The sequence below is a fragment of the Xanthomonas chitinilytica genome (assembly GCF_026107455.2).
GTDB lineage: Bacteria > Pseudomonadota > Gammaproteobacteria > Xanthomonadales > Xanthomonadaceae > Stenotrophomonas > Stenotrophomonas chitinilytica.
In genome coordinates, this window is record NZ_JAPCHY010000011.1 from 1 (window position 1) to 54,982 (window position 54,982).

The window sequence follows — 54,982 nt, forward strand, 5'->3', positions numbered from 1 at the left end:
GGCCTCACGCAGGAAGCCGATGATCTGCTCTTCGGAAAAGCGCTTCTTCACGTCCAATCTCCTTACTCTGGGGAATTGGACTCCAGATCGCCGCGCTACTCAAAACCGGGGGGACGTCGCCGCCGCCTTGGGCGATCTTTTCCAGAGCGCAAGCGCTACGCCATTGCATGAGCAGCTGGTTATATTCGACGGCGTCGCACTTCTCCCCTGTGCAAACGGGCTCCGCAGCACAGTGGCCACCGGAGACGTTGCGATTCTTTCGTGTATTGCAGTCAATGCGCCATTGAATGCGGGCCTGACCACACATGATGGGCGAGCCACTGCAGGAAGGCGGAGAATTACAGTTATCGCCGCCGCTGAAGGCCTCTTTGGTCTCGCCATCGTCCTCCCCCTCATCCGGCTGGCCATCACCGTCAGCATCGCGCTTACATGTCCCGTCCCTGCCCCTCGCTTCCCCGACAGCACACTGACCATCACCAGGCAGGCACGCACCCGATGGCGCCTTAACCTCACCTGCTGGACACTCGTTCTTCTCGTTCGCGCAGGTGCCATCGGCTTGCTGCTTCATGCCAGCGGGGCACGTCGACTCAACACAATTACCGTAAGCGTCTTTTTCCTTCCCGTCCTCACAAGAATCGGGAAGCTGAGGTTCGCAGGATTTCAGGTGAGCGTTGTAGTAGTAGTCTGGACCGCCTTGCGACTTGCAATCAGCATCATTCTGCGGGGTCTTACAGACGATGCTCACACCATAACTACCCTTGAAAGTGCCATCGCCGCTATCACGCCACACTTCCGTGCAACCATTAAAGCAAGTGAAACTTCCATTGCGAGGGCGGCCAAATTGCTGGTACGGATATGCGCCGTTGTAGTCAGAACGGCCAGCACAAGTGCCCGTGTACGAATAATAAAAAGGAGCCGGGCAGTTTGCTGTCGGCTCCTGAGATGGCCCTCCAGTGCTGCGCTTACATGCATATCCCCCGTTGAGAGGATTGGCTGAATTCGGCTGATGCTCGCAGACATAAACACGGTCAGGAGCAGACGGGCGAACAGCATCAATTCGAGCCGTACATGCCGCGAATGCCTCACCCTGATCAGCTGCCTGCGCAACACCAGCACTAAGCAGCGCTAGAAGTGCAGCAGCGATAATGCGGGGGAAGCTCAGCTGTCGATCGCGAGCCACAGCGCCCCCAGAAGTCCAATCATCACGAAATAGCCGGCGTAAGCCACAAAAAGCTCCCCTCAGAAAGAGCAAGGGGCAGGTCGCCCTGCCCCGCCCTTGAAACATGGATCAGTTGGCAGCCTTCTTGCCGCTGCGGATCATGAAGATGAGGCCCGCAACGGTCAGCACGGCCACGCCGATCAGCATCAGCTCGGCGCGATCCACGCCATCGGTGACGGCATCAGCGAGCTCGCCGGCGAACGCCGGGGCCGACAGCATCGCGGTCGCAGCGAACGCGCTGCCGGTGTAGAACAGGTTCTTGAGCTTTTCCATTGAAATTTCCTCGATTGGTGATGGTTGGATGCCTCACGCTCCGACAGCGCGTCGCGACTGCCGGATCATGTATCCGATGGCCCATGCACCAGCGATCACCGCCGATACCTGGATGCCCTCGCCCACGCTCATGGGAGGCGGAAAGCTAGACGTGGGACCCCAGAAGACAGCCGCGCAGGTTTGCGTTGCGGCATCGAAATCCGATGCTTTGCAGTGCGCGACAAGAACGGTGTCTTCCATTGCGATAGGTTCCCGTCAGGCCGACTTGGCTGCCGGCGCAGCGGCGATGGACGGCTTGGCATTGACCAGCACCAGGCGGCCGAGCTTGAGGTCGCCGAACTGGTTCACGTTCAACGAATCCTCAAGGTCGCAGTTGTATTCGCCGACCGGGTAGGCATCAGCGCTGCCCAGGTCGAGCTTGATGCTTTGACGGAACTTCGGGCATTCGGCGATTGCCTGCTGGGTGCGGATGACGCCGGAACGGTTGTCCTTGCGCCACGACTTTTCCTGAACCTGCGTGCTGGTGATGGTGACTTTCATGGATATCTCCGATTGGATTGGATTTTGTGACGGATCACGATTTAAACGGCCCCGCCCCGCTCCGCGGGACGGTGCCCCAGCTAGGCCGCAACGTCCGAAGGGAACAGTTCGTCCAACTGGTTCTTGACGTAGCCGAGGTAATCCCCGGTCACGGTTTTGAAGCGCCCAGGTCGACCAGGGCGCGACATGTAGTCGGCGATGATGCGAATGGTTCGCTCCTCGCCCACAGCATCGAGCAGCGCACCGAAATGTGTGCCGACCTGCGTGCGCATGAACTTGGCCATCGCCTTGACACTGGCGTTGACCATGCGTTCCTTGACCTTGAGGCGCTCGAACTCGCCGATCACCAACTCTTCCAGCACCGGGTATGCACCGCCGAAATACCGGCCGGGGTTGATGAGGGCATCGAGCGGCAACTCCGTCCGCTTTGCGTATAGGCGAAGCTCGCAACGCGTGTGCCCGCTGTCCGGGTCGCCCAGCTGCTTGCCCTTCTCATACACGTTGAGCTGCTTGTGTCCCTTCTGGCCGACGTACAGCGAGCAGCCTTTCCGACTGCCCATGTCATCCACGAAAGAGCCTTGCGGCGGCCTACCGTTCATGGCGAACGCTCCGTTGAGATAGAGATCGTGAAAGCGATGGATGTCGAAGGTTTCGCCGGTCAAGTCATCGACCGCGATGTCCAGGCGCGTGAGGTGGGCGCCCAGGTCGGTTGCGACCTGATGCACCCAGTTCCAGTTCGGGACGTGCTGGCAGCCCTGGCCGGACAGGACGATGCAGACCTCGCCGGAGTCGGTAACGCCGACCTTGCCGGCCACCGAGGACGTGCAATCGATCAACGTGGCGCTGCGCGGGTAGCGCACGTTCAAGACACGGTCCATCAACGGGCCAACGACGATGGAGTCGCCCGTGCCGAACACGTAGCGCACCACATCGCTCATGCTCATGCGCCGGAACAGCTTGGCGGACTTTTCGGTGTCGAAGACCAGGGTGCAGAAATCAATCAATGGCGCGGTGAGCGTGCTGGCCTTCGGAGACTTTTGGCCCGTGTTACTGCTCGGGCCAACCGGCTCCGCCGGCCCTGCGGCGTCCTGTATCCCTGCGGTGAGGCCGGAAAAGTGGTGTTCTATGGCACCAGCACGGCCCCAGAAAGCCGCCTCGCGAGCGCTGTAGCTCATAACGGCATCAGCCACGGCGCACCTCAGCGCGGCTCATGGCAACAAGCTGCTGGGCGCGAAACTCCCGGTAACGTGACGCATCACGAATATCAAGGATCGCACCGAAGAGGCGGGCAACGCCGAACGCGATGCAGATCACGGAGCCAAGCAGCGCGAGAACCAGGGCAACGGCGCTCAAGGCGTCAACCCCAGGGCGAGGATGCGGCGCTCGATGGCCTCTTCCGCCAGAGCGACCAGGTCAGCGTTGCCGGCGCGGCGCCACGACTTGCGGGCGCGGTAGAGCTTCCAGAGCGGATAGCTCGCGAGACGTTCGATATCCATGCGGACCCCTGCCCCCTTGCCCCGAAGTGCCCGCCCGCGACGTAGGGGGACGCCGGGGCGGGGCGATCCAAGGCCCTTGGATCGCGGGCATGATTCAATACCCTTGAACTTTGAAAATCAAGGGCCTTGAATCGTATGGACGTCAATTCGCTACTTGACCAGGCTAAAGAAGCCTGCGGAGTGAGCTACGACAAGGACTTAGCGCCGAGACTCGGCGTGCGGCCATCCGCGATCAGTAACTATCGAAAGGGCGTTTCTCACCCAGACGCGGTGGTTTGCGCAACTTTGGCCGGCCTAACTGGCGTTCCACTTGCGCGCGTGCTGGGGGTGATAGGTGAAGCTCGAGCCATCAGCCGCGAGGAAAAGGCCGTCTGGCGCAAGCTGGCAGCCACTGCGATGGCCCTAGTGATGGCGATGGGGCTCGCCCTTCCAGGACACGCACAAGCGGCTACAGCGGGCGTTGATGCGCAGTCCGAGGTATACATTATGCGAAAAAACATATCGGTCGATGCGCGCCCGGCTGCGCTGGATTTGGCTATGGATCAAGTTGATTGCCGCCGCGGAACTGCCCCATCTTCTCCCGGCACTTGCCCCATTTGCTCCCAGCAAATACCCCAATGGTGAACTTGACGTGCGATCCGTCGGGCAGAACGAACTCATAGTCGCGGGTAGAGCCCGGGTTGCCCCCCTCAAGCAGACCCCCAACATTGGCGAACTCGAACCAGCAGATTTCCGAAACGTGTCGCCCCTTGGAATTGGGATCGGCAAGCCTGCAGATCGACGAAACCGGCCGTGCCGTCGCCGGCGGTCTCGGTGGACGGGCCGAAGGCTGCACGCCTGCCGTGGACACCTGATCGCTGGGGCCACGCGGAACCGTCGTATCCAGGCGAGAGGTCCGCTCGCCCACGCCAACGGATGCGGTGCAACGACTTTCACCGCTGCAGTCCGCTCCCTTGACCTGCACCTGGTTGACGATTTCATGCAGGTCCGTCGGCAGATCCGTGGCCAGCTTCATCGCAAAATGGAGCACGACTTCGTCGCCGTCGCGTCCTGCCGCCGCAAGTTTGACGGATTGCGTCAACGGGCACCGGTCGCTGCCGACGGCGCAGGCGAAGCTGTTCGGCGTGCGTCGCGGGCCGGCCAGTGCGCTGGCATGGGCAGGCAGGACTTCGTATATGTCGGTGGGTGCGAGAGTGACCGGATGGCTGGCGCGGTTCCTGACGCTTATCTCGTATTCCAGCAGATCGCCCGGCAACACGTTCAGCCCATCGACGTACCGGCTGTTGTTGACCGACACCAACTCCTTGCGCACCACAACGCTGCCCAGTGGCAGATCGTCGCCATCGACGTGATCTTGCGCATGGCTGTCACCCAGTATGGAGCAGCCGATTAACAGCAAGATCACCCAGGCTCGTGTCATTGCGCTGATCAACCTGCACCCCGGCTCCGTAGTTCGGCGCATCGGGAGCATCTCCCCAATGCCCTACCAATATGAATGCTGAACAAGGCAGTGTGAGAGTTTCGTGATCAACGGCTGCCCCACTTCATCACCTTTCGCGAGCGGCTCACCGGACAGCTGGACCAACGGATGGCATTTCGAGTTACTTGGGCTACCAGCCTTGCCCGAAGATACAGGACCCATTACAGGGCCTCGACTATCGCCCCCTCCCCCAACCACAACGAGGCTGCCCCGAATCCATACCGCCCCGCCAAAGCGCCTTCCCTTCTAACAGCAATCGCCTGGATCATTCGCTTGACACAAGGATTACTCGATGGAACCCGAGCCCCCTTGTCCCGTATGGCGGCAGTGCCTGCAAGCAAAACAATCTCCTGCCGTCACACCTCAAAGCGTCCGGTAAGTCTCGGACTTCACTTCCAGCCGTATCGGGAGCGCATGAATTGAACCTGCGCTTCCCATCCAATCCGCACTCCAGGCATTCAAGACAAACAAGCTCAACTGGCTCACGAAGACAGCCCGTGATCGGCTCGCCCCATGTCTCGCCGCATTATCTACCGCTGACCCGAAAACACTTCATTCCGCTCGGCCAAGGTCACTCCCTGCCCATTCTTATAGTAAAAAACGCCGTTTCCATCCTGGCCAGGCAATCCAAGGCTGGCGTATCCCCACGATCCCAGCGACTCCCGGCGGCACGCGCTCGTGGTGCATTCCAGTCTGCTGTCGAACCTGGACCAGGGCATTGATCCGGCGCCGCTCTTGCAACCTGTTCAATATCCTGCACCCGACATGCGCACTGGGCGGATGCGCCAGACGGCGTATCCAGATGACAGTTTCAGCAGACTACTGAGACGGGTCGGACAGGCGCCTTTTCGGACATTCCAGGACGCGATGCCCCATCGAAGCCTCCTTGGCTTTTCCGGTCCCGGCATCCGCTGGAACCCGTCCTCGCCCCCGACAGACTCACGCCTCCATCGCCCCGGCCAGATCCGAGGTGTACTGCAGCACCTTGTCGTCGCCGGACAGCTCCACGACCGTCACATCCCGGCCCGCCAATGCCTGCGACAACCGGACGGAGGCCTGGTCGGCCCAGTGCATCTCGCTTGCCGGCAAGCGCAGCGACACGCTGCCGCCGGCCGCCTGGTGCACGACGTAGCGCGACAGCGGCAAGGCAGCCAGCGCATGGGTCAGGTCGATGTTGTTGATCCAGTCGCCATCGGCGGTGAGGAAGCGCACCGGGCGCCGGCCCTGGAGGTGCCGGATCACCGGGCCGTCGGGTCCGGCTTCCAATGCCCCGCGATCGCCGGTGCGGTAGCGCAGCAGCGGCAGGCAGAAATTGAAGCCGCCGGTCAGGGCGATCTCGCCCACCTCCCCCGGCGGCAGCGGCCGCCCCGCCGCATCCAGGATCTCCACGTACATGCAAGGCTGCAGCAGCACGTGTCCGCCGGCCGTCGCGTCGTACACGCCGAGGGGGCCGGCCTCGTTCATTGAATACACATCCAGGACCGGGCAACCGAAGCGTTCCTCCAGGCGCGCGCGCAACGCCGGCGACAGAGCCATCGAGACCGAGATCAAGGCGCGCGGGCGGTGCCGGACCGGCAATGCGAGCAGCGTGGCGAACGAGATCGGGTCGCCGGCGATCACCTCCGGGCGCATCGCATCGAGGTAGCGCGCGCGGTCGTCCGGGTCGCGCCAGTCGTCCGGATGCAGGTTGATCTTCGCCAGCCCCGACTCGTCCATCGTCGGCGTCACCGACACGTAGGTGAAGCACCGGCGCTGGTGGCCCAGCAGCATCACCCCCACCTCGCCGCGACCATGCCGCAACTCGATGCCCGCGCGGCGCATGGCGCGCTTGTGGAAGGCGAGATAGCGCCCGGCCACCACCGGGTGCGACGGCAGCACCAGCGGATGGCCGGTGGTGCCGGTGGTGCTGAAGTTGATCATCCGCTCCAGCGGCACCGGATCCGGCACGAAGCGGGCGATGTCGGCCGACAGTTCCGCGCGGCCGACCGGGGCGATCGCCGCGAACTCCCCGGGCCGCACCTGCGCCCGGTAGTACGGCACCTCCCGGAACACCTGATCCACGAACGAGGGCAACCATTCCGGGGCGCGTCCAGGCACCCAGCCGATCGGGGCGTCCGCCATCCTCGCCTGGTACTCGCGCAGCGCCTGCACCTCCTCGTGCAGCAGGCGGTTGCCGCTGCGGTTGCGGAAGACCGGCGCGGCCGGGTGTTCCCTCATCCGCTCCAACACGGCGCGCCCGGCATCGCTCAAGGTCGGGTAGCGGTCCGCGTCGGTCGGTTCCGGCGTCACTCGCGCGTCCACTTGTCCGCCGACTCCTGCGCGGCCTTGCGCGCCAGCGCCTCGCGGATCGCGCGTGCCCGCGCTTCGGCGGCGCGGCTGGCATCCAGCAGCCGGCGCCGCTCGACGCCGCTCAGGCTGGCCAGGCGGTCGGCCGCCTGCTCCGGGGTCTCGCCGGCCGGCACCAGCCCCAGGCGGGCGACGACGGTACGCGCGAGTTCCTCGCGGCGATCGGGCTCGAACACGTAGCGCGCCGCCTTGGCTTCGTCGGCCAGCGCCGGGACCGCCTCTGAGAACAGCGCCGGCAGCTCCGTTGCCGCCGTCCGGCACGCGCGCCAGGCGCTCTCGTCGGCCAGCAGCCAGGCCACCACTGCCGCCAGCGCAAGCTGGTTCTCCGGCACGCCCGGCAGTTCGCCGGACAGCGTGGCCAGCAGCGTGCGCGGCGGCCGGCAACCCCGCAGCGCCAGCACATCGGCGACCACCGCGGCGACGTGCAGCGTCCCTGCCCTGCCCCGGCGCGGCGGGTCGAGGAAATCGGCCGGCGTGTCCACGAGCCGGCGCAACAGCAGTTCGAGCGAAGGGCCGTTCGACATGTTCATGTCCCGAACTTGGCAAAAACCTGGGTGGAGGGGCAATCCGCGCATATGCCGGCCGGCATCGCGCGGCGCGCGCCGGAAAGGCGGGCCCGCAGCATCGCCACGTCGCCGACGGTCCGCAGCGATCCGGTCGGCACGCCATACTCGGCGAGGGTGAAGCTGCACGGCGCAATCCGCCCGTACTCATCGATGAAGAGGCTCGGCCGGCGCGACTCGCAGTCGGCGACGGCAATCGCGCGGCCGCGGGCGGTGGCATCCAGCCGCTCCACGTAGGCCGGGTCGGCGATCAGGCGCACACCGCGCGATGCCAGGCGTTCCACCAGTGCGGGCAGCATGCTGCGGAGATCGGCGATGTCGGCCGGACGCAGCGCCTGCGCAGGATGGAATTCCGGGCGGTCGCGGCCGCCCAGCTGGTTGAAGGTGATCTCGTCCATGCCCCAGTCGGCGAGGTGCCCGCACAGTTCCGCGAACTCGGGCAGGGTGTCGCGCATCAGCACCACGTTGGCGCGCAACCGGAACCGCGGGGCGCGCGCATCGGCCAGGCGGCGCACGCCCTCGGCCAAACGCCTCCAGCCGCCGGGCCAGCCACGCAGGCGCTCGTGCGTCGCCGCCAGTCCGTCCACGCTGACGGTCAGCTCGTCGAAAGAAGCCAGGATCGCCTCCACCTCGCCGGGCCGGTGCAGCGTGGTGCCGTTGGTCGTCGCGCTCGTCCGCAAGCCGTGTCGTTCGCGGAACCGGCGCGAGAGCGCGAGCACTTCGCGCCACAGCAGCGGCTCGCCGCCCAGCCAGCTGAACAGCACCTCCTCGCCGGTCTCGGCACGATGGCGGCCGAACAGCTCGCCCAGCCGCGCTATCTCGACCGCGTCGGCGCGCGGGCGCGTACCGCGCAGCCGGCGGTCGTACGCGCAGAAGCCGCACGCCAGGTTGCAGGCCGTGGCGATGCGCCAGAGCACGATCATGCTGCCCTGCCCGCGGCCGCACCGCCGTAGTGGCGACGGCTGAAATCGCGCGCGAAGGCGAGCAGCCCGGCCATGTCGCGCACGGCATGGATGTCCCACCCTTCCACCTGCGCGCGCCGCAGGTCGGCCTGCCAGTCCATCGTGCCGGCGAGCGGCGCATGCAGGTTCAGCGCCATCGTGCCGCCGGCACGCGCGGTGCGCAGTGCGTGCGCGGCGATGTCCCAGCCACTGTTGCCGCGCTCGTCACGTTCGAACATCGTGGTGATGCCGTCGTCGGACAGGTGCAGGATGTGCACCGCCCGGTCGTGCGGCGTGCGCCGGGCATAGGTCTCGCGCAGGCGGTGGATGGGGAAAGCAGTGGCGCCGCCGAAGAAACCCGTGAGCACGCGCAGGATCGCGTCCTCCGAACGCACGAAGCCATCGGTGCACACCAGCTGCGCCTTGCCGCTCCACAGCGTGGCCTGCACCCTCGAGCCGGCCCGCAGCGCCGACAATGCGACCACGGCGCCGGCCAGCGCCAGCCAGGAGGTATGGGTCTGCGGGTTGGGCATCGACCCGGAACTGTCGACGTACAGGTCCAGGTCCACCGGCTGCGGATCGGGCTCGCGTCCCGGCGCCAGGCCGTAGCTGCGCTGTACCGTGGTCAGGCCGGGCACCACCCGCGGCGATTGCAGCAGCGTCTGCATCCAGTCCAGCGCATCCAGCGGGTCGCCCGGCTCCCAGGGTTCCAGGCCCTCCAGCTGCGGTTCCAGCGCTTCCGGCTGCGGCGAGGCGGGGAAGCGGATCAGGTGCGGCAGGGCGCGTTCGCGGTAGTAGCGGACGGCCAGCTCGTGGTCGCTCAGGTCGAGTCCGGCCGAGCGCAGGATCTCGCCGTACTCGAACGGCTCGCGCGCCTGCCCGCGCGACTCGCCGGCCACCTCTCCCGGCAGCGGTGGCGCCTTGCCCGACCCGGCGACGTCCTGCGCTTCGGGCGGTTCTTCGCCGGTGATGCGCGGGTCCATCGCCGGATGCGTCGCCGGCGCCAGCTCGTCCTCCTCGATGCGGTCCAGGCCGGCGGGACGGCTGCCCTGCCCCGCGTGGCGGGTATCCATGAGCGCCTCGACGCGCGGATCGTGCGCGTCCTCCACCAGGTGCGACAGCAGCAGCGTCGCGAAGCGGCCGCCGCCCTCCAGCCAGTCGCCGGCGTACACGCGGACCAGCCGCGCGCCGAGCCAGGCGTCGCCGCGCACGACGGCATCCTCCACCGGCCCGCCGAGCGAACCGGCCGGCAGCTGCCACAGCTGTTCGTAGATGCCCATGTAGAGCGCCCACACCGCGCTCGTCCCGCTCCCGCCCTTGGCCAGCGCCAGCTGCCGGTAGATGTCGGCCATGCGCAGTCCGCACCGGCGCTGCAGGCGGTCGTTGATCAGCAGGTCGGTATAGAGGTTGGCCACCATCGGCGCGTGCGCTTCCAGCGTGGGCAGCGCACGGCGCATGCGCGCGAGCAGCCGCGCGTGGTCGGTCGCGGTAGCCGGCGCCAGCACGTGGTGGCCGATCTCGTGCGCGAGGATCTCCACCTCGTATCCGTCCAGGCCCCAGCGGGCCACGCCTTCCAGGTCGATCACCACGCGTTGGTCGGCCAGGCGGATCATGGCGAAGCTGGCCGTCAGCCCTTCCTTGGCCGCCTCGATGCTGCTGCCGCACAGCCGCGGGTCCTGCAGCCGGGTGTGGCGGCTCCAGCTGGCCAGGGCGTCCGCCCAGGCATCGCGCCATGGCGCCAGCGCCTCCATCCCGGGCATGGCGGCTTTCACGAGGCCAGCGGCAGCACGCGGATGCGATGCGACCACGGCGAGAACACGGCCACGCTGGTGGCGTTGCTCACCGCCTGCAGGCCGTCCTCCGGAACGTCGAACGCCACCGGCCTTCCGTCGATGTGGACGCCTTCCGGCGCGATCCGCACCTTCGGCGATACCGTGCTAGCGGCACCCTCGAACTCGGCCGCCGTCGCCGGCAGTACCACCGCGCCGAAGGCATCGGCCAGCAGCAGGTGATGCCGGCCGCCGCTGGCGACGACGAATCCGTCCTCGCCGCCGCGCACCTGCGGCGGCGCCGCGAACGGTCCGCCCAAGCCGGTGAATCCGCCGACGGTCCAGCCCTGCGCCGGCGCTTCGTCGGCGCCCGGGTTCCACCAGGGCTGTGCTTCCAGGCGCCGGCCGACCGTATCCCAATCCGACGACGGCGGCGCGCCCAGCGCGGCGAGTGCCAATGCGGGAGGCAGGTTCGCCGCCTGTTCGAGCGCACCGCGGCGCAGGTGCGTCATCCCGCAGCGCCATGCGCACAGCGCACCGAGCCGGCGCAATGCTGCGACGTCGGCACAGCCGCCGGCCAGCGCCGACATCCGTTCGACCCATTGCTCCACCCGCGCGCCCGGCACGCTGCCCATGCGCACCACCGCGTTGGTCACCGTTCCCAGCGCCTGCAGCGGCGATCCGGCGACGAGCGCGGCAATCGCCGGCGGCAGCCGCTGCCAGGCCAGGTCGACCCACGGCAGACGCGCGGCCGGCCCGGCCAGTCCCTGGCCGACGAGGTCGAGCCCGATGTCGTACGCCACGGCCACCGCTTCCGGCGTGGCGGCAGGATCGACCGCATCGACCGCGACGGCGACCGCGTCGACCTGGTGTACGAGGAACGCCTTGAACGCGGCGGTGTCGAACGCCGGCAACCGGTGCCGCGTTTCCGCGACGCGCTGGTTGAAGCGGCTGCGTTGCGCGGCCAGCACGCGCGCCAGTGCGGCCGATGCCGTCATCGCGCCCGCAGCCAATGCAGGTAGTTGGTGTAGCGCTGGTGCAGGTACTTGAGCTTGAGCAGGTCGTCGTACAGGTGGCCGTAGAGCTTGCGCCCCTTCGTCCACTCCTCGATCGTGCGCTCGATGCGCGCCAGCCGCGCCCGCGTCTCGCGCTCGCTCACGCCCTCCAGGCCCTGCGCGAACTGCGCCGAAAGCTCGCCGACCGGATCGTTGCGGTCCAGGTCCAGGCGGTCGTACTCGCCGTTGGAGGCGTCGAACAGTCCGCGCAGCCAGCTCAGCCGGTCCGTCCGCAATGCGGCGTTCTCCGGCAGCGCGAAGAACGGCGCGTCCAGGTCGGGCTGCAGCTTGTCGTTGAGCACGAACGGCAGGATCTGGCGCACGTCCTCCAGCGCCACCGCGCCGTTGCCGCGGAAGTACGCCAGCGCCTTGGCGAAGACCAGCAGCGTGGTCAGGTTGCGCACCGACAGGCCGTTGCGGGTCTGGCAGCCGAGGTCCTTCATGCGGTCGCGCCCGGTATCGGCGGCGGTGGCCTGCGCCCAATCGGCGCCGGCCAGGCGCACGGTGTCCTTGGTCAGGTACTCGAACTGCGCGCCGGCGGTCTCCATCAGCTCGAACTGGCTGCAGAAGAACTCGATGCGGCGGCGCACGTCGTGCGGGACTTCGACCGCGCGGACTTCCTGCTGCAGGCGGTCGCCCTCCTCCCCGGTGAACACGATGTCCCGCGGCACGACTTCCTCGGGACGGATGTTCTCCTCGATGCGCAGCAGCATCTCGTCCAGGAAGCGCGGGTTGAACGCCAGCGCCTGCACGATCACGTCGATGCGGTCGCGCAGCGCCTCGATGACCTGGTAGGTGCCGCCGCCGCGGTCGTCGTTGGCGGTGAGGTACCAGGCCGACTCGGGGCATTCGTAGACGTGGTTGAGTATCTCCGCGTAGTTGTCGCCCATGAGCGTGAGCAGCGCGCTCTGGGTGCGGGTCGGGATGCGGTTGTACTCGTCGATGATCTTGACCCGCATCCCCAGCCAGCTGCGCCAGGCGATGCGGATGTCCTGCATGTCCTGGGCGGCGACCAGGTCGGCCGGCAGCGGGTTGCCCAACAGGTCGGCAACGGTCATCTGCGGATGGCCGTGCTGCATCGCGCGGCGCACCTCGCGCACCGGATAGCCCGCCAGCACCCCCATCAGGATCGCGCTGGCCGTCTTGCCACGGCCCGGACCGCCCACGAACAGGCACTTGCGGCGCGTGGCGAAGGTCAGCAGCGGCAGCAGCACATAGCTGGAATAGCTCTGCGCGGAGGGCAGCGTCAGCACCCGGCGGCTGTCGCCGACGGCAAAGCTGGCCGCTGGCCCGTTGTTGTACTCCAGGTCGTAGTGGGGGCTGATGATCGCGTTGTTGACGATCCAGAAGTAAGCCTGGCGCAGCTTCTCGTCGAGCCGGAGCGGCGCCTGGCCGGCATCGGCCGCGGTCTGCACCGGTCCCTCGTACAGCTCGGCCACATCGAACGAACGCGATGCCGGTCCGGATCCCGGATTGGTCGGCGCCTGCGAGACCCGCTGGAACAGATTGAATGGCAGCACTCGATATCCCGATCGGTGGTCACGCATCAGTTTAGGAGGTTTCCCACGATTCCGGAGCGCAGTCGATGCCCGCCGTCGCTCCTGCCAACAGCCGGAACCCCGTAGGAGCGACGCAAGTCGCGAGCCTTGCGAACGGCAACAGGGCAGCCAGGGAACGCGCTGCACTGTCCGAGGTGCCCAAGCATCTATCTACAGGCCTGCTGCACCCGGCTGTCCCAGGCGCTGGAGAACTCGAAACTGCGCTTCAGCCCCACCCTCTGGTAGGCCGCATCGCGCTGCGCCTTGACCGATGCGCAACTGCCGGAACCGGAGGGATCGCGCACACCGGTCCGGGTCCCGGCATCCTGGCGCCGGGGCGACACGCGCGGATTGCGTGCCGCCAGTTCCTGCCCGATGCGGTGCAGCCGCAGCTGTTCGGCAGGGGACGCCTCGGGAACAGGCCGGGCGTCCCACGCCTTTTCCGCGGTGCCGTTGGCGCATGGCGCCGACTGGTAGGCGACGTCCTTGCCATCGATGCACTTGTAGACCTGCTGCGCCGGAACCGCCCAAGTGACGAACAGCAGCGCGACCGCCAACATGCGAACGTCCATGTTTCCCTCCTCCCTGATGGCCGGATCATAGTCCGGACACGCATCGCGCGGTTCGCCATGGGGGCGCTTCGCCGGATTCCACCCGCGGCATCCCTCCAACGACAGCCCCTGCCGCATGCCACGACGGCGACCGTCGCGGTCGAAAACCGGGCGCGCGCCGGGGACGGCCTTGACCGACGGGTAACAATGGCCGCCGCAGACTCCAGCCTTTACCGCGCGAAGGAGACGGCGATGAAGGCGGTTCGTTTCGTGGAGACCGGCCATCCGGCCGAAGTCGTCGATGTTCCCGCGCCAGTACCCGGCCCCGGCCAGGTACTGCTCAAGGTCGCCGGCGCCGGCGTCTGCCACTCGGACCTGCACATCCTCGACGAGGACCTCGGCCTGAAGGGGCCCTTCACCCTCGGCCACGAGAATGCCGGCTGGATCGCCGGCCTGGGCTCCGGCGTGGAAGGCTGGAAGGAAGGCGACCCGGTGGCGGTGTACGGCCCATGGGGCTGCGGCCGCTGCCATACCTGCCAGACCTCGATGGAGAACTACTGCGAGAACCACGCCGAACTCGGCACCATGGGCGGCGGCCTGGGCTCGGATGGCGGCATGGCCGAATACATGATCGTGCCTTCGCCGCGCCTGCTGGTCCCCCTGGCGGGACTGGACCCCATTGCCGCGGCGCCGTTGTCCGATGCCGCACTGACGCCCTATCACGCGATCAAGAAGGCGCTGCCATTGCTCACTCCCGATGCCACCGTGCTGGTGGTGGGCATCGGCGGCCTGGGCCACATGGCGGTGCAGATCCTGCAGGCGCTGACGCCCGCGCGCCTGATCGCCGGCGATATCGACGACGCCAAGCTGGCGCATGCGCGCGAACTGGGAGTGAAGCACACGCTCGACACGCGCGACAGCGACGCCGCGGCCGAAGCGATCCGCGAACTGACCGGACCGCGCGGCGTTGCCGTGGCACTGGACTTCGTCGGCGCGCAACCGACGGTGGACCTATGCGCGCGCGTGGTCGGACGCAACAGCCGCCTCACCATAGTCGGACTGGGCGGCGGCACGCTGCACTACTCCGCCAATCAACCGCCCTATGGCTGCCAGGTCACGGTGCCCTATTGGGGATCGCGCACCGAACTGATGGAAGTGATCGCGCTGGCGGCGGCCGGACGCATCCACGCCGAAGTGGAGACCTTCCCGCTGGAGCAGGCCGTCGACGTCTACCAGCGGCTGCGCGAAGGCCGCATCCGCGGGCGCGCCGTGCTGCTGCCCTGAACCCTCGAACCGGACGCGCGAACCGGACGCGATGCAGCCGGTCCGCGGCATGGGCATCGGCTGCCTGCCAGGGCGCGCGATCCGCTGCGGCCCCAAGGTTCCCACTGCAAGCAGAGGCTTGCCGGCGACCGATATGTCCGGGGTCGCCAGCGGCCGAGGCCAGGCGGCTGGCCCGGCAACCCGGGAACCGGAGTGGCACCCGGGAGCAGTGCTGGACCGCCATCCGCGGTGATCGCCGCGGTTGTCGCCAGCACTGTCCCATGATCCCGGCCGCATGCCCTTCCGTCGATGTCGTTTGCCCATGGACGGATCCGGAGACGCGCCCGGCTCTCGGGCGGCCCGGAAACCCGGCATCGGCACCCGGCACCCGGCACCCGGCATGAAGAATCCCGTTCCATGAAGTGGCGATGGCATCGGCAGGCCGGTGCCCGCGCATGCGGATATCCGCATGCCGTCGCGCGCGCGCCAGGAAAGCCGCCGATCCGAACGGCTCACAAGACCCTGCATCTGCACCGGTCAGACGGCATTTCCGCCTGCCGGGCCAGCCGGATGATCCGGCCATATCCGAAGGACCGGCAAACCCTTGACTCTTGACCCTGGTCCAGGGTCGACAATGGCCGCACTCCTCCACCGGCCGGATGCCAATGAACATCGGACAACTCGCACTCCAGGCGGGCGTTCCCGTCGATACGGTCCGCTACTACGAGCGCCAGCGCCTGCTGCCCGCCGCCCGCCGCAGCCCCGGCGGCTACCGGATCTTCGACCAGGACGACGTCACGCGGCTGCAGTTCATCCGCCGCGCCAAGACCCTGGGCTTCACCCTGGAGGAGATCGCCGACCTGCTGGCCATCAGCGACCGGCGTGGCGGCGACATGGCGCAGGTCAAGGCCGCGGCCAGCGACAAACTGCGCGACCTCGGGCAGCGCATCGAGGAACTGCAACGCATGCAGAAGGCGCTGCAACAACTGGTCCGGGCCTGCCCCGGGCACGGCGCGCTGGACCAGTGCCCGATCATCGGCGCGCTGACGGAGGCCGGACAGTGACCGCCCATCATCGCCCTGCCGACACCGCCGCCCCGGCCTGCTGCGGCGGCTCCCGCTCTCCCGCGGCGCGGGCCGTGGACCCGGTCTGCGGCATGCAGGTCGATCCTGCCGCATCGCCGCACCATGCCATCCACGAGGGCCACGAGTACCACTTCTGCAGCGCAAGCTGCCGCGAACGGTTCGTGGCCGATCCCGGAAGCTTCCTCGATGCGCCGGCCGACAAGCCGGCCGCGTCCGGCGGCTGTTGCGGCGGCGGTGCTGCCGCCGCCTCCCCGTCGGGCAAGGCGAAGGATCCGGTATGCGGCATGGACGTGGATCCGGCACTGACGCCGCACCACGCCACCCACCAGGGCAAGGACTACCACTTCTGCCGCGCCGAGTGCCGCAGCCGCTTCGTCGCCGATCCGCATCGCTACCTCGAACCGCCGAGCCGGCCGGAAACCCCGCTGCCGGCCGGCACCCTCTACACCTGCCCGATGGACCCGGAGATCGTCCAGGAAGGCCCCGGCACCTGTCCGATCTGCGGCATGGCACTGGAGCCGATGATGCCCAGCCTGGACGAGGACGAGAACCCGGAACTGGCCGACTTCCGCCGCCGCTTCTGGTGGGGCCTGCCGCTGAGCCTGGCGACGATGGCGCTGGCCATGGCGGCGATGACGCCGCTGCTGCACGGGGTATCCCCCACCCTGCGGGTCTGGATCGAATTCGCGCTGGCCACGCCCGTGGTGCTGTGGGCCGGCTGGCCGTTCCTGCAGCGCTGGGGCCAGTCGATCCGTAACCGCAGCCCCAACATGTGGACGCTGATCGGCACCGGCGTGATCGCCGCCTACGGCTACAGCGTCGTCGCCACCGTCGCCCCGGGACTGTTCCCGCCCTCGTTCCACCAGCATGGCCATGTCGGCGTCTACTTCGAGGCGGCGGCCATGATCGTGTCGCTGACCCTGCTGGGCCAGTTGATGGAGCTGAAGGCGCGCGCCAGGACCTCCGCATCGATCAAGGCGCTGCTCGGGCTGGCACCGAAGACCGCGCGCCGGCTGTGCGACGACGGCAGCGAGGAGGACGTGGAGCTTTCGCTGATCCGGCCGGGCGACCGCCTGCGGGTGCGTCCCGGCGAGAAGGTGCCGGTGGACGGCGTGGTGCTGGAAGGCCGCTCGGCGGTGGACGAATCCATGCTGACCGGCGAACCGCTGCCGGTGACCAAGAGCGATGGCGACCGCGTCATCGGCGCGACCGTCAACAGTTCCGGCGCGCTGGTGATCCGCGCCGAGCGCGTGGGCGACGACAGCGTGCTGGCGCAGATCGTGCAGTTGGTCGCGCAGGCGCAACGTTCGCGCGCGCCGATGCAGCGCATGGCCGACAAGGTCGCGTACTGGTTCGTCCTCGCGGTGCTGGCGGTGGCGCTGCTGACCCTGCTCGGCTGGGGACTGTTCGGCCCGGCACCTTCGTGGACCCATGCCGTGCTCAACGCGGTCTCGGTGCTGATCATCGCCTGCCCGTGCGCATTGGGCCTGGCCACGCCGATGTCGATCATGGTCGCCACCGGCCGCGCGGCCCAGCACGGCGTGCTTTTCCGCGACGCCGAAGCCATCGAGTCGCTGCGCCAGGTGGACGTGCTGGTGGTGGACAAGACCGGCACCCTGACCGAAGGCCGGCCCGCGTTCCGCGAAGTGCGACCGCTGGCGCCGTTCTCCGCCGCGGAGGTGCTGCAGCTGGCCGCCAGCCTCGACCAGGGCAGCGAACACCCGCTGGCCACGGCGATCGTGGCCGAAGCCCGCGAGCGCGGCATGACCTTGCTTGCGGTGGACGGGTTCGATTCGGTCACCGGCCTGGGCGTGCGTGGCCAGGTCGATGGCCGCCGACTGCTGCTGGGCAATACCGCCTTGATGGACGACCACGGCATCGCCAGCGATGCGTTGCGCGACGCCGCCGACGCGCTGCGCAGCGAAGGCGCCAGCGTCATGTTCCTGTCCGTGGACGGGCGCCTAGCCGGACTGGTCGCGGTCGCCGACCCGATCAAGGCCTCCACCGCCGACGCCATCGCGCAGTTGCACCGCGACGGCCTGCGTATCGTCATGGCCACCGGCGACGGGCTGGCGACCGCACGCACCGTCGCCGCGCAGCTCGGCATCGACGAAGTGCACGGCGAGACGCGCCCGGCCGACAAGGCCGAACTGATCGGCAAGCTGCAGGCCCAGGGCCATCGCGTCGCCATGGCCGGCGACGGCATCAACGACGCTCCCGCCCTGGCCACCGCCGACGTCGGCATCGCCATGGGCAACGGCACCGACGTGGCGGTTTCCAGCGCGCAGGTCACCCTGGTCAAGGGCGACCTGCGCGGCATCCTGCGGGCACGGCAGCTGTCCGGGGCCACCGTGCGCAACATGCGCCAGAACCTCGGCTTCGCCTTCCTCTACAACGGCCTGGGCATCCCCGTCGCCGCCGGCGTGCTGTACCCGCTGGGCATCGCCATGTCGCCGATGCTGGCGGCGCTGGCGATGAGCCTGAGCTCGGTTTCGGTGATCGGCAACGCCCTGCGCCTGCGCGGCCAGCGGCTGCCGTCGGCTTGATGATGCGGATGCAGAGTTTTTTGCAACAAACTGCTTGCGAAGGAAAAACGGCCCAGCTATCATTTCTTTCTCAGCGACGTGGGGCCATAGCTCAGCTGGGAGAGCGCCTGCATGGCATGCAGGAGGTCGGCGGTTCGATCCCGCCTGGCTCCACCAAAATCCGGACTTTAGGCCGTTCGGATCGCGAAGGAACAATTCGATGAAGTTTACGCGTCCCCATCGTCTAGAGGCCTAGGACATCACCCTTTCACGGTGGCGACCGGGGTTCGAATCCCCGTGGGGACGCCATTCATCGAGACGAGAGAGACCCACTCAGGCGGGTCTTTTTTGTTGGGCAACACCCGGACGGCTCCGTTCCGGAAAGATGGCTCCGCAAGCCCGCCCCCGGCCGGCTTCCCCGCCCTCTCCTCCGGCAACGAAGCAGCCCGCAAGCGAAAAGTTTTCACGAAAGTATTCCACATCCGTGAAAATGCCGATATGATAGTCGGCTCGCAGCAACATCGTGGGGCCATAGCTCAGCTGGGAGAGCGCCTGCATGGCATGCAGGAGGTCAGCGGTTCGATCCCGCTTGGCTCCACCAACTTTCCAGGCATCAGGCCTGTCTGGCAAGCGACAATCCGGTTTACGCGTCCCCATCGTCTAGAGGCCTAGGACATCACCCTTTCACGGTGGCGACCGGGGTTCGAATCCCCGTGGGGACGCCAGTTTCAAGCAGAAGCCCCGACTCGTTCGGGGCTTTTGTGTTTCCGGACACCGACATTTGCATCGGGACCAGGGCACGCCACCTTGCCGGCATCCGGCTCATTCGCAGGCGGTTGCCGCAACAGATCGAACTGCCGGCAATCGTTGGCCATCCCATACCGATGCGACGTTCGCTCAACGCTCCCCTTGGCTGGCGTGGCGGATTATCGGCAGGCGAAGGGAGTGGCCTCTGCCAAGCATGCCGCATGGAAAAACCCATCCATTTCGCATCGCCACGTGCCGCGCGGAACGGTGGCATCGCCTTGCGGCCCGTCCGGCGGGGAAACCTGGCGGAACCGTCGCAGATACGGAAAGGTTCTTCGCCCATCCAAGGGGAGAAGCGAATTCCCAAGGCACCTTTGCCGCTTCTCGAAAAGCTCGCGACTGACGTCGCTCCTACGAGGCCCTGCCGCTGACATGGGCGGCGCTGCGTGGTCCCCTGCCATCGGTCGCGATAGAGGGGCGCCGACCACCTGCTCCGGGCTTGGATGAAGAACCAGCAAAAAAGCCCCGGGAAGTTCCCGGGGCTTTTCGTCGATTCCGTCAGTGGTGCCGAAGGTGGGACTCGAACCCACACGCTTTTAAGGGCGGCGGATTTTGAGTCCGCTGCGTCTACCGATTCCGCCACTTCGGCTGGCTGGCCGACCAGTATAACCAACCTTCACACGCGTGGGCAGGCCTTAACCCTTCATTTTTCACCCAAGGTGGGCCCGGGGATCGACGCTATACTCACTTCACTGAACCATACAGAGAACGGCAATGGATGCCTTGCGGAACCTGCGGGTGCTGGTCGTGGAAAACGACGAGATGAGCGGCACCCTGCTGCAACTGCAACTGGGCCAGCAAGGGGCGCAGGTGATCGGTCCGGCGCCGTCGGTGCAATCGGCACTGGCCCTGCTTGCCGCGCACGATCCGCAGGTGGCATTGCTGGACTACCGGCTGGCCAACGACGAAACCTGCGAACCCGTGGTGCAGGCCCTGGCCGATCGCGGCATTCCCTACGTTCTGGCGACCGGCATGGACATCGCCCGCCTGCCGGACTCGTTCCGCCTGGCGGTACTGCTGCGCAAGCCATATCTGGCGGCCGAACTCGCCAAGGCTCTGGAAAAGGCGCTCGAACAGGCGGAGACCAGCCCGGCAGCGGGTTGATCGACGGAGAAGCACGCTCCGCTCCGGCAAGCTGTCGCGTACGGAGTCGATGACGCCACTCCACGCAAGGCGCCGCCTCCCCCGCTTCTTGCCTATCCGCTGGTCATCCAGCGTGACGGCCATCGGCTTGTCCGATGGCCGTGTGCCACGATGGCTCAGCTGCCGCGCTTGGCGCGGGCGAAGGCATCGGCCAGCGCGTTGTTGGCCGGCGGCGCAGAGATCGCGCCACGCGCATTGTTGCCACCCGGCCGTCCGCCGCGATTGCCGCCATCGCGGCGCGGGCCGTTGCCCGGACGCTGCTCGCGCTCGCCGGCGCGGGCCGGCGCCGGACCGTCGTCCAGGCGCCGGGTCAGCGCGATGCGCTTGCGCGCCACGTCGACCTCCAGCACCTTCACCTTGACGATGTCGCCGGCCTTGACCACGTCGCGCGGGTCCTTGACGAAGCTGTCCGACAGCGCCGAGATGTGGATCAGGCCGTCCTGGTGCACGCCGATGTCGACGAAGGCACCGAATGCGGCGACGTTGCTGACCACGCCCTCCAGCACCATGCCCGGCCTGAGGTCCTTGATCTCCTCCACGCCCTCGGCGAAGCGCGCGGCCTTGAACTCCGGACGCGGGTCGCGGCCGGGTTTTTCCAGCTCCTTGAGGATGTCGCGCACGGTCGGCACGCCGAACTTCTCGTCGGTGAACTGCTCGGGCTTGAGGCTGCGCAGGAAGCTGCCGTCGCCGAGCAGCGCCTTGATCGGCCGGCCGCTGCTGCCGACGATGCGCTCGACCACCGGATAGGCCTCCGGGTGCACCGCCGAAACGTCCAGCGGCTCGTCGCCGTCGGCGATGCGCAGGAAGCCGGCGCACTGTTCGAACGTCTTGTCACCCAGCCGCGGCACCTTGAGCAGGTCCTTGCGGCGCTTGAACGGGCCATTCTCGTCGCGATGGCGGACGATGTTCTCGGCCACCGTCGAAGACAGGCCGGACACGCGCGCAAGCAGGGCCGCCGAGGCGGTGTTCACGTACACGCCGACCGCGTTCACGCAGTCCTCGACCCTGGCGTCCAGCGCCCGCGCCAGCCGGTACTGGTCCACGTCGTGCTGGTACTGGCCGACGCCGATCGCCTTGGGTTCGATCTTGACCAGTTCGGCCAGCGGATCCTGCAGCCGGCGCGCGATCGACACCGCGCCGCGCAGCGACACGTCCAGGTTCGGGAATTCCTTCGCCGCGAACTCGGAGGCCGAGTACACCGAGGCGCCGGCCTCGCTGACCACGATCTTCTGCAGCTTCGGGTTGTTGCAGGCCTTGATGACCTCACCGGCCAGCTTGTCGGTCTCGCGGCTGGCGGTGCCGTTGCCGATCGCGATCAGCTCGACGTCGTGTTTGGCGCACAGCTGCTTGAGCGTATGCAGCGACTGGTCCCATTGCCGGCGTGGCTCGTGCGGGTAGATCGTCTCGGTGGCGACCAGCTTGCCGGTGGCATCGACCACGGCGACCTTGCAGCCGGTGCGGATGCCGGGGTCGAGGCCGAGCACGGTCTTCGGGCCGGCCGGGGCGGCCAGCAGCAGGTCCTTGAGGTTGTCGCCGAACACGGCGATGGCCTCGGCTTCGGCCTTCTCGCGGGCCTGGTTGAACAGGTCCAGCAGCAGGTGCATGTGCAGCCTGGCGCGCCAGGTCAGGCGGCAGGCGTCGAGCAGCCAGCGGTCGGCCGGGCGTCCCTGGTCGGCGACGCCGGCGTTGCGCGCCACCCGGCCCTCGGCGTACTGGTGGCCGGCCTCGGCGTCGCTGCCCGGATCCAGCTCCAGGAACAGGATCTCCTCGCGGCGGGCGCGGAACAGCGCCAGCAGCCGGTGCGAGGGAATCTTCGCCAGCGACTCGGCATGCTCGAAGTAATCGCGGTACTTGGCGCCCTCCTCCTCCTTGCCCTCGGCGACGCGGGCGCGGATGACCCCGACGTCGGCCAGCCAGCCGCGCAGCTCGCCCACCAGCGCGGCGTCCTCGCCCCAGCGCTCCATCAGGATCGCGCGGGCGCCTTCCAGCGCGGCCTTGGTGTCGGCCACGCCCTTTTCGGCATCGACGAAGCCGGCGGCGAAGGCCTGCGGGTCCTGCGACGGATCGGCCAGCAGGCCGTCGGCCAACGGCTCCAGCCCGGCCTCGCGCGCGATCTGCGCGCGGGTGCGGCGCTTGGGCTTGTACGGCAGGTACAGGTCTTCCAGCCGCGACTTGGTGTCGGCCGCCGCGATCTCGCCGCGCAGTTCGTCGGTCAGCTTGCCCTGCTCCTCGATGCTGGCCAGCACCGCGGCGCGGCGGTCTTCCAGTTCGCGCAGGTAGGTCAGCCGCACTTCCAGGTTGCGCAGCTGGGTATCGTCCAGGCCGCCGGTGACTTCCTTGCGGTAGCGGGCGATGAAGGGGACGCTGGCGCCCTCGTCGAGTAGCGCGATGGCGGCCTTGGCCTGTGCGGGCTGGGCGCCGATTTCGTCGGCGATGGTCTGTGCGATCTGCTGCGCGAGCTTGATGTCTAGCATTGCTTCCGGCCGGGGCCGCTTTGCGGAAAGCGGCCATTCTGGCAATGCGTGACCGATGGGGAAAGCCGTTGACAGCGGGCCCGGAACCTGTCGCCCGCAGCGGCATCGACGGTTACGCCGGCATCCGGGCGTTGGCTGGGATGCCGGCGCGGGCGCCCGCGTCGTTGGCGGCGCCCTCCGCGGTGGTGGTGCGGTCAGCGGTAGTGGTAAGCCGCACGCTGGTGGACGATGTCGTCGCGCAGCGACTCCAGCGCCATCACCCGCACCTTGCCGACACCCTGCAGCTCCATGAACCGCTCCGTGTAGATTTCCGGCCCCAGCTCGGTGTCGGCCTGGGATTTGCTGAAGCCGTAGGGCACCACGCCCTTGTCGCCATCCTTGCTACCACCGACATAAAGAACAATCGCCATGTGATGTACTCCTCCGAAAAACGTCTTGCCGATACAGCAGGGAGGAGCTTATCGCGCCTGACCTTACCGATTCGTAATCCAGGCTAATGATGTTTTTTTGCATGCTGATGACGTCACGTTGGCGACCATTTCCATATGAAAATTTAACCTGCGACTAACTTCCGGACGCCCTCGCCCGGCGTGGCCACCAGCCATGGCCGTGCAGCGCGTAGTGGTCGGCGGCGCGTTCCAGCGGGTTGCGCACGCTGACGCCGCCGCACAGCAGGTAGACCGGCAGGAACAACGGCCCCAGCAGCAGGTACTGGTAGACGTGCGCCCGCTCGTGGTCGCCCAGGCGTACGTGGGGGTGCCGGCAGCGGCCGGCCCGGTGCTCGTAGGTCCGGCACGGAACATCCAGGCTGGCGCCGGTATGCAGGATCACGTTGCCCAGGGTGATGGCACCGCCCGGCCCCCACGGCCAGCGGTGGAACACCAGTGCGCAATCGCCCCGGTTCCAGCGCGGCCTGGCGCCGGCGGCCGTCCCGACCAGCCCGGCGAGCAGGCCGATCGCGGTATTGGGCGACGTCCACAGCGCGCCCAGCCCCATCAGCGCCGCCAGCACGCCGGGTGGAAGCCTCAATCGGCCTCGTTCGGGATCAGCAGCCACAGGATCAGGTAGACCAGGATGCCGGGGAAGGCGGCCGAAGCGATCGATACCACCACGTAGATGATGCGCAGCAGGGTCGAGTTCCAGCCGAACCGGTGGGCGATGCCGCCGATCACGCCAGCGATCATCCGGTCGTTCAACGAGCGGGCCAAGGTGCGGGGCTGGGCATTCATGTCGTCGGCTCCGGCAACGGGTCGAACCCGGAGTGTAGCGGTGCCGGGGTAATCAGCGCGTGCCCTGGCGCAGCTCCGCCAGGCGCGCGCCGAACCAGCGCGCCGCATCCTGTTCCGGTTGTCCCGGGCAGGCGATGCGGTAGGCCTTGCCGCTGATGCTGCTGCGGCTGGCAGCACGCTCGATGAACTGCTCGGCGCTGTCCACCAGGTCCTTCTTCAACAGGTAGTCGTACTTGCGCTGCAGGTGCGCCCGCGCCTCGGCTTCGCCGTGCCAGCGGCCGTTGCGCTGGAAACGGCACTGCGAGCCGTCCAGCGCCTGCATCAGCCCGCCGATCTCGCGCCGGGCCTCGGTACCGGGGGCGGCCAGCGCCGGCGTTGCGACGGACAACAGCAGCAGCAACCCGCCGCACGTCTTCCTCATGGCGAACGCTCCTGCAGCCAGCCGTGGATCGCCGCCGGCACTTCGCGCTGGGCGCGGCCGGAGACGTAGATGCCGATATGGCCGCCGCGGAAGCTCGATTCGGTGTAGTCGGTGCTGCCCACCAGCGCGGCCATCGCGCGCGAGGCGTCCGGCGGCACCAGGTGGTCCTGCTCGGCGTAGATGTTCAGGACCGGCATGTCCACCCGCGCCAGGTCCACCGCTTCATCGCCGATGCGGATGCTGCCGTTGACCAGGCCGTTGCCCTGGTAGAACTGCTTGATGAAGTCGCGGAAGGCCTCGCCGGCCAGGTCGGGCGAATCGAAGATCCATTTTTCCATGCGCAGGAAGTCCTCCAGTGCCTGCTTGTCGTCGAGGATGTCGAGCAGGCCCACATATTTCTGTACGTTGAGCCGGAACGGCTTGAGCATCAGGTAGCTGGCGTTCATCAGGTCGGCCGGGATGTTGCCCAGCGTGTCCACCAGCAGGTCCACGTTCACCCCGCGCGCCCAGTGCGAGAGCATGTTGTCCGCGGTGTGGAAATCCACCGGCGTGACCATGGTGATCAGGTTGCGCACTTTTTCCCGGCGCAACGCCGCGTAGCACAGCGCGAACACCCCGCCCTGGCAGATGCCCAGCAGGTCGATCGCGGCATGGCCGTGCGCCTGGCGCAGGTGCTCCACCGCGCCGTCCACATAGCGCAGCAGGTAGTCCTCCAGCGTCTGGAAGCGTTCGGAGCGGTCGGGGTAGCCCCAGTCCAGCACGTATACGTCCTGTCCCAGTTCCAGCAGCTTGCGCACCAGCGAGCGGTCGGCCTGCAGGTCCACCATGTAGGGGCGGTTGACCAGCGCGTAGACGATCAGCAGCGGCACCCGCGCGGTCGGCGACTGCTGGCCGACGAAGCGGTACAGCGTCACCTTGCCGTCGCTCCACACCGGCTGGCGCTCGGTGGCGCCATAGCCGACGTCGTCGACGCTGGGCAGCAGCCGCAGGCCGTCCAGCAGCTTGCGCTGCAGCGCCAGGGTTTCCTGCAGTAGGTCGTCGGCGTTGAATCCCAGCGGGCCTTTCATCGTGTCTTCCGCGGGGCGCTGCTGCGGCCCTTGCGCGCCGGCTCCGGCTTGCCGGCGGCGGCCTTCCGTGCCGCCGCGGGGGGAGCCGCCTTGGTCGTCTTGCGGGCGGGCGCCGGCCGCGTCGGCGGTGCTTTCGCGGGCTCGGCGGGCGCCGGTGCGGCCTTGGCCATCAGCCGGCGCACCTGCCGTTCCAGTTCGGCGATCCTGCGATGGGCCGCGTCCATCTCCGTGCGGGTGGGCAACCCCAGCGATTCGGACAGGCGCTCGACCTCGTGCTGGATCGCGGCCCGCAGCCGCATCTGCGCATTGCCCAGCGCCGCGTATACCTGCTGGAACTGTTCGGACATCGCGACCTTGGCGTAGGCCTCCTCGGCCACCTCGATCCACAGGTCGAACATCGCCCGGGCGCTGGTCAACTGGCTGCCGGGGCTTTCGTGCTCGGCCAGGCGCTGCTCGAACAGCCCGAAGGCGTCGTCCAGCGCCGCCTTGATCTGCTCCACATAGGCCTGCGACTGCGCCTGGTAGTCCTGCTGGGCCTTGAGCAGTGCCTGCCAGCGGGCCTGGTGCTCGCGCCCGGGACCGAAGGCCGGCACCTGCAGCCACGGACCGGCGCCACGCTGCAGGTCTTCGATGAAGCGGGCCAGCGCCGGTGGCAGGCTCCCGCCCATCCGGGTGCCGCCGCGGGCGGCATCGAGCATCCAGCGCAGCAGGCCGTCGCCCTGTCCTTCCACCGCCTCGCGCCAGGCCGAAGCGACCTCGGCACTGCTGGCGTCGCGTCCGGCGAACTGCGCGGCCACCTGCTGCATGGTCCCGTACCAGTTGCCGGCCTGCTCGCGGAAACGGTGCACGGCATCGTCGCGCTGCCGGCCTTCGTCGGCCGGCAGCAGCTGGCTCCACCAGTCGATCGCCTGTTGCCACGCCCCCTGCCCGGCCGCCGGCTCGCGGCCTGCGTCCGGCCGGGCCGGCGCTTGCGCCGCATGCCGCAGCGCGTCGCCCCAGGCGCTGAAGTACTGGCGCGCCAGGACCTCGAAATCGTCCGCGCCGCCACTGCCTGCCGTCGTCATCGCCGTTCTCCCGAATCAGGTCCGGATGATAGCAACGACGCCGTGCAGGCCAAGCATCAGGGCTTGGGGATGCGCAGGGTCTTGCTGATCATCAGCGAACCGGACAGCGCGAACAGCAGCACCAGCGGATGCAGCTGCCACGGCCCCAGCTGCCACTGGCCCAGCCACAGCGCATCGCCGATGGCGCCGCCATGGGCGGCCACCGCCAGCACGATCACCAGCGCCAGGCTGGTCGGGATCGGCGTGCCCTCGAAGTACGGCACCTTGTCGGCATCGCCGGCGATCTCCTCGGCGGTCACGTTGTAGCGCGCCAGCCGGCTGACGCCGCAGCACACGAAATAGCTCAGCACCAGCCAGTCCCAGCCGCCCTGCATGCCGCAGGCGTAGGCCAGCGCCGCCGGCGCGACGCCGAAGGAGATGACGTCGGCCAGCGAATCCAGTTCACGCCCGAGCGTGGACGAGGATTTCCGCCAGCGCGCCACCCGGCCGTCCAGTGCGTCGAACACGAAGGCCAGCGGGATCAGCGCCATGCCGAACAGCAGGTAGCCGCGCTGTCCGTCCTGCAGGAAGCGCATGGCCGCGAAAACCGCGCCGGTACCGCAGAACGCGTTGCCGAGGGTGAACCAGTCGGCAAGCTGGAATTCGCGCAGCATCGAGAAGTGGCGTTTCATGGGATGTCGTCGGCCCGGGGTCGGCACAGGGTAGCGCGAGCGTGGCGGGCAGCGACAGCCGCCGCTTCCGCAAGCCTGCGGTGGTGTGGCGAATTTTCCGCCACCCATCTTGACAGCCTTGCCCGGCGCGGGCCGCCGTCGCTTATCCACAGCATTGCGCACCAACCATCCACATCCGCTGTGGACAAACCCGCGGGGATGCCGGTCATTTTTTCGCCACGCCGTGCAGGCCACCTGCCGACTCGGGCACTTGCATCGGTTTTCCACAGCTTTGCCGTGCCGCGCTCCACAGCGCGTGTGGACAAGCGGCTATGCTTGCGCGCCGGACCAGCCATCGCCCGTCCCTGTCCTCCGCATCCTGGAACGACGATGGAACTGAGCCCCGAACAACTGGCCGCGCAGCTGCGCCACCCTTCCGGCCCGCAGGCGCGGGCCGTCGCCGAGGGCATGAACCGCAGCAACGGCGCGCTCAACCACGCCGCGATCGAGCGGCTCGATGTCCGCCGCGGAGAATCCGTGCTGGAAATCGGTCCCGGCAACGCCGCCTTCGCCGCACGGTTGCTGCGGGCCGAGGGCACGCGCTACACCGGCGTGGATGCTTCCGCCGCCATGGTCGCCGCCGCCAACGACGCACTGCGTTCGCTCGGACTGGAAGGACGCGCGCGGGTGCTCCACGGCGATTCGTCGGCGCTGCCGCTGGACAGCGGCCGTTACGACGCCGCGCTGTGCGTCAACACGCTCTACTTCTGGGAGCGACCCAGCGGGCACCTGCGCGAACTGGCACGGGTGCTGCGGCCGGGAGGACGCCTGTGCCTGGCCTTCGGCGATGCCGGCTTCATGCGCACCCTGCCGTTCGCCGCGCACGGCTTCCATCTGCACCCGCTGCCGGCGGTGGAAGCCGGGCTGCGGCAGGCGGGCTTCGCCGCCCCCGGGCATGCCTTGCATTGCGAGACCGGCACCAGCAACGACGGCCGCCGGGTGCACAAGCGCTTCCACCTGCTGCTGGCCAGCCGCGATTGAACTACAGGCGCGCGTAGCTCCACGACTGCATGCGGCCGTCGCGGTACGGCATCACGCCATGGAACGGGCGCGGATCGTCGTCGAACACCAGCGGCAGGAAATGCCGGTCGCCTTCCCACAGCGGCAGCGATTGCAGCCGGTCCAGCGCGACCCACTCCAGCGTGCCTTCCGGGTTGGCCTGCAGCGGCGTGCCGGTCCAGTCGTCGATGACGAACACGAAGGCGAACCAGTCCTCGCCCTGCTTGCCGAAGCCCGGCCAGCTGATGGTGCCGCGCAGCCGCGTACGCCCGCATTCGATCCCGGCTTCCTCGCGGATCTCGCGATGCATGCAGGCCAGCACGTCCTCCTGCGGCTCCACTTTCCCGCCCAGCCCGTTGTACTTGCCCAGATGGATGTCGCCGGGACGGGTATTGCGATGGATCATCAAGGCCTGCGAACCATCGGCGGACAGCACGTAACCCAGGGTGGCGAGGATCGGGGTATAGGGCATCGGGAACGGACGCATCGGAACGGACGCAGAGTATGCCCGATCGCCGCCCGCGCCACGGCCGGGCGTCAACGCACCAGCGTCAGCGGCATCCGCGCGCGCGCCACCGGCGCATCCAGCGGGCGCAGCGTGGCCACGCCATGGCCGCGCTCGGCCAGGTATTCCAGCCATTTGCCGAGGAAGGTGTTCATGCGCATGCGGTGGCTGATCAGCTCGTCGGCCGGCGGGTACATGCCCATCACGTCCTGCCAGCGGCGGCCGACGTAGCAATGGGTGGTTTCCACCTGGCGGGCATCGCAGTACAGGCGCACGTAGGCCGACGGATCGGGTTCGCCGGTCAGCGGGTCGCGCAGGTCGTAGGTCAGCCGCAGTTCGACCGTGTAGCGGTGGCACTCGATCACGTCCAGCCGCAGGTCCAGGCCGTCGCCGATCGAGGAGACATAGCTGCCGGCCGCCAGCCTGGCCGGCGCGAACAGCCGGGTCAGGTGCAGGTAGTTCTCCGCGTACAGCCCCATCAGCCAGCCGAGGCGGCTGAGGCGGGGGATGCGGCCGGCGCGGGAAAGTATCGATGCCATGGAGCGATCCTACACGCAGGACGCCGCCGGCGGTCGCGTCCGCGCGCAATTCCGATTCAGGGCGTCTTGTCAGAACATCTCGCGCTGCAGTCCCAGCGTGCCCAGCACCTTGCTGGAGATCTCCTCGATCGAGGTGTGGGTGGTGCTCAGGGTCGGGATCCGCTCCATCCGGAACATGGTCTCGGCCGCGGCCACCTCGCGCCGGCAGGTCTCGGCGCTGGCGTAGCGGGAATTGGGCCGCCGCTCCTGGCGGATCTGCTGCAGGCGCTCCGGGTCGATGGTCAGCCCGAACAGCTTCTTGCGGTACGGACGCAGCCGCGGCGGCAGGCGGTCCTGTTCCAGGTCCTCCTCGGTGAGCGGGTAGTTCGCCGCGCGCACCCCGTAGTGCAGCGCCAGGTAGATGCAGGTCGGCGTCTTGCCGGCGCGCGACACCGCCACCAGGATCACGTCGGCATCGTCGTAGGTCAGCGCGACGCCATCGTCGTGGGTCAGCGCGAAGTTCATCGCGTTGATGCGGCGGTGGTAGGTGTCGAAGTCCACCATGCCGTGGGCCTGGCCCACGCGGGCATGGCGGGCGGAGTTGAGCTCGGCCTCCAGCGGCCCGATGAACGGTGCGAACACGTCCAGGATCAATGCCCCGCTCTCGCCCAGGATCTGGCTCTGCTGCGGGTCCACGCAGGAGCTGATGACGATCGGGCGCACCTGGTAGCGCTCGCCGGCGGCGCGGATGCGCTGGCAGGCCTCGCGCGCCTTGTCCGGGTCGTCGACGAACGAAAGCCGGTCCGTGACGAAGCTGAACCCGCTGAACTGGGTCAACAGGCTGTGGCCGATGGTCTCGGCGGTGATACCGGTGCCATCGGACACATAGAAGACCGGGCGTATTGCCGACATCGTCAGATCCTTTGATTTCGGGGGATGGCCAGGATGCCGGCCTTTCGGGTTTGGGGACGGGTCACCCGGGAGACAAGCACAGGACATGGTGTGGTCACAAGCTTGTGCGGGCGCAGCTGTGCGCTGCATCATATCGGCTTCTTCCTACGGACGTGGCCATCAAAGCCCGCCTCGGGCGATGGCCAAACGGAGCATCGCGCTTGAACGAGAACATCCTGTGGCTGCACGAACTGCGTCTGGTCGATCTGGCCCGCGTGGGTGGCAAGAATTCGTCCCTTGGCGAAATGATCGGCAACCTGGCCGGTCTGGGAGTCTCGGTTCCGGGTGGTTACGCGACTACCGCTGAAGCCTTCAAGGACTTCATCGCGCACAACGACCTGTCCAAGCGCATCTTCGACAAGCTGGCCACGCTGGACGTGGAAGACGTGGGCGCGCTGACCGCCGCCGGCAAGGAAATCCGCGGCTGGGTCATCGACGCCCCGCTGCAGCCGCAGCTGGATACCGACATCCGCGACGCCTACGCCAAGCTGTGCGCCGACAACGGCGGCGGCGACGTGGCCGTGGCGGTGCGCTCCTCGGCCACCGCCGAGGACCTGCCCGACGCCTCGTTCGCCGGCCAGCAGGAGACCTTCCTCAACGTCACCGGCGCCGACGACGTCGTGCTCAAGGTCAAGGAAGTGTTCGCCTCGCTGTACAACGACCGCGCCATCGCCTATCGCGTGCACCACGGCTTCAAGCACGAGGACGTGTTCCTGTCCGCCGGCGTGCAGCTGATGGTGCGCTCGGGCGTGGGCGCCTCCGGCGTGCTGTTCACCCTGGACACCGAGTCCGGCTTCCGCGACGTGGTGTTCGTCACCTCCTCGTTCGGCCTGGGCGAGATGGTCGTGCAGGGCGCGGTCAATCCGGACGAGTTCTACGTCTACAAGCCCACCCTGGCCGCCGGCAAGCCGGCGATCCTGCGCCGCTCGCTCGGCAGCAAGGCGATCCGCATGGTGTATTCGGATGTGCCCGGCGAGCGCGTGCGCATCGAGGACACCCCGGCCGAGCTGCGCAACACCTTCTCCATCAGCGACGAGGACGTGCAGGAACTGTCCAAGCAGGCGCTGGTGATCGAGAAGCACTACGGCCGCCCGATGGACATCGAGTGGGCCAAGGACGGCGTCAGCGGCAAGCTGTTCATCGTCCAGGCGCGCCCGGAAACCGTGAAGTCGCGCGGCAGCGCCACCCAGATGGAGCGTTTCGCGCTGGAACAGCGCGGCGAAGTGGTCGCCGAGGGCCGCGCCATCGGCCAGAAGATCGGCGCCGGCGTGGCGCGCGTGGTGCGCTCGCTGGACGACATGTCGCGCGTGCAGCCCGGCGACGTGCTGGTGGCCGACATGACCGACCCCGACTGGGAACCGGTGATGAAGCGCGCCTCGGCCATCGTCACCAACCGCGGCGGCCGCACCTGCCATGCCGCGATCATCGCCCGCGAGCTGGGCGTGCCGGCGGTGGTCGGCACCGGCAACGCGCTGGACCTGATCAAGGACGGCCAGGAAGTGACGGTCAGCTGCGCCGAGGGCGACACCGGCTTCATCTACGCCGGCAAGCTGCCGTTCGAGCGCACCACCACCGACCTGGGCAACATGCCGCCGGCGCCGCTGAAGATCATGATGAACGTCGCCAACCCCGAGCGCGCGTTCGACTTCGGCCAGCTGCCCAACGCCGGCATCGGCCTGGCGCGGCTGGAGATGATCATCGCCAGCCACATCGGCATCCATCCCAACGCGCTGCTGGAATACGACCGCCAGGATTCGGCGACGAAGAAGAAGATCGACGAGAAGATCGCCGGCTACAAGGACCCGGTGAGCTTCTACGTCGACCGCCTGGCCGAAGGCATCGCCACCCTCACCGCCTCGGTCGCGCCGAACCCGGTGATCGTGCGCCTGTCGGACTTCAAGTCCAACGAATACGCCAACCTGATCGGCGGCAGCAACTACGAGCCGCACGAAGAGAACCCGATGATCGGCTTCCGCGGCGCCAGCCGCTACGTCGATGCCTCGTTCGCCGACGCCTTCGCGCTGGAGTGCAAGGCCGTGCTGCGCGTGCGCAACGAGATGGGCCTGGACAACCTGTGGGTGATGATCCCGTTCGTGCGCACCCTGGAAGAAGGCCGCAAGGTCGTCGAGGTGCTGGAGAAGAACGGCCTGAAGCAGGGCGAGAACGGCCTGAAGATCATCATGATGTGCGAGGTGCCGTCCAACGCGCTGCTCGCCGACGAGTTCCTGGAGATCTTCGACGGCTTCTCGATCGGCTCCAACGACCTGACCCAGCTGACCCTGGGCCTGGACCGCGATTCGTCGATCGTCGCGCACCTGTTCGACGAACGGAACCCGGCGGTCAAGAAGCTGCTGTCGATGGCGATCAAGGCCGCCCGCGCCAAGGGCAAGTACGTCGGCATCTGTGGCCAGGGCCCGTCCGACCACCCGGACCTGGCCGAATGGCTGATGCAGGAAGGCATCGAGTCGGTGTCGCTGAACCCGGATACCGTGGTGGACACCTGGCTGCGGCTGGCCAAGCTCAAGGCCAACAGCTGAGTTCCCGCCCTCGGGACAGACGAAACCCCGCCTCGGCGGGGTTTCGTTTTTGCGGCTGCCGGTACGGTACCCGACAGGTCACTCCACCGCCGAAGTCTCGACCCGGGACGCCGTCTCCGACAGCGTCGGGTAATCGGTGAAGCCCGCCTCGCCGCCGCCAAAGAACGTCGGCTTGTCGGCCGGGTTCAACGGCAGGCCCTGACGCAGGCGCTCGGGCAGGTCCGGGTTGGCGATGAACGGCCGACCGAACGCGATCAGGTCGGCCCAGCCCCTGGCCAGCGCTTCCTCGGCGCGTTCGAGCGTGTACTTGCCGGCGTAGATCAGCGTGCCGCGGTAGATCATGCGCAGCGCCTCCTTGAACGCCGCCGGCATGACGGGCGCGTCCTCCCAATCGGCTTCGGCAATGTGCAGGTAGCCCACGCCAAGACCGTCGAGCAGGTGTGCGGCGGCCAGATAGGTCGCCTGCGGCGTGTCGTCCACCGCGCCCTGCAGCGTGGTCAGCGGCGCCAGGCGTACGCCGACGCGGGCAGCGCCGACTTCGGCCACCACCGCCTCCGCCACTTCGCGCAGGAAGCGCAGGCGGTTCTGCAGCGAGCCGCCGTAGCCGTCGGTGCGCAGGTTGGCCTGCGAGTCGATGAACTGGTTGATCAGGTAGCCATTGGCGCCGTGCAGCTCGACGCCATCGAAGCCGGCGGCGATGGCGTTGCGCGCGGCGGCGGCGTAGTCGCGCACGATCTGCGCGATCTCGTCGACCTCCAGCGCACGCGGCATGGAGTGCTGCACCATCTCGCCGACCCCGGACAGCGGTCCCCTGCCCTGCGGATCGACGAATACCTTGACGCCCTCGGCCAGCAGCGCCGAGGACGACACCGGTGCGGCGCCGTCCGGTTGCAGCGCGACGTGCGAGACACGGCCGACGTGCCAGAGCTGGGCGAAGATGCGGCCGCCGGCGGCATGCACCGCGTCGGTGACGCCACGCCAGCCGGCGACCTGCGCCGCGTCGTGGATGCCCGGGGTCCAGGCATAACCCTGGCCCTGCCGGCTGATCTGGGTGCCTTCGCCGACGATCAGGCCGGCCGAGGCGCGCTGCGCGTAGTAGCGGGCCATCAGCGGCGTGGCCACGTTGCCGGCCGCGGCACGCGAACGGGTCATCGGCGGCATCACGATGCGGTTGGGCAGCAGCAGCGTGCCCATGCGGTAGGGGGAGAACAACATGCATCACTCCTTGCGGGGGAAGAAAGTCCGTGCCGCGGCGTCCGCGTCGCCCAGCAAGGCGTCGAGATCGACCGCTTCGGCCAGGGCGCGGTTGCCGTCGTCGCCCGGATGCAGGCGGTCGCCGGAATCGAAACGCGCCAGCAACCGGCCGGGATGGGCCGGATCGCGCAGCGCCGCGTCGGCGTCGATCACCGCATCGAATGCGCCGCCGTAGCGGATCCAGTCGTTGACCCGACGGCGCAGCGCGTCCTTGTCGGGGTGGTAATAGGTGTCCAGCGGCGTGCCGGGCAAGGCGCCTTCGAACGGGGTCAAGGTCACGCCGACCGCACGCACGCCATGGCGGTGCGCCTGCGCGATCAGTTGCCGGTAACCGGCCGTCATCGCTTCCAGCGTGGGCCGCGGCTGATCGGGGGCGAAAGCCGTGCCCGGCCAGGCGATGTCGTTGATGCCCACCATCACCACCACGCTGCGCACGCCGGGCTGGGCCAGCACGTCGCGCTGCAGTCGCGCCAGCGCGCTGTCGCCCATGCCGTCGCTGAGCAGGCGGCCACCGGAGATGCCGGCATTGATCACCGCCACGCCCTTCGGTGCCAGTCGTTCGGCGAGCAGGTCCGGCCAGCGGCTGTCGCGATCCAGGCTGGCGCCGGCACCGTCGCTGATCGAGTCGCCGATCACCGCGACGGCCTGCGCAGGCACCCCGGCGTCCACCTCGATACCCGCCAGCAGCAGGCGCGCGGTGGTGGCCTGCGTGCCGGGCGCGCCGAGGTCGAGGCGGGTGGCGGCCGTCCGCTCGCCGGCGACGATCCAGCCGGTCTGCCGGCCATCCCAGTGGAAGCCGGTCACCGCGGCCGGACCGGGCACGTACACACTGACCGTGACGCGGCCCAGCGCCGGCACCGGCAGTTCCACCGGATCGCTGACCAGTGGTGCGCCGGCCGCCATCGTGGCCTGCGGCTGCCCGGCGAACGTCAGCGTGCGGACGCTGCCGGGCACCGTCGCGCCATCGGCGGCGGGCAGCGCGACGGTCGCCCTGCCGATGCCCAGCGGCTGCCGGCCGTAGGCGTTGGACAACACCACGCGGATGCGCGACCCGCCCAGGCTGAGCCGCGCGACCTGGCGCACGGTCTGCGCCTCCAGCTGCGCCGGCACATTGGTCGGGAACAGGAATTCCTGCCCCCAGACCGGCTGCGGGCTGGCGCTCCAGCTGCCGACCCAGTGGGTCGGTGCGACCGGCCCGGCGGCACGGATCGGTGCGGACATCAGGGCGGCGGCAACCAGTGCGGTCGCGGCAACGGGGAGGCTGACCTTCATCGGGCGGAGTCGTCGGTGAATGGGGATTCCATGATGAATCCGGGGCGCACCGTGGACTAGACTGCCTCCTGTCAAAACATTTGTGACCTGAACTCAACAAGGAGTCCGGCGTGGCCCGCCTCGACGTCAACCGCTCCGGCGAGCTGGAAGTGTTCGCCCGGGTCATCGAACTGGGCGGTTTTTCCGCCGCCGCCCGCGCCTTCGGCATGACCCCGTCGGCCGTGAGCAAGCTGGTCGCGCGGCTCGAACAGCGGCTCGGCACCCGCCTGGTGAACCGTTCCACCCGCCAGCTGCAGCTCACCGCCGAAGGTTGCGCCTTCTACGAGCGCGGGGTACGCATCCTGGCCGACCTGGATGAAGCCGAGCGTTGCGCCAGCGTGCACGGCACCCCGCGCGGACGGCTGCGGGTGAATGCCAACGTACCGTTCGGCCACCATTTCCTGCTACCGCTGGCGCCCCGCTTCCTGGCGCAGTACCCGGACGTCAGCCTGGACATCACCCTCAGCGACGAGGTGATCGACCTGCTCGAACAGCGCACCGACGTGGCCGTCCGCGCCGGGCCGCTGAAGGACTCCCGGCTGGTCGCGCGTCGGCTGGGGCAGACCCGCCTGGTGGTGGTCGCCGCGCCGTCGTACCTGGAACGCCACGGCCTGCCGACCCACCCGGACCAGCTGGCCTCGCACAACCTGCTCACCACCGGGCATGCCCGCGCGCGGCCGGGCTGGCCGATGCGCCAGGGGGAACGCGAGTGGATGGTGATTCCCGCCGGCAACGCCCAGGCCAGCGATGGCGAAGCCCTGCACCGGCTGGCCCTGGCCGGGCTCGGCCTGACCCGGCTGGCTGCGTTCCAGGCCCGCGAGGACATCGCCGCCGGACGCCTGGTGCCGGTGCTGGAGGAGTGGAACCCCGGCGACATCGAAGAGATCCACGCCGTGTTCGTCGGCCAGGGCGGCCACCTGCCGCTGCGCGTGCGCGCGTTCCTGGATTTCCTCGCCGAACAGGTGCGGATCGACGCGGATTGAGCGGCAGCGCCGCCGCTCAGCGCTGCCCCGCCAGCCGGTCGTACGCCGCGCGCACGCGCTCGTAGCCGTACCGTCGCTCCAGCCGGCGCACGATGAAATGCCCGCGCGCCATGTCCTGGTAGTAGTCGGTGAACATGGTGTTCAAGGTCGCGCCCGCCACCGCGCCGACGATCGGCACCGCCTGCGCGGCGAACTTCTCCGTCACCACCACGCCGAACCGCGCCGCGACCTTCTCGACGACCTTGGCCAGCCATTTCCCGGCTTCCTTCGGCCCCAGCCCGAGCACCAGCCTGGAGCCGCCCCTGGCCGCGCCGCCGGCCAGTTCGGCCGACAGGTGCCGCATCACCTCGGTGGTGAAGCCGCGGGCGAGGTAGTAGCCGGTTTCGCTGGCGTCGTCCTTGCTGGAATTGCCGCCCAGCGCGAACACCTCCAGGCAGGCCTGCTTGGTCGCGAACTCGGCCAGGTCGAAGCCTTCGCTGCGCGCCACGTCCGCCACCGAACGCATCATGATCGTGGTCGAGACCGGCAGCTCGACGAACAACGCGGCGAACCCGAACGCGCCACCAAGCGCGCCGGAAGTGGCGGCCGCCAGCTTGTGCAGCCGGGTCGATGCCGCCTTGCCGGGCGTCTTGTCCATGCTCCACAGCGCGGCCTCGGCCGACTTGAACAGCGCCGCCTCGGTAGCCCCGTTGATCCGCGCCGATACCGCGGACGGCAGCTTCCTCACCGCGAATTCGAGCGGCGAACCAATCAGGTTGGCCATCCGCGCGGTGAGGGTCGGCGCCTCCAGCAGGCCGACGGCGCGTTGCAGGTCGGAAAGATCCTGCGGCGAATCCTCGATATCCATGCGCGATCCCGGGCGGGCGCCTACGCCGTTTCCGGCAGGCCGGCCAGCGCGCCCATGAAACCGCGGTAGTGGCGCATTTCGGCGATCGAGTCATGCACGTCGCTGAGTGCGGTGTGGCTGGAAGTCTTGCTCACCCCGGCGGCGACCGACGGCGCCCAGCGCCGCGCCAGCTCCTTGATGGTGGAGACGTCCAGGTTGCGGTAGTGGAAGTACTTCTCCAGCCGCGGCATCTGCCGGTGCAGGAAGCGCCGGTCCTGGCAGATCGAGTTGCCGCACATCGGCGAGGCGCCGGCCGCGACCCACTGCGCCAGGAAGGCGACGGTCTGCGCCTCGGCCTGCGCCATCGTCACCTGGCTGTCGAGCACCCGCTGCCACAGGCCGGAGCGTCGATGCTGGTTGCGGTTCCACTCGTCCATCGCCTCCAGCGTCTCCAGCGGATGGGCGATGGCGAATTCCGGCCCCTCGGCCAGCACGTTGAGCTGCGCGTCGGTGACGACGGTGGCGACCTCGATGATCGAATCGTTGTCGGTATCCAGCCCGGTCATCTCCAGATCGATCCAGATCAGCCGGTCGTTGCCTGCACGGTTTTCCGCCATGTCGCGCCTCTTGCTGGGGCCGCCGGACAGCGCCGGCAGCCGTTCATGAAAGGACGACATGATACGCCGCCACGGACGCGGCCCCGGCGTCAGGACGGAAGCGGCGGCTTGCCGCGCTTGGCGCGGAAATAATTGGTCAGGCGGGTGCCGGCCTCCTGCGCCAGCACCCCGCCGCGCACGTCCACGCGGTGGTTGTGGCGCGGATCGGCCACCAGGTCGAACACGCTGCCGCAGGCGCCGGTCTTCGGATCGGTCGCGGCGAACACCAGCCGCGCGATACGCGCATGCACCAGCGCCATCGCGCACATCGCGCACGGCTCCAGCGTCACGTACAGGGTGCTGCCGACCAGGCGATGGTTGCCCAGCCGCTGCCCGGCCTGGCGCATCGCCACGATCTCCGCGTGCGCGCTGGGATCGTGGCTGGCGATGTTGAGGTTCCAGCCCTCGCCCAGCAGCGTGCCGTCGGCGCCGACCAACACCGCGCCCACCGGGATCTCGTCGAACTCGCGCTGCGCACGGTCGGCCAGCGCCAGTGCATGCTGCATCCAGCGCTCGTCCTCATCCTCGCGAAGAGTTGCCCCGGAAACATCCGGCCCCATTCCGGCATCCGGTTCCGTGGCCGACGACCGCACGCGCGGACGCGCGTCCCCGCCCTGCCCGCCATCCGCTTCGTTCTGCCCGGTCATCGAAGAATCCGCTGCACCGGCCTGCGACCCGGGTGGCGCCGGCGCAGCAGGCGATGTCCTGTTCCCGCTGTTCATGCCCACCTTGTGCCCGCTGCCTGGAAGATGCGCCATTTTCGCCAAATTCCCCGGCGGCGACCACCGCGCGGCTCCCGTACAGAGACGTCATCCCGCAGATGGCCGGAGCGCCGCCGCCCATCGGGGCATCCGTGCATGAAACGCAGCGAAAGCCGGAGGCAACGATCCCACGCCATTCGTGACACACTGCGCGCGCCTTCGTGGGCTGTCGTCGATCATCCGGCGCCATCCTGCTGAACGCTTCGCCGACCAGGTTCAGTCCCGCCACCAGAGAACACAGTGCAGTCACGACAGGAAGACCACTGTGGCCTGGCGATGAATCCATCGCACTGGAGTGCAAGATGACTGATACCAAGACCAATACCAATCCCAACCCGCAGAAGCCGGCGGTCGATGATCCCAAGCAGGATCAGGGCAAGCAGCAGCAGGCGATGGAACGCCAGGACAAGGAAGCCAAGGAAAAGCTGGCCAATGAAGGCGGCAAGCAACACGCGAAGTAACCGACCCGGTTGCTGGTCATGGAGGGCTGCGCTTGCATGCGCGGCCCTTTTTGTTCATGGAGAAACACGTGCACAACGTACGACAAGCCGAGGCACTGATAGTGAAGATCGCCTATCAGCTGCGCCCACCGACTACGACCACCATGGCGCCGTGCAGGCGCTGCGGCAGACGCAGTCCGGGCGGCCAGCCTTGCGCCGACTGCCTGTCGGACGACCTGGGGGAACTCATCAGCAACAAGGGCGCGGTGATGCGATGGGTCGCCTCGCTGAAAGCCGCCGCGCAGGACGAACAGACGATCCTGAGCTACGCGCGGAAATCCGGCCCATCGTGATTCCAGCCGGCATCCTCGCGGCAGGAAGTCATGCCGCAGCGAAGCGCTCGCTCCTGCCCAGCCATGGACGGGACCGCGCTCGGCATCATCCATGCCCCATGGAACGAATGGCCATGCAGTCGCTCGCGCGCAATCACATGCATGGACCCTTGCCTTCAAGGACCTGATCTCGCCCTGCCCAGGGAGTGATTGGCGGAGAGAGTGGGATTCGAACCCACGGAAGGTTTGACCCTTCGCCGGTTTTCAAGACCGGTGCCTTAAACCGCTCGGCCATCTCTCCGTGTCGCGCAGGCGCCTTGCGTGCCTGCGGCAGATGCTGGAACGTGTTCCCAGCGCCCGTCATCCGGGCCCGGCAGCGTGGCCGGGCGCGCATTCTCGCATGACTGGCCGTGCTTTGCTCAGCCGGCGTCCACCGCCAGCGCGCCGACCGCCGAGGCCTTGATCTTCTCCTTGGCGCGCTCGCAGGCGCCGCCGCAATCCAGGCGCGAGGCCTCCAGTTGCGGCGGCAGGTGTTCGGCCAGGAAGTCGATGAACACCCGCACCGCCGGCAGCAGGCCGCGGCGCGAGGCGAACACCGCGTGGCAGATGCCCTGCGGCAGCGACCAGTCCGGCAGCACCACTTCCAGCTCGCCGTTGCGCACGGCCTCGGCGCATACGGTTTCCGGCAGCATGGTGATGCCGAAGCCATCCTTGACCATCGACTGCAACAGCGGGAAATCGAAGCCGGCCACGCGCGGTTGCAGGTCGACGCGGCGCACCGCGCCTTCCGGCCCGTGCAGCTCCCAGCGCTGGCGGGCCTCGTCCTCGCTGATGCTCAGGGTGACGTGGCTGGTCAGCTCGTCCGGGTCCTTCGGGCGGCCGGCACGGTCGAGGTACTTCGGGCTGGCCACCAGCAGTTCCTGCACCTGGCCGAAGCTGCGCATCACCAGGCTGCCGTCGTCGTCCAGCCGCGAGCGCACGCGCAGGGCCACATCGTAGCCTTCGTTGATGATGTCCACCCGGCGATTGCTGATGTTCAGCTGCAGCCGCACCTTCGGATATTGCTCCAGGAACTTCGGCAGCAGCTTGGGCAGCTGCATCTGCGCCAGCGACACCGGTACGCTGGCGCGGACCAGCCCGCGCGGCTCGGCGCTGAGCCGGTCCACCACCTCGCGTGCGGCCTGGGCCTCGGAGAGCATGGTCTGGGCGTGGCGATGGACGCTCATGCCCACGTCGGTCACCGCGAAACGCCGGGTGGAGCGTTGCAGCAGGCGCACGCCCAGTTCGGATTCGAGCTGGCTGATGCGCCGGCTCAGGCGCGACTTGGGGATGCCGAGCGCACGTTCGGCAGCGGCGAAACCGCCGTGATCCACGACCATCGCGAAGTAGTACAGATCATTGAGGTCCTGCATGCCCGCAATCCCATATTCAGAACGATACGTGGCATTCAAGCATCTTTATCCTGAATTTACAACAATCTACCTTGTGCCCTGTCGCGGCCAGGCCGCTCTCTCCGAACAAGGTACAAGCCATGAAGCTCCTGCACATCGACTCCAGCGCACTGGGCGGCAACTCCGTCAGCCGCGAACTCTCCGCCGCCGTGGTGGAAAAGTGGCGCGACCGGATCCGGGACCTGGAAGTGGCTTACCGCGACCTGGACGCAACGCCGGTCCCGCACCTGACCGGCAGGTCGCTGGCAGGCACCGATGAAGCCGAGCACGAGGCCGCCGAACACACCCTGCAGCAGTTCCTGGACGCGGACGTGGTGGTGATCGGCGCGCCGATGTACAACTTCGCCATCCCTTCCACGCTCAAGGCCTGGATCGACCGCATCGCGGTGGCCGGCCGTACCTTCCGCTACACCGAGAACGGCCCGGAAGGGCTGGCGGGCGGCAAGCGCGTGATCGTCGCCAGCAGCCGCGGCGGCATCCACAGCGGCGCGCCCACCGATTTCCAGGAGCCCTACCTGCGCCAGATCTTCGCGTTCCTGGGCATCGACGACGTGGAGTTCGTGCGTGCCGAGGGCGTGGCCTTTTCGCCGCAGCACCGCAGCGACGCACTTGCCCGGGCGCTGGCCGCCCTGCCGCAGCCGCAGGATCAGCGGGCCGCCGCCTGAGTCCTTGCCATCCATGCCACCGCCCCTCGTCGTGGCGGCATGGCTCCGGGTTGCCGGACTCTCTCCCCACGGCGACCCCGACGGCCCCTTTCCGGGGCCGTCATCTTTTCCGTCCGGCCATCGGGCATTGCACCAATGCGAACGGCCCCGCATGCGGGGCCGTTCGGTTCTTCCGGTCATCGGCGCCGTTGCCGGCGCTCAACCGATCCTTTCCGTGCCGCCCATGTACGGACGCAGCGCCTCGGGAACGGTGATCGAGCCATCCGCGTTCTGGTAGTTCTCCATCACCGCGATCATCGCCCGGCCCACCGCCACGCCCGAACCGTTGAGGGTATGCAGCAGTTCCGGCTTGCCGGTGGCCGGGTTGCGCCAGCGCGCCTGCATGCGCCGGGCCTGGAAATCGCCGCAGTTGGAGCACGAGGAGATCTCGCGGTAGGTGTCCTGCGACGGCAGCCAGACTTCCAGGTCGTAGGTCTTGGTCGCGGAGAAACCCATGTCGCCGGTGCACAGCAGCACCTTGCGGTACGGCAGGCCCAGCTTCTCCAGCACCGTTTCGGCGCAGCGGGTCATGCGCTGGTGCTCGGCCTCGCTTTCCTCCGGCCGGCAGGCGGCGACCAGCTCCACCTTCTCGAACTGGTGCTGGCGGATCATGCCGCGCACGTCGCGGCCGCCGCTGCCGGCCTCGGCGCGGAAGCACATCGAATGGGCGGTCATGCGCAGCGGCAGGCGCTCGGCATCGACGATCTCGTCGCGCACGATGTTGGTCAGCGGCACTTCCGAGGTCGGGATCAGGTAGCGCGGGGAATCGCCGACGGCGGTCCGGAACAGGTCTTCCTCGAACTTCGGCAGCTGGCCGGTGCCGCGCAGCGACTCGGCGTTGACCAGCACCGGCACGTTGATTTCCTCGTAGCCGTGCTCGCCGGTGTGCAGGTCGAGCATGAACTGGCCCAGCGCCCGGTGCAGCCGGGCGATCGGCCCGCGCAGCACGGTGAAGCGCGCGCCGGACAGCTTGGCCGCGGTCTCGCCGTCGAGCCAGCCGTTGCGGGCGCCCAGTTCCACGTGGTCCAGCACCGGGAAATCGAAGCTGCGCGGGGTGCCCCAGCGCGACTGCTCGACGTTCTCCGCTTCGTCCTTGCCGACCGGCACATCGTCGGCCGGCAGGTTGGGAATGCCCAGCGCGATGGTCTCGATGCGCTCGCGCAGCACGTCCAGTTCGGCTTCCGAGGCCTTCAGCTCATCGGCGAATCCGGCCACCTCGGCCATGATCGCCGAGACGTCCTCGCCCTTGGCCTTGGCCTGGCCGATGGCCTTGGAGCGGCTGTTGCGCAGGCTCTGCAGTTCCTGGGTACGCACCTGGATGCGCTTGCGGCCGGCCTCCAGCGATTCGAGTTCGGCCACGTCCAGGTCGAATCCGCGCGAGCTGCGCAGGCGTTCGGCGAGTTCGGCGGGCTGTTGGCGAAGCAGGGCGGGATCGAGCATGGGAAGCGGCACTGTGTACGGACGTTGGCCGCAATTATCGCCTGAACCGGGCGTTTCTGCCGCGCGATTCATTCCGGCTGTGCCAGAATCCCAGCGTTCAAAACGGTCAGGCCCATGTCCGCTTCCCGCCCATCCTCCTCCCGCAACATCACTTTCCAGTTGCCGCGGCGCAGTCTGCTGATCGCCGGCATCGCCTTCTGTGTCGGCCTGCTGCTGTTCGTGGCAGTGTGGCTGGGCACCCGCAACAACGATTTCTACCGGCCCGGCCCCACCCAGACGCCGCAGCAGGTGGCCGAGGTGGAACCCCTGCCCGAGCCGCTGCCGGCCGGCGCCGACGTCAGCGACATGCCCGATGCGCGGCCGCTGCCCGAAGACCAGCGGCCACAACTGGTCGAAACCCCGGCACCGGCTCCGGCACCCGCCGCCGAAGCGCCGGCACCGTTGCCGGAAACCGGAACCGCCGCCGCACCGGTGCCGGGCGACCGCCCCTTGCCGCTGCCCGGACAGAGCCCGGCGCCCCGCTACCCGGCCGCCGCGCTGCGGCGTGGCGAGCGCGGCACCGTGGTGGTGCGGGTGGACGTGGATGCCAATGGCGCGCCTGGCGGGGTCACGCTGGTTCAGCGCAGCGGATCGCGCACGCTCGACCGCGCGGCGATGGAGGCGGTTCGCGGCTGGCGCTTCCAGCCGGCCCAGCGCAACGGCCAGCCGGTGGCCGGCAGCGTCGAGATTCCGTTCGATTTCAGTCCGGGACAGTAACCTGAACCCCGCCCCCTGCCGGAGAGCCGCGTTCACAGGCAGCTGACGCAGCTTCGGCACGAACGGGGCAAGACTGGCCACCTCCCAAGACGCACGGAGGTCCGCCATGCCGATGTCCCATACCCAGGATCTGCACGACCACCAGCCGGCCGCCCCTGCGCCGGCATCCGAACGCCCCGCCTCGCCATGGTTGTGGGTGGCGCTGGTGGCGACCCTGTTCGTGGCCGCGTGGTGGTGGCTGCAGCAGAACCGCGGCGCCGAACCGGCCCCGGCCCCGGTGGCCGAGCGCGCATTGCCCGCCACCCTTCCCGAAGAAACCGCCGCACCCGCCGCACGCAGCGGCGCCGACCGGCCGCAGCAGCAGCGCACGCCGGCCTTGCCGGCCAACCGCCCGGCGCAGCCGCTGGCCGGCAACGCGCTTCCGGACTACCCGCGCGCCGCACTGCGCGCCGGCGTCGAAGGCGGCGTGATCGCCCGCATCCAGGTCGACGCACGCGGCCAGGTGGGCGATGTGTCCATCGTCCAGCGCACAGGCACGCGCGACCGCAACCTCGATCGCGCGGTGGTGAATGCCGTGAAGACCTGGCGCTTCGAGCCGGCGATGCGCGATGGCCGCGCGGTCGCCAGCGTGGTGCAGGTGCCGGTGGACTTCAGGACCGCACGCTGAGTCCGAAACCGGCGCCGCCGGCCAGGGCGTCGAAACCGGGGAACGACGTCGCCACGTTGGCGACGTCGTTGATCCGCACCTCGCCTTCGCTCAACTGCCCGGCGATGGCGAACGCCATCGAGATGCGGTGGTCGCCATGGCTCTCGATGGTGCCCGGGCCGAGCGGACCGGGATGGATCGTGGCGCCGTCGGCGGTCTCGTCCACGCGCAGCCCCAAAGTCCGCAGGCCGGTGGCCATGGCCGCAAGCCGGTCCGACTCCTTGACCCGCAGTTCGGCGGCGCCGCGCACCACGGTCGGGCCGCGGGCGGCGGCGGCCGCGACGAACAGCGCCGGGAACTCGTCGATCATGTCCGGCACCAGTTCTTCCGGGATTTCCGCGCCCTCGAGCGGGGCATGACGCACGACCAGATCGGCGACCGGTTCGCCGCCATGCTCGCTGTGGTTTTCCTCGGTGATGTCCGCGCCCATCAGCCGCAGCGCGGCCAGCAGGCCGGTGCGGCGCGGGTTCAGGCCGACCTGCCGCAGGCGCAGCTGCGAACCGGGGACGACGCTGGCGGCGACGATGAAGAACGCCGCCGAGGAGAAGTCCGCCGGCACCGCGATGTCGGTGGCGCGCAGGCGCTGGCCGCCGCGCAGCCGCGCCCTGCCCGGCGAGAAATCGATGTCCGCGCCGAACGCGCGCAGCATGCGTTCGGTGTAGTCGCGGGTCGGGTGCGGTTCCAGCACTGAGGTTTCGCCTTGTGCGTACAGCCCGGCCAGCAGCACCGCCGATTTCACTTGGGCGCTGGCGACCGGCAATTCGTAGTGGATGCCCTGCAGTTGCGAGCCGCCGTGGATGCGCAGCGGCGGCGTGCCGTCGGCCTGCGTGTCGATGCGCGCGCCCATCTGTGCCAGCGGCCCGGTCACCCGCCGCATCGGCCGCCGCGACAGCGATTCGTCGCCGCTCAGCACGCTGTCGAACGGCTGCCCGGCCAGCAAGCCGGCCAGCAGGCGCATGCCGGTGCCGGCATTGCCGCAGTCCAGTTCGCCCTGCGGCGCCTTCAGCCCATCCACGCCCACGCCGTGGACGATGCGCTGCGAGGCCGACGGGGTTTCGATGCGCACGCCCATCTTCGCGAAGATCGCGGCGGTGGCGCGGGTGTCCTCGCCTTCCAGGAAGCCGTCGATGCGCGAAACGCCGTCGGCCAGTGCGGCGAACATCACCGCGCGGTGCGACACCGACTTGTCGCCGGGGATGGCCAGCGTGCCCTGCAGCGGTTGGCCTTTGCGTGCGATCCAGTAGTGCTGGGAAGTCATGCGGAATCTCGTTGGTGTGAATCCTTCTCCCTGCGGGAGAAGAGCCTGCCCCTGCGAAGGTGGGGGTGCCTGCAGGACGGATGAGGGACCGGGCGAAGCGTCAGGGAGTCTGGATGCGAGGGCTTCGCCTCCGCCCCTCCCCCGCTTCGCGCCCCGGCCCTTGCGCTGGCGCAAGGGCGTTCGAGGGGCAGCGGACCGGGGGTTCGCAAACTGCACCCCTCACCCCGATGGGAGAAGGGCTTTGCAAATCACGGCACGGCGACCGGGTACGAACCCAGCAGCTTGATCTGCGCCGAGTGCGCTTCCAGTTCGGCCAGCGCCTTCTGCATCGCCTCGTCCTCGACGTGGCCGGCCAGGTCGATGAAGAAGCCGTATTCCCACTTGGCCTGGTGCGAGGGCCGCGACTCGATCCGGTTCATGCTGATGCCGTGCCGCGCGAACGGGCTGAGCACGTCGAACAGCGCGCCGGGTTTGTCGTGGATGAACACCAGCACCGAGGTGCGGTCGTGGCCCGAGGACGGGAAGATCTGCCGGCCCACCACCAGGAAGCGGGTGGTGTTGTCGGCGTCGTTCTGGATCGGCTTGGTCACCACCTTCTTCAGGCCGTAGACGTGGCCGGCGCTCTCGCCGCCGATGGCCGCGGCATCGTCGGCGTTGCGCGCGCGGCGTGCGCCCTCGGCGTTGCTGGTCACCGGGATCTTCTCGGCCTTGGGCAGGTTGGCGCGCAGCCAGGCCGAGGTCTGCATGAACGACTGCGGATGCGCGTACACGCGCTCGATGTCCTCGATGCGGCCGCTGCGCGACATCAGGTACTGCTGCACGCGCAGCTCGACCTCGCCGCAGATCTTGAGGTTGGAGGTCAGGAACATGTCCAGCGTGATCTGGATCGTGCCCTGCCCCGAGTTCTCCACCGGCACCACGCCGAAGTCGGCGTTGCCCGCCTCCACTTCCTGGAACACTTCCTCGATGGTCGCCATCGGCAGCCCCAGCGCGGAGCGGCCGAAATGCTTGAGCACGGCCTGCTGGCTGAAGGTGCCCTCCGGGCCGAGGTAGCCGATCTTCAGCGGCTCCTGCTGGGCCAGGCAGGCGGACATGATCTCGCGGTACACGTGCACCAGCACTTCGTCGCTGAGCGGGCCTTCGTTGCGGTCCACCACCATGCGCAGCACCTGCGCCTCGCGCTCGGGGCGGTAGTAGTCCACCGCCGCGGCCAGCTTGCCCTTGGCCTTGCCGACCTGGTGGGCGAAGCGCGCGCGCTCGGCGATCAGCGTCTGGATGTCGCGGTCGATCTGGTCGATCTTGGCGCGCACGTCCGACAGCAGCGGCGCGGCGACCGCTGGCTCGGCCGATTTGCCGCGCGGGCTTTTGGCGGTGGACTTCTTCGGCTTTGCGGCCATGTTTCCCTTCCCTCGATGCCTTGCTGCTCTTCGTGTAGGAGCGACGTGAGTCGCGACGGGATTTCCCGGTAACGCCTCATCGCGACTTACGTCGCTCCTACATGTTGGTGTTCAACCGTTGCGTTGCTGGAAGTCGCGCATGAACGCGGCCAGCGCCTGCGCGCCGGCCAGCGGCATGGCGTTGTACAGCGAAGCGCGGATGCCACCGACCGCCTTGTGCCCCTTCAACGCCAGCAGGCCGGCCGCCTTCGACTCGGCGACGAAGCGCGCGGTGAGCACGTCGTCGGGCAGGAAGAACGGGATGTTCATGCGCGAGCGTGCGGCGGCGGCCACCTGGTTGCGGTAGAAGCCGCCGGAACCGTCGATGGCCTCGTATACCAGCGCCGACTTGACGGCGTTGCGGCGGGCGAACTCGGTCACGCCGCCCTCGGCCAGCATCCATTTCACCGTCAGCCCGAGCAGGTACCAGTTCCAGGTCGGCGGCGTGTTGAGCATGGAGTCGCGCGCGGCGTGCGAGCGGTAGTCGAAGATGTCGGCGCGCGGCTGGCCGCTGCGCTCCAGCAGGTCGCGGCGGACGATCACCACCGAGATGCCGACCGGGCCCAGGTTCTTCTGCGCGCCGGCGTAGATCAGCCCGTACTTCGACACGTCCAGCGGTTCGGAGGCGATCGACGAGCTGAAGTCGGCGAACAGCGGCACCTGGCCGACGTCGGGCGCATCGCGGTACTCGACGCCGTGGATGGTCTCGTTGGCGGTGATGTGGACATAGGCCGCGTCCGCCGACAACCGCCACTGCGACCGCGCGGGAATGTCGCGGAAGCCGTCGGCCTCGCCATCGGCGGCCACCTGCACGTCCACGTAGGGGCGCGCCTGCTTCACCGCGGTCTTGCCCCAGTGGCCGGTCAGCACGTAGTCCGCGCGCTGGCCGGGCGCGGCGAAGTTCAGCGGCAGCAGCGCCTGCTGCGTGGTGGCGCCGCCGGCGGTGAACAGCACGGCGTAGTCGTCGGGAATGCCCAGCAACGTCCGCAGGTCGGCCTCGGCCTCGGCGGCGACCGCGACGAACTCGGCGCTGCGATGGCTGATTTCGACGATGGACGCGCCGACGCCGTTCCATTCCAACATCTCCGCCTGCGCCTGGCGCAGGACCGATTCCGGCAGGGTCGCGGGGCCGGCACTGAAATTGAACGCGCGCGTCATGTCACACCTGTTGGGCAAGACCCCTAGTATGCCGCAGCGCAAAAGGCTTGGGGCCGCCGCGAATGGTTGCAGCCGTATCCATTCGCGGCGGCCGAACGCGGCCTGTGGTGGACTGCCGCCAAGGCGTATACATGACGCGCGAACGAAGCCGGGAACCGACCCATGAGCCTGCGCGATGCACTGAACATCCCCAGCCGCGAGATCACCGACGAAGCGGTCTATCGCCAGCGCCGGCAACTGCTGCGGACACTGGTCGCCTTGCCGGCGGTGTCGCTGGCCGGCTGCGCCGAGGCCGATCCGCCGGCGCCGCCGGCAGCGCCCCCCGACCCGGCCCGGGTCGGCAGCGGGTTCGCCACCGGCGAACCGCTGACCCGCTACGAGGACGTGACCCGCTACAACAACTTCTACGAGTTCGGCACCGGCAAGACCGACCCGTCCACCGCGCCCCGGACGTTGCGCACCCGGCCCTGGACGGTCAGCGTGGAAGGCGAATGCGAGAAGCCCGGGCAGCTCGACCTGGACGACCTGCTGCGTGGCCTGGCGCCGGAGGAGCGCGTGTACCGCCTGCGCTGCGTGGAAGGCTGGTCGATGGTGATCCCGTGGCAGGGCGTGCCGCTGGGACCGGTACTGGAACGCTTCGCGCCGACCTCCAGGGCGAAGTACGTCGCCTTCACCACCCTGGCCGACCCGCAGCAGATGCCGGGCATCCGCTACCGCAGCATCCGTTGGCCCTACCGCGAAGGGCTGCGCATGGACGAGGCGATGCACCCGCTGACGCTGCTGGCCACCGGCCTGTACGGCAAGCCGCTGCCGCAGCAGAACGGCGCCCCGCTGCGGCTGCTGGTGCCGTGGAAGTACGGCTTCAAGAGCATCAAGTCGATCGTGGCGATCCGCTTCGTCGAACGCATGCCGGAAACCGCGTGGCACCAGCTGCAGCCTTCCGAGTACGGCTTCTTCTCCAACGTCAATCCGGACGTGGACCACCCGCGCTGGAGCCAGAAGACCGAACGCCGCATCGCCGGCAGCGCCAGCAAGCTGTTCGCCGAGCGCATCCCCACCCGGCTGTTCAACGGTTATGCCGAGCAGGTAGCCGCGCTGTATGCCGGCATGAACCTGAGGAAGTGGTATTGACGCGCCCCGTCCGCGGCCGCGGCCAGCCACGCCGGCCGGGCTGATCCTGGCCAAGGCGCTGGTGCATGCCGCGGCGCTGCTGCCGGCGGCGATTCTCGGCGCGCAGATCTGGCAGGTCTGGCGCACCGGCAGCAATGCACTGGGGGCCGACCCGGTGGCGGAGATCGAGCACCGCACCGGGCTGTGGGCATTGCGCCTGCTGTTGCTGACCCTGGCCGTGACCCCATTGCGCCAGCTGAGCGGCCAGCCGGTGCTGCTGCGCTTCCGGCGCATGCTCGGGCTGTATGCGTTCTTCTATGCCTGCCTGCACCTGTCCGCCTACCTGGTGCTGGACCTGCGCGGCTACTGGACCCAGGTGTTCGAGGAGATCGCCAAGCGCCCCTACATCACCGTCGGCTTCGCCGCCTGGTTGTTGATGCTGGCGCTGGCGGCCACCTCCACGCAGGGCTGGATCCGCCGGCTCAAGCGCAACTGGGGGCGGCTGCACCGGCTCGTCTACCTGGTCGGCATCCTGGCCGTGCTGCATTTCTGGTGGGTGGTGAAATCGGACGTGCGCGAACCGGCGCTGTACGCCTCGATCCTGGCGCTGCTGCTGGGATGGCGGTTGTGGCGCCGCCTCAGCGGGCGCCGAACCACAGCAGGCCGCTGATCGCCGCGCCCAGCAGCAACGCGCTGAGCAGCAGCCACGGCCAGCGCCGCGAGCGCCGCAGCGCCGGTGCCGTGGTTGCGGCTTCCTCGACGCCGGCGTCGGCGTCCTCGGCGTCGTTGCCGCTCTCCACGGGCGCGCGCGCCACCAGCGGCACCTCGAGCACGAAGCGGTGCTGCGCGTCGAACACCACCTGGTCGCCCGGCTGCAGCCAGCAATGCCGCACCGGCACGCCGTTGACCATGCTGCCGTCGGCCGAACCCAGGTCGCGCAGCAGCACCTGCTCACCGTGGCGTTCGAAGCGGGCGTGGCGCAGGGCGAAGGCCGGATCGTCGATGACGATGTCGGCATCGGTGGCACGACCGACCACACGCGTCCGGTCCAGGATGAAGCTGCGGCCATGGTGCTGCCCGCCGACGCCGCGCAGCAGTATCCGCTGGTCGTCGACGACGGTGTCGGACGGCTCCGGCGCGTGCGCCAGCGACTGGCAGCCGCCCTGCACCACCACTTCCAGACCATCGGCAAAGACCGCGTCGCCGGCACGCAGCAGCGCCATCCGCCGCACCGGACGGCCGTTGACGTGGATGCCGCGGATGCCGTTGGCGACCTGCAGCCAGAGGCCGCGTCCGTCCAGGCAGAACTGCGCCAGCAGCAGCGTTCCGGGGCTGTCGTCGCCGACCCGGACGGTCCCGGAGGCATGCCGCACGATGCGCAATACGCCCGGCCGCAATGGCTGGTCGGGCTGTTGCCGGTTGCTGGAATGGACTTGCAATGTCTGCACGCGACGCAGCCTAGCAGGTTGCATGAACATGCAGAAGAACGACGTGGGGCTTGGACAGCGCCGCGCCGATGCGCACAATGCCGCACTCCCGATCCCCGCCCCGTGCCAGGAGTTTTCCTTGTCCCGCATCGACATCCGCCATCCCCACTCCCTGCCCGCCGAACAGGCGCGCACCGCGATCGAGGACGTGGCGCGCAAGCTCGGCGAACGCTTCGACATGGCCTCGCGCTGGGACGGCGAGGTGCTGCACTTCTCCCGCTCCGGGGTGGACGGCGCCATCGAGCTGCTGCCGGGCCAGGTACGGGTGACCGCCGAGCTGGGCTTCCTGCTCTCGGCGATGAAGGGGATGGTGGAATCCGAGATCCAGCGGGTACTGGCCGACAAGCTGGGCTGAGGCGCCTTCCGTCGCGGCGGTTCCATCACGCCGCGCAACGCCCGCCACGCTAGGCTGGCCTTCGACCCGTCATCCGCATAGGGAGCAGGCCCATGACCACGCACCACCGAACCGCCCACGACGACACCTCCTCCGGCGCCAGCCTGCACGAGCAGGCGGAGCGGATCAGCCGCAAGGTCAGCGAATCGGCGCAGCAGGTCTGGCTGGCCGGCCTGGGGGCGCTGGGCCGCGCCCAGGCCGAGGGCAGCAGGTTGTTCGACACCCTGGTGAAGGAAGGCGAAGCCTTCGAGCAGCAGGCGCGGCAGGACCCGGACCGCGGCGCGCCGCTGCGCGACAGCGTCGAGAACACCCTGGGCCAGGCCCGCGAGCGTGCGAGCGGCACCTGGGAAAAGATGGAGAAGGCGTTCGAGGATCGGCTGCAGGGCGCGCTGCGCCGCATGCAGATCCCCAGCCGCGAGGACATCGATGCCCTCAACCAGCGGATCGACGCCCTCAACAGCCGCTTGAACCGCGCCGAAAGCCGCGCCTCGCAGCCTGCCGGCGGCGACGCTTCGAAAGCCGACGCCGGCGATTGAGCGGTGCGGCGCCGATGGATGTTGCAAAGCAGCATGACATTGGCGACAATCCGCACATCCCGCCAGCAAGACCGATGCCGATTGCTTCCCTCCCCTCTCGGCATCGGATTGGCGGGTTTTTCATGCCCGGCCGTCGCCATCCTGGCGCCGCGGCACCACGCGTTCCCGCGTGAGCCCTGGGCCCGCGAAGAGATATAAACTCTCCTGCTCGCCACACGTACAGCTTTGGGTGTCCCATGTTTTCCTGGATTCTGGCCTTGGTCCTCGCCCTGCTGGTGTGGTGCCTGGCCTCCTGTTATCTCTGGCTGGTGCAACGCAAGAACACCGAGACCCGCCTGGGCCTGAAGGCGCTGGCCGGCATGCACTGGCGCGAGTTCTCGCAGATCGTGCGCCGCGCCATGCGCGAGCAGCGCGGCCTGGCGGACGTCCCCAGCGAGGAGGAAGACAGCCGCGAGCCCAGTTCCGATTTCCTGATGCAGCAGGGCGAAAAGCGCTGGCTGCTGTCGTGCAAGCATGGCCGTGCCTACCGGATCGGCTCGGCCGCGGTCAACGAACTGGGGGCGGCGGCACGGCTGGCCGGTGCCCGCGGCGGCATCCTGATCACCGAAGGCCGGGTGGAACGCGATGGCCTGGTCGCTGCCGAAAAGCAGTCGATCGAGGTCCTGGACGGGCGCCACCTGTGGCCGCTGCTCAAGCCCTACCTGCCGGGTGACCTCGAGGCGCGGGTGTGCGGCGAGGCCAAGCGCGAGTCCCAGCGTCATATCGGTATCGCCGCGCTGGCTTCGGTCACGCTGGGCCTGCTGGTCGGCATGGGCTACCTCACTTCGCTGGTTTCCCAGCCCGAGCCGCCGCAAGCCGCGGCGGCGCCTGTGGCGTCCGCTGCCCCGGCGGCCGCACCGGCCGCCGCGCCGGAAACGGAAACGGAAACGCCCCTCGTCGAACAGACCGGCGCCGCCGCGCAGGAAGACCTGCTGGAGAACCCCGACGACGCCACCCTGCAACGCTACCAGCAGGCCGTTTCCAAGGCGCTGGCGAGCCAGCCCGGCATCACCAGCGGCATCTGGCTGACGCGGCTGACCCTGTCGGTGGACCGGGTGGCCGAGGACGCGGTGGTGTGGCCGATCATCTGCCAGGAAGTGAAGCGTTACCCGGCACTGCGTACCGTGCGCATCCAGCTCAACCCGCGCCCGGGCGTCGACGAGCCGGTGCGCTGGCGCCAGTGCAGCACCATCTAAGCGGGGTCTTGGCCGGCATCGGCCGGCCTCAGCGCGAGCCCGGCGAGAAGCGCGCGATCAGGTCGTAGGCATCGCCGAGGAACATCTGCCGCACCCAGGTGATCGGCTGCTCGCCGAGCCAGGTCTGGCGGTCGATCACCAGGCAGGCGGTACCGGTCGGCACCTCGAGCAGGCTGGCCTCGGCGGCGGTGGCCGCCACCGCGCTGATGCGGTGTTCGCCGCGGGTCCACGACACGTGCTGCAGCAGCCAGCTGCCCGGCGCCATCGTCGAGAAGTCCACTTCCAGCATCTCCGGCACCACGGCCGGATTGATCAGCCGGCGCTCCAGCGCCAGCGGCTGGCCATCGGCCAGGTGCAGGCTGCGCATCGCCAGCAACAGGCCGTCGCCGACCAGCGCCACTTCCTCCCTCACCGCGGGATCGGCATGGCGATCCTGGCGTTCGAGCAACTGGAAGCGGTAGTCGTGCCCGCGCTGGGTGACGGCGGTGGCGATGTCCGGAATTTCCAGCGCCACCTGTTCCAGGTGCGGATGCTGGCGGGCCACGAACGAACCGGCACGGCGGCGGCGCTCGATCATGCCGTTCTCGGCCAGCGCGGTCAGCACCTTGTTGACGGTCATGCGCGAGCAACCGTACTGCGCCATCAACTCGTGCTCGAACGGGATGCGGTGCCCGGCCGGCCATTCGCCGCTGAGGATGCGCCCCTCGATCTCGCCGCGGATGCGGCGATTGAGGGTCTCGGCCTTCTTGCCCTTCACGTGCATGATTCCCGGAAAGCGGCGGCTTGGCGCATCAGGCCAGCACCTTCTTCAGGGCCAGCGCAAAACGCGCCGCCACGGCCTCGCGCCGGTGGTGCCGGCCCTGCCGGACCAGCTCCCGGCCACCGCGCCAGACCGAACGCACCGCGCCGTTGCGCGCGGCGAACAACCAGCTGTCGAGCAGGGCGTCGCCGCTGCGCGACAGCAGCGCCGGATGCTGCGCGTCCAGTTCGACCAGATCCGCCGGCGCCCCGGCGTGCAGGCCGGCCTGCACGCCCAGCGCCTGCGCGGCGCCGGCCAGCGCCTGCCCGAACAGCCAGCGCCCGCTGGAAGAATCGCCGGATTCCGCCAGCACGTTGCGCCCTTTCAGGAGCAGTCGCTGGCCGTATTCGAGCAGCCGCAGTTCCTCGGCCGCATCGATCAGCACGTTCGAATCCGAACCGACGCCGAAACGGCCACCGGCGCGGGCGAACGCCTGCATCGGGAACAGGCCGTCGCCGAGGTTGGCCTCGGTGATCGGGCACAACCCGGCCACCGCCCCGCTGGCGACGATCCCGCGCAGCTCGTCGTCGGTGACGTGGGTGGCGTGCACCAGGCACCAGCGCGCATCCACCGGCGCGTGCGCGTACAGCCACTGCACCGGGCGCAGGCCGGACCACGCCACGCAGGCCTCGACCTCGCGCAGCTGTTCGGCGATGTGGATGTGCACCGGCCCATCGTTCAGCGGCAGCAACGCGGCCAGTTCCTCGCCGGTGACCGCGCGCAGGCTGTGCGGCGCGATGCCCAGCACCGCATCGCCCAGCGGCCGCAATGCCGCCCTGCAGCCTTCGAGCAGCGCGGCGAAACCGTCGACGTCGTGGATCAGGCGGCGCTGCGAGGGGTTCGGCGCCGCGCCGCCGAAGTCGGCGTGCGCATAGAACAC

The 54,982-nt window shown here is 68.6% G+C and carries 55 protein-coding genes and 6 tRNA genes (1 of these 61 cut by a window edge); 22 read left to right on the forward strand and 39 right to left on the reverse strand.

What is annotated here, in order from left to right:
• Positions 1-1,288: 1,288 nt before the first annotated feature.
• The 5 genes from OK345_RS12745 to OK345_RS12765 all read right to left on the reverse strand — a co-directional run bounded on the left by OK345_RS12745 (position 1,289) and on the right by OK345_RS12765 (position 3,528).
• On the reverse strand, positions 1,289-1,492 hold the full coding sequence (locus OK345_RS12745) for a hypothetical protein (RefSeq protein WP_265128366.1): 204 nt from the start codon (positions 1,490-1,492) through the stop codon (positions 1,289-1,291).
• Positions 1,493-1,747: 255 nt separating this feature from the next.
• Entirely contained in the window at positions 1,748-2,032 is a 285-nt protein-coding gene (locus tag OK345_RS12750) for a single-stranded DNA-binding protein (protein WP_265128367.1), read from the reverse strand.
• Positions 2,033-2,112: 80 nt separating this feature from the next.
• Positions 2,113-3,207, reverse strand: coding sequence for a replication initiation factor domain-containing protein (locus OK345_RS12755; protein WP_265128368.1), 1,095 nt, complete (start codon positions 3,205-3,207; stop codon positions 2,113-2,115).
• A gap of 7 nt (positions 3,208-3,214) precedes the next feature.
• Positions 3,215-3,385, reverse strand: a complete 171-nt coding sequence (locus tag OK345_RS12760; RefSeq protein WP_265128369.1) for a hypothetical protein — start codon at positions 3,383-3,385, stop codon at positions 3,215-3,217.
• The gene (locus OK345_RS12765) at positions 3,382-3,528 is read right to left on the reverse strand and encodes a hypothetical protein (protein ID WP_265128370.1); all 147 of its coding nucleotides are present in this window, start codon (positions 3,526-3,528) and stop codon (positions 3,382-3,384) included. Before OK345_RS12765 ends, OK345_RS12760 begins: the two co-directional genes overlap by 4 nt.
• Positions 3,529-3,663: 135 nt before the next feature.
• Between OK345_RS12765 and OK345_RS17770 the strand changes: the two genes are divergently transcribed.
• Entirely contained in the window at positions 3,664-4,152 is a 489-nt protein-coding gene (locus tag OK345_RS17770; RefSeq protein ID WP_425510971.1) for a DUF3693 domain-containing protein, read from the forward strand.
• On the opposite strand, the gene OK345_RS12770 is transcribed toward OK345_RS17770, so the two are convergent.
• From OK345_RS12770 to OK345_RS12805, 8 genes are all read right to left on the reverse strand, one after another.
• Positions 4,064-4,948: a hypothetical protein gene (locus OK345_RS12770; RefSeq protein ID WP_265128371.1), complete on the reverse strand. Its 885-nt coding sequence runs from the start codon at positions 4,946-4,948 to the stop codon at positions 4,064-4,066. The two genes, OK345_RS17770 and OK345_RS12770, sit on opposite strands and share 89 nt — an antisense overlap.
• Positions 4,949-5,947: 999 nt before the next feature.
• Positions 5,948-7,297, reverse strand: a complete 1,350-nt coding sequence (locus tag OK345_RS12775; RefSeq protein WP_265128372.1) for an AMP-binding protein — start codon at positions 7,295-7,297, stop codon at positions 5,948-5,950.
• The gene (locus OK345_RS12780) at positions 7,294-7,878 is read right to left on the reverse strand and encodes a hypothetical protein (RefSeq protein WP_265128373.1); all 585 of its coding nucleotides are present in this window, start codon (positions 7,876-7,878) and stop codon (positions 7,294-7,296) included. Before OK345_RS12780 ends, OK345_RS12775 begins: the two co-directional genes overlap by 4 nt.
• Positions 7,879-7,880: 2 nt before the next feature.
• A complete protein-coding gene (locus OK345_RS12785; RefSeq protein ID WP_265128374.1) occupies positions 7,881-8,840 on the reverse strand; it encodes a radical SAM protein in 960 nt (319 codons plus the stop codon).
• Positions 8,837-10,618: a vWA domain-containing protein gene (locus tag OK345_RS12790; protein WP_265128375.1), complete on the reverse strand. Its 1,782-nt coding sequence runs from the start codon at positions 10,616-10,618 to the stop codon at positions 8,837-8,839. Before OK345_RS12790 ends, OK345_RS12785 begins: the two co-directional genes overlap by 4 nt.
• Positions 10,619-10,626: 8 nt before the next feature.
• Positions 10,627-11,625, reverse strand: coding sequence for a hypothetical protein (locus OK345_RS12795; protein ID WP_265128376.1), 999 nt, complete (start codon positions 11,623-11,625; stop codon positions 10,627-10,629).
• Positions 11,622-13,202: an AAA family ATPase gene (locus OK345_RS12800; RefSeq protein WP_265128377.1), complete on the reverse strand. Its 1,581-nt coding sequence runs from the start codon at positions 13,200-13,202 to the stop codon at positions 11,622-11,624. The genes OK345_RS12795 and OK345_RS12800 overlap by 4 nt, the downstream gene beginning before the upstream one ends.
• 185 nt (positions 13,203-13,387) lie before the next feature.
• Positions 13,388-13,792 carry a DUF4124 domain-containing protein gene (locus OK345_RS12805; RefSeq protein WP_265128378.1) on the reverse strand — a complete coding sequence of 135 codons (405 nt, stop codon included), beginning with the start codon at positions 13,790-13,792 and terminating at the stop codon, positions 13,388-13,390.
• Positions 13,793-14,023: 231 nt separating this feature from the next.
• Between OK345_RS12805 and OK345_RS12810 the strand changes: the two genes are divergently transcribed.
• The 7 genes from OK345_RS12810 (at position 14,024) to OK345_RS12840 (ending at position 19,369) form a co-directional block, all read left to right on the forward strand.
• The gene (locus OK345_RS12810; protein WP_265128379.1) at positions 14,024-15,055 is read left to right on the forward strand and encodes an NAD(P)-dependent alcohol dehydrogenase; all 1,032 of its coding nucleotides are present in this window, start codon (positions 14,024-14,026) and stop codon (positions 15,053-15,055) included.
• Between the two features lie 644 nt (positions 15,056-15,699).
• Positions 15,700-16,098 (forward strand): heavy metal-responsive transcriptional regulator, encoded by a 399-nt coding sequence (locus OK345_RS12815; RefSeq protein ID WP_265128380.1) that lies wholly within the window; start codon positions 15,700-15,702, stop codon positions 16,096-16,098.
• Positions 16,099-16,172: 74 nt separating this feature from the next.
• Positions 16,173-18,665, forward strand: a complete 2,493-nt coding sequence (locus tag OK345_RS12820; RefSeq protein ID WP_265128381.1) for a heavy metal translocating P-type ATPase — start codon at positions 16,173-16,175, stop codon at positions 18,663-18,665.
• Positions 18,666-18,745: 80 nt separating this feature from the next.
• A tRNA-Ala gene (locus OK345_RS12825) sits at positions 18,746-18,821 on the forward strand.
• A 56-nt stretch (positions 18,822-18,877) separates the two neighbouring features.
• A tRNA-Glu gene (locus tag OK345_RS12830) sits at positions 18,878-18,953 on the forward strand.
• 216 nt (positions 18,954-19,169) lie between these two features.
• Positions 19,170-19,245 (forward strand) — tRNA-Ala (locus OK345_RS12835).
• Between the two features lie 48 nt (positions 19,246-19,293).
• Positions 19,294-19,369, forward strand: a tRNA-Glu gene (locus OK345_RS12840).
• Positions 19,370-19,953: 584 nt separating this feature from the next.
• Here OK345_RS12840 and OK345_RS12845 read toward each other — a convergent pair.
• A tRNA-Leu gene (locus OK345_RS12845) sits at positions 19,954-20,040 on the reverse strand.
• Between the two features lie 125 nt (positions 20,041-20,165).
• On the opposite strand from OK345_RS12845, the gene OK345_RS12850 reads away from it, so the two are divergent.
• Complete coding sequence (locus OK345_RS12850; protein WP_265128382.1) at positions 20,166-20,555, forward strand: response regulator; 390 nt, start codon at positions 20,166-20,168, stop codon at positions 20,553-20,555.
• Between the two features lie 155 nt (positions 20,556-20,710).
• On the opposite strand, the gene OK345_RS12855 is transcribed toward OK345_RS12850, so the two are convergent.
• The 8 genes from OK345_RS12855 to OK345_RS12890 form a co-directional block, all read right to left on the reverse strand.
• The gene (locus tag OK345_RS12855) at positions 20,711-23,068 is read right to left on the reverse strand and encodes a Tex family protein (protein ID WP_265128383.1); all 2,358 of its coding nucleotides are present in this window, start codon (positions 23,066-23,068) and stop codon (positions 20,711-20,713) included.
• A gap of 194 nt (positions 23,069-23,262) precedes the next feature.
• On the reverse strand, positions 23,263-23,478 hold the full coding sequence (locus OK345_RS12860; RefSeq protein ID WP_265128384.1) for a hypothetical protein: 216 nt from the start codon (positions 23,476-23,478) through the stop codon (positions 23,263-23,265).
• A 154-nt stretch (positions 23,479-23,632) separates the two neighbouring features.
• Positions 23,633-24,064: a hypothetical protein gene (locus OK345_RS12865; protein WP_265128522.1), complete on the reverse strand. Its 432-nt coding sequence runs from the start codon at positions 24,062-24,064 to the stop codon at positions 23,633-23,635.
• 29 nt (positions 24,065-24,093) lie between these two features.
• Entirely contained in the window at positions 24,094-24,297 is a 204-nt protein-coding gene (locus OK345_RS12870; protein WP_265128385.1) for a PspC domain-containing protein, read from the reverse strand.
• A 52-nt stretch (positions 24,298-24,349) separates the two neighbouring features.
• Entirely contained in the window at positions 24,350-24,718 is a 369-nt protein-coding gene (locus tag OK345_RS12875) for a YfeK family protein (protein ID WP_265128386.1), read from the reverse strand.
• Positions 24,715-25,785, reverse strand: coding sequence for a class III poly(R)-hydroxyalkanoic acid synthase subunit PhaC (locus tag OK345_RS12880; protein ID WP_265128387.1), 1,071 nt, complete (start codon positions 25,783-25,785; stop codon positions 24,715-24,717). Before OK345_RS12880 ends, OK345_RS12875 begins: the two co-directional genes overlap by 4 nt.
• Positions 25,782-26,849, reverse strand: coding sequence for a class III poly(R)-hydroxyalkanoic acid synthase subunit PhaE (phaE, locus tag OK345_RS12885; protein ID WP_265128388.1), 1,068 nt, complete (start codon positions 26,847-26,849; stop codon positions 25,782-25,784). Before phaE ends, OK345_RS12880 begins: the two co-directional genes overlap by 4 nt.
• A gap of 56 nt (positions 26,850-26,905) precedes the next feature.
• Positions 26,906-27,520: a CDP-alcohol phosphatidyltransferase family protein gene (locus OK345_RS12890; protein WP_265128389.1), complete on the reverse strand. Its 615-nt coding sequence runs from the start codon at positions 27,518-27,520 to the stop codon at positions 26,906-26,908.
• Between the two features lie 369 nt (positions 27,521-27,889).
• On the opposite strand from OK345_RS12890, the gene OK345_RS12895 reads away from it, so the two are divergent.
• Positions 27,890-28,540 carry a class I SAM-dependent methyltransferase gene (locus tag OK345_RS12895; protein WP_265128390.1) on the forward strand — a complete coding sequence of 217 codons (651 nt, stop codon included), beginning with the start codon at positions 27,890-27,892 and terminating at the stop codon, positions 28,538-28,540.
• A gap of 1 nt (position 28,541) precedes the next feature.
• On the opposite strand, the gene OK345_RS12900 is transcribed toward OK345_RS12895, so the two are convergent.
• From OK345_RS12900 to ppsR, 3 genes are all read right to left on the reverse strand, one after another.
• Positions 28,542-29,030 (reverse strand): NUDIX hydrolase, encoded by a 489-nt coding sequence (locus tag OK345_RS12900; RefSeq protein WP_265128391.1) that lies wholly within the window; start codon positions 29,028-29,030, stop codon positions 28,542-28,544.
• A gap of 65 nt (positions 29,031-29,095) precedes the next feature.
• Positions 29,096-29,602, reverse strand: coding sequence for a DUF1249 domain-containing protein (locus OK345_RS12905; protein ID WP_265128392.1), 507 nt, complete (start codon positions 29,600-29,602; stop codon positions 29,096-29,098).
• 69 nt (positions 29,603-29,671) lie between these two features.
• Positions 29,672-30,493, reverse strand: a complete 822-nt coding sequence (gene ppsR / locus OK345_RS12910) for a posphoenolpyruvate synthetase regulatory kinase/phosphorylase PpsR (protein ID WP_265128393.1) — start codon at positions 30,491-30,493, stop codon at positions 29,672-29,674.
• 200 nt (positions 30,494-30,693) lie between these two features.
• Here ppsR and ppsA point away from each other — a divergent pair, with 200 nt between their 5' ends.
• The gene (gene ppsA / locus OK345_RS12915) at positions 30,694-33,069 is read left to right on the forward strand and encodes a phosphoenolpyruvate synthase (RefSeq protein WP_265128394.1); all 2,376 of its coding nucleotides are present in this window, start codon (positions 30,694-30,696) and stop codon (positions 33,067-33,069) included.
• 78 nt (positions 33,070-33,147) lie between these two features.
• Here the strand turns inward: ppsA and OK345_RS12920 are convergent, their stop codons facing one another.
• The gene (locus tag OK345_RS12920) at positions 33,148-34,284 is read right to left on the reverse strand and encodes an alkene reductase (RefSeq protein ID WP_265128395.1); all 1,137 of its coding nucleotides are present in this window, start codon (positions 34,282-34,284) and stop codon (positions 33,148-33,150) included.
• A 3-nt stretch (positions 34,285-34,287) separates the two neighbouring features.
• Positions 34,288-35,595: an SGNH/GDSL hydrolase family protein gene (locus OK345_RS12925; RefSeq protein WP_265155067.1), complete on the reverse strand. Its 1,308-nt coding sequence runs from the start codon at positions 35,593-35,595 to the stop codon at positions 34,288-34,290.
• Positions 35,596-35,705: 110 nt separating this feature from the next.
• On the opposite strand from OK345_RS12925, the gene OK345_RS12930 reads away from it, so the two are divergent.
• The gene (locus tag OK345_RS12930) at positions 35,706-36,617 is read left to right on the forward strand and encodes a LysR family transcriptional regulator (protein WP_265128396.1); all 912 of its coding nucleotides are present in this window, start codon (positions 35,706-35,708) and stop codon (positions 36,615-36,617) included.
• A 16-nt stretch (positions 36,618-36,633) separates the two neighbouring features.
• Here OK345_RS12930 and OK345_RS12935 read toward each other — a convergent pair whose 3' ends face one another.
• The 3 genes from OK345_RS12935 to tadA all read right to left on the reverse strand — a co-directional run bounded on the left by OK345_RS12935 (position 36,634) and on the right by tadA (position 38,659).
• Positions 36,634-37,464, reverse strand: coding sequence for an EcsC family protein (locus OK345_RS12935; protein ID WP_265128397.1), 831 nt, complete (start codon positions 37,462-37,464; stop codon positions 36,634-36,636).
• 20 nt (positions 37,465-37,484) lie between these two features.
• Positions 37,485-38,060, reverse strand: a complete 576-nt coding sequence (gene orn, locus OK345_RS12940) for an oligoribonuclease (protein WP_265128524.1) — start codon at positions 38,058-38,060, stop codon at positions 37,485-37,487.
• 89 nt (positions 38,061-38,149) lie between these two features.
• Positions 38,150-38,659, reverse strand: a complete 510-nt coding sequence (gene tadA, locus OK345_RS12945) for a tRNA adenosine(34) deaminase TadA (RefSeq protein ID WP_265128398.1) — start codon at positions 38,657-38,659, stop codon at positions 38,150-38,152.
• Positions 38,660-39,162: 503 nt separating this feature from the next.
• Between tadA and OK345_RS12950 the strand changes: the two genes are divergently transcribed.
• Together OK345_RS12950 and OK345_RS12955 are read left to right on the forward strand one after the other, a co-directional pair.
• A complete protein-coding gene (locus tag OK345_RS12950) occupies positions 39,163-39,321 on the forward strand; it encodes a hypothetical protein (protein ID WP_265128399.1) in 159 nt (52 codons plus the stop codon).
• Between the two features lie 101 nt (positions 39,322-39,422).
• A complete protein-coding gene (locus OK345_RS12955) occupies positions 39,423-39,653 on the forward strand; it encodes a hypothetical protein (RefSeq protein WP_265128400.1) in 231 nt (76 codons plus the stop codon).
• A gap of 190 nt (positions 39,654-39,843) precedes the next feature.
• Here OK345_RS12955 and OK345_RS12960 read toward each other — a convergent pair.
• Both OK345_RS12960 and OK345_RS12965 read right to left on the reverse strand, forming a co-directional pair.
• Positions 39,844-39,933 (reverse strand) — tRNA-Ser (locus OK345_RS12960).
• Between the two features lie 118 nt (positions 39,934-40,051).
• On the reverse strand, positions 40,052-41,044 hold the full coding sequence (locus tag OK345_RS12965) for a LysR family transcriptional regulator (protein ID WP_265128401.1): 993 nt from the start codon (positions 41,042-41,044) through the stop codon (positions 40,052-40,054).
• Positions 41,045-41,163: 119 nt separating this feature from the next.
• Here OK345_RS12965 and OK345_RS12970 point away from each other — a divergent pair, with 119 nt between their 5' ends.
• On the forward strand, positions 41,164-41,748 hold the full coding sequence (locus OK345_RS12970) for an FMN-dependent NADH-azoreductase (RefSeq protein WP_265128402.1): 585 nt from the start codon (positions 41,164-41,166) through the stop codon (positions 41,746-41,748).
• 198 nt (positions 41,749-41,946) lie between these two features.
• Here OK345_RS12970 and serS read toward each other — a convergent pair whose 3' ends face one another.
• Positions 41,947-43,227 carry a serine--tRNA ligase gene (gene serS, locus OK345_RS12975; RefSeq protein ID WP_265128403.1) on the reverse strand — a complete coding sequence of 427 codons (1,281 nt, stop codon included), beginning with the start codon at positions 43,225-43,227 and terminating at the stop codon, positions 41,947-41,949.
• Between the two features lie 114 nt (positions 43,228-43,341).
• Between serS and OK345_RS12980 the strand changes: the two genes are divergently transcribed.
• Both OK345_RS12980 and OK345_RS12985 read left to right on the forward strand, forming a co-directional pair.
• The gene (locus OK345_RS12980; protein WP_265128404.1) at positions 43,342-43,983 is read left to right on the forward strand and encodes an energy transducer TonB; all 642 of its coding nucleotides are present in this window, start codon (positions 43,342-43,344) and stop codon (positions 43,981-43,983) included.
• Positions 43,984-44,089: 106 nt separating this feature from the next.
• Entirely contained in the window at positions 44,090-44,650 is a 561-nt protein-coding gene (locus OK345_RS12985; protein ID WP_265128405.1) for a TonB family protein, read from the forward strand.
• Here OK345_RS12985 and aroA read toward each other — a convergent pair.
• The 3 genes from aroA to serC form a co-directional block, all read right to left on the reverse strand.
• Positions 44,634-45,947: a 3-phosphoshikimate 1-carboxyvinyltransferase gene (aroA, locus tag OK345_RS12990; RefSeq protein ID WP_265128406.1), complete on the reverse strand. Its 1,314-nt coding sequence runs from the start codon at positions 45,945-45,947 to the stop codon at positions 44,634-44,636. The two genes, OK345_RS12985 and aroA, sit on opposite strands and share 17 nt — an antisense overlap.
• Positions 45,948-46,195: 248 nt before the next feature.
• Positions 46,196-47,344 (reverse strand): prephenate dehydratase, encoded by a 1,149-nt coding sequence (gene pheA, locus OK345_RS12995; protein ID WP_265128407.1) that lies wholly within the window; start codon positions 47,342-47,344, stop codon positions 46,196-46,198.
• Positions 47,345-47,455: 111 nt separating this feature from the next.
• On the reverse strand, positions 47,456-48,541 hold the full coding sequence (gene serC / locus OK345_RS13000) for a 3-phosphoserine/phosphohydroxythreonine transaminase (protein WP_265128408.1): 1,086 nt from the start codon (positions 48,539-48,541) through the stop codon (positions 47,456-47,458).
• A gap of 162 nt (positions 48,542-48,703) precedes the next feature.
• Here serC and msrP point away from each other — a divergent pair, with 162 nt between their 5' ends.
• Positions 48,704-49,672 (forward strand): protein-methionine-sulfoxide reductase catalytic subunit MsrP, encoded by a 969-nt coding sequence (gene msrP / locus OK345_RS13005; RefSeq protein ID WP_265128409.1) that lies wholly within the window; start codon positions 48,704-48,706, stop codon positions 49,670-49,672.
• A gap of 40 nt (positions 49,673-49,712) precedes the next feature.
• Positions 49,713-50,321, forward strand: a complete 609-nt coding sequence (msrQ, locus tag OK345_RS13010) for a protein-methionine-sulfoxide reductase heme-binding subunit MsrQ (protein ID WP_265128525.1) — start codon at positions 49,713-49,715, stop codon at positions 50,319-50,321.
• Here msrQ and OK345_RS13015 read toward each other — a convergent pair.
• Positions 50,290-51,099 carry an FHA domain-containing protein gene (locus tag OK345_RS13015; protein WP_265128410.1) on the reverse strand — a complete coding sequence of 270 codons (810 nt, stop codon included), beginning with the start codon at positions 51,097-51,099 and terminating at the stop codon, positions 50,290-50,292. The genes msrQ and OK345_RS13015 overlap by 32 nt on opposite strands.
• Before the next feature lie 118 nt (positions 51,100-51,217).
• Here OK345_RS13015 and OK345_RS13020 point away from each other — a divergent pair, with 118 nt between their 5' ends.
• The 3 genes from OK345_RS13020 to OK345_RS13030 all read left to right on the forward strand — a co-directional run bounded on the left by OK345_RS13020 (position 51,218) and on the right by OK345_RS13030 (position 53,303).
• A complete protein-coding gene (locus tag OK345_RS13020; protein WP_265128411.1) occupies positions 51,218-51,493 on the forward strand; it encodes a polyhydroxyalkanoic acid system family protein in 276 nt (91 codons plus the stop codon).
• 92 nt (positions 51,494-51,585) lie between these two features.
• Positions 51,586-52,068: a phasin family protein gene (locus OK345_RS13025; RefSeq protein ID WP_265128412.1), complete on the forward strand. Its 483-nt coding sequence runs from the start codon at positions 51,586-51,588 to the stop codon at positions 52,066-52,068.
• Positions 52,069-52,304: 236 nt separating this feature from the next.
• Positions 52,305-53,303: a restriction endonuclease gene (locus tag OK345_RS13030; protein WP_265128413.1), complete on the forward strand. Its 999-nt coding sequence runs from the start codon at positions 52,305-52,307 to the stop codon at positions 53,301-53,303.
• A gap of 28 nt (positions 53,304-53,331) precedes the next feature.
• Here the strand turns inward: OK345_RS13030 and hutC are convergent, their stop codons facing one another.
• Entirely contained in the window at positions 53,332-54,060 is a 729-nt protein-coding gene (gene hutC / locus OK345_RS13035; protein ID WP_265128414.1) for a histidine utilization transcriptional repressor HutC, read from the reverse strand.
• 34 nt (positions 54,061-54,094) lie between these two features.
• Positions 54,095-54,982: the 3' portion of a formimidoylglutamate deiminase gene (locus tag OK345_RS13040; protein WP_265128415.1), read on the reverse strand. 489 nt of this gene lie beyond the right edge of the window; only the last 888 of its 1,377 coding nucleotides appear in the window; its start codon lies off the right edge, out of view; its stop codon occupies positions 54,095-54,097.

Excerpts from the sequence above, each read along its gene's own strand:
- OK345_RS12925 (WP_265155067.1), bottom strand. The coding sequence starts at position 35,595 with ATGAAGGTCAGCCTCCCCGTTGCCGCGACCGCACTGGTTGCCGCCGCC.
- OK345_RS12850 (WP_265128382.1), top strand. The coding sequence starts at position 20,166 with ATGGATGCCTTGCGGAACCTGCGGGTGCTGGTCGTGGAAAACGACGAG.
- OK345_RS12750 (WP_265128367.1), bottom strand. The coding sequence starts at position 2,032 with ATGAAAGTCACCATCACCAGCACGCAGGTTCAGGAAAAGTCGTGGCGC.
- OK345_RS12745 (WP_265128366.1), bottom strand. The coding sequence starts at position 1,492 with ATGGAAAAGCTCAAGAACCTGTTCTACACCGGCAGCGCGTTCGCTGCG.
- aroA (WP_265128406.1), bottom strand. The coding sequence starts at position 45,947 with ATGACTTCCCAGCACTACTGGATCGCACGCAAAGGCCAACCGCTGCAG.
- phaE (WP_265128388.1), bottom strand. The coding sequence starts at position 26,849 with ATGACGACGGCAGGCAGTGGCGGCGCGGACGATTTCGAGGTCCTGGCG.
- orn (WP_265128524.1), bottom strand. The coding sequence starts at position 38,060 with ATGGCGGAAAACCGTGCAGGCAACGACCGGCTGATCTGGATCGATCTG.
- OK345_RS12980 (WP_265128404.1), top strand. The coding sequence starts at position 43,342 with ATGTCCGCTTCCCGCCCATCCTCCTCCCGCAACATCACTTTCCAGTTG.
- OK345_RS12970 (WP_265128402.1), top strand. The coding sequence starts at position 41,164 with ATGAAGCTCCTGCACATCGACTCCAGCGCACTGGGCGGCAACTCCGTC.
- OK345_RS12795 (WP_265128376.1), bottom strand. The coding sequence starts at position 11,625 with ATGACGGCATCGGCCGCACTGGCGCGCGTGCTGGCCGCGCAACGCAGC.
- OK345_RS12985 (WP_265128405.1), top strand. The coding sequence starts at position 44,090 with ATGCCGATGTCCCATACCCAGGATCTGCACGACCACCAGCCGGCCGCC.
- OK345_RS12865 (WP_265128522.1), bottom strand. The coding sequence starts at position 24,064 with ATGGGGCTGGGCGCGCTGTGGACGTCGCCCAATACCGCGATCGGCCTG.
- OK345_RS12950 (WP_265128399.1), top strand. The coding sequence starts at position 39,163 with ATGACTGATACCAAGACCAATACCAATCCCAACCCGCAGAAGCCGGCG.
- OK345_RS12765 (WP_265128370.1), bottom strand. The coding sequence starts at position 3,528 with ATGGATATCGAACGTCTCGCGAGCTATCCGCTCTGGAAGCTCTACCGC.
- OK345_RS12855 (WP_265128383.1), bottom strand. The coding sequence starts at position 23,068 with ATGCTAGACATCAAGCTCGCGCAGCAGATCGCACAGACCATCGCCGAC.
- ppsR (WP_265128393.1), bottom strand. The coding sequence starts at position 30,493 with ATGTCGGCAATACGCCCGGTCTTCTATGTGTCCGATGGCACCGGTATC.
- OK345_RS12810 (WP_265128379.1), top strand. The coding sequence starts at position 14,024 with ATGAAGGCGGTTCGTTTCGTGGAGACCGGCCATCCGGCCGAAGTCGTC.
- OK345_RS13025 (WP_265128412.1), top strand. The coding sequence starts at position 51,586 with ATGACCACGCACCACCGAACCGCCCACGACGACACCTCCTCCGGCGCC.
- tadA (WP_265128398.1), bottom strand. The coding sequence starts at position 38,659 with ATGGGGCCGGATGTTTCCGGGGCAACTCTTCGCGAGGATGAGGACGAG.
- OK345_RS12755 (WP_265128368.1), bottom strand. The coding sequence starts at position 3,207 with ATGAGCTACAGCGCTCGCGAGGCGGCTTTCTGGGGCCGTGCTGGTGCC.
- OK345_RS12780 (WP_265128373.1), bottom strand. The coding sequence starts at position 7,878 with ATGTCGAACGGCCCTTCGCTCGAACTGCTGTTGCGCCGGCTCGTGGAC.
- msrP (WP_265128409.1), top strand. The coding sequence starts at position 48,704 with ATGAGCCTGCGCGATGCACTGAACATCCCCAGCCGCGAGATCACCGAC.
- OK345_RS12890 (WP_265128389.1), bottom strand. The coding sequence starts at position 27,520 with ATGAAACGCCACTTCTCGATGCTGCGCGAATTCCAGCTTGCCGACTGG.
- OK345_RS12965 (WP_265128401.1), bottom strand. The coding sequence starts at position 41,044 with ATGCAGGACCTCAATGATCTGTACTACTTCGCGATGGTCGTGGATCAC.
- OK345_RS12815 (WP_265128380.1), top strand. The coding sequence starts at position 15,700 with ATGAACATCGGACAACTCGCACTCCAGGCGGGCGTTCCCGTCGATACG.
- OK345_RS12900 (WP_265128391.1), bottom strand. The coding sequence starts at position 29,030 with ATGCCCTATACCCCGATCCTCGCCACCCTGGGTTACGTGCTGTCCGCC.
- OK345_RS12905 (WP_265128392.1), bottom strand. The coding sequence starts at position 29,602 with ATGGCATCGATACTTTCCCGCGCCGGCCGCATCCCCCGCCTCAGCCGC.
- OK345_RS17770 (WP_425510971.1), top strand. The coding sequence starts at position 3,664 with ATGGACGTCAATTCGCTACTTGACCAGGCTAAAGAAGCCTGCGGAGTG.
- pheA (WP_265128407.1), bottom strand. The coding sequence starts at position 47,344 with ATGGCCGCAAAGCCGAAGAAGTCCACCGCCAAAAGCCCGCGCGGCAAA.
- OK345_RS12875 (WP_265128386.1), bottom strand. The coding sequence starts at position 24,718 with ATGAGGAAGACGTGCGGCGGGTTGCTGCTGCTGTTGTCCGTCGCAACG.
- OK345_RS13030 (WP_265128413.1), top strand. The coding sequence starts at position 52,305 with ATGTTTTCCTGGATTCTGGCCTTGGTCCTCGCCCTGCTGGTGTGGTGC.
- OK345_RS12895 (WP_265128390.1), top strand. The coding sequence starts at position 27,890 with ATGGAACTGAGCCCCGAACAACTGGCCGCGCAGCTGCGCCACCCTTCC.
- OK345_RS12790 (WP_265128375.1), bottom strand. The coding sequence starts at position 10,618 with ATGCCCGGGATGGAGGCGCTGGCGCCATGGCGCGATGCCTGGGCGGAC.
- OK345_RS12860 (WP_265128384.1), bottom strand. The coding sequence starts at position 23,478 with ATGGCGATTGTTCTTTATGTCGGTGGTAGCAAGGATGGCGACAAGGGC.
- serC (WP_265128408.1), bottom strand. The coding sequence starts at position 48,541 with ATGACGCGCGCGTTCAATTTCAGTGCCGGCCCCGCGACCCTGCCGGAA.
- OK345_RS12870 (WP_265128385.1), bottom strand. The coding sequence starts at position 24,297 with ATGAATGCCCAGCCCCGCACCTTGGCCCGCTCGTTGAACGACCGGATG.
- OK345_RS12880 (WP_265128387.1), bottom strand. The coding sequence starts at position 25,785 with ATGAAAGGCCCGCTGGGATTCAACGCCGACGACCTACTGCAGGAAACC.
- OK345_RS12785 (WP_265128374.1), bottom strand. The coding sequence starts at position 8,840 with ATGATCGTGCTCTGGCGCATCGCCACGGCCTGCAACCTGGCGTGCGGC.
- OK345_RS12770 (WP_265128371.1), bottom strand. The coding sequence starts at position 4,948 with ATGACACGAGCCTGGGTGATCTTGCTGTTAATCGGCTGCTCCATACTG.
- OK345_RS12935 (WP_265128397.1), bottom strand. The coding sequence starts at position 37,464 with ATGGATATCGAGGATTCGCCGCAGGATCTTTCCGACCTGCAACGCGCC.
- OK345_RS12805 (WP_265128378.1), bottom strand. The coding sequence starts at position 13,792 with ATGGACGTTCGCATGTTGGCGGTCGCGCTGCTGTTCGTCACTTGGGCG.
- OK345_RS12920 (WP_265128395.1), bottom strand. The coding sequence starts at position 34,284 with ATGTTGTTCTCCCCCTACCGCATGGGCACGCTGCTGCTGCCCAACCGC.
- serS (WP_265128403.1), bottom strand. The coding sequence starts at position 43,227 with ATGCTCGATCCCGCCCTGCTTCGCCAACAGCCCGCCGAACTCGCCGAA.